The 56,747-nt window shown below is 71.4% G+C and carries 51 protein-coding genes and 1 pseudogene (1 of these 52 running past the window's edge); 24 read left to right on the forward strand and 28 right to left on the reverse strand.

Annotation, left to right across the window (positions count from 1 at the left end):
* Positions 1–177: 177 nt before the first annotated feature.
* The 3 genes from ACFU53_RS08965 to ACFU53_RS08975 form a co-directional block, all read right to left on the reverse strand.
* Positions 178–975, reverse strand: coding sequence for a S1 family serine peptidase (locus ACFU53_RS08965; protein WP_383987916.1), 798 nt, complete (start codon positions 973–975; stop codon positions 178–180).
* A gap of 351 nt (positions 976–1,326) precedes the next feature.
* The gene (locus tag ACFU53_RS08970; protein WP_383987919.1) at positions 1,327–4,185 is read right to left on the reverse strand and encodes an AAA family ATPase; all 2,859 of its coding nucleotides are present in this window, start codon (positions 4,183–4,185) and stop codon (positions 1,327–1,329) included.
* 251 nt (positions 4,186–4,436) lie between these two features.
* The gene (locus ACFU53_RS08975) at positions 4,437–5,309 is read right to left on the reverse strand and encodes a response regulator transcription factor (RefSeq protein ID WP_383987923.1); all 873 of its coding nucleotides are present in this window, start codon (positions 5,307–5,309) and stop codon (positions 4,437–4,439) included.
* A gap of 103 nt (positions 5,310–5,412) precedes the next feature.
* Between ACFU53_RS08975 and ACFU53_RS08980 the strand changes: the two genes are divergently transcribed.
* Both ACFU53_RS08980 and ACFU53_RS08985 read left to right on the forward strand, forming a co-directional pair.
* Positions 5,413–7,092: an AMP-binding protein gene (locus ACFU53_RS08980; protein ID WP_383987926.1), complete on the forward strand. Its 1,680-nt coding sequence runs from the start codon at positions 5,413–5,415 to the stop codon at positions 7,090–7,092.
* 44 nt (positions 7,093–7,136) lie between these two features.
* Positions 7,137–8,726: an AMP-binding protein gene (locus ACFU53_RS08985; RefSeq protein ID WP_383988105.1), complete on the forward strand. Its 1,590-nt coding sequence runs from the start codon at positions 7,137–7,139 to the stop codon at positions 8,724–8,726.
* Between the two features lie 109 nt (positions 8,727–8,835).
* Here the strand turns inward: ACFU53_RS08985 and ACFU53_RS08990 are convergent, their stop codons facing one another.
* Positions 8,836–9,540 (reverse strand): hypothetical protein, encoded by a 705-nt coding sequence (locus ACFU53_RS08990; RefSeq protein WP_383987929.1) that lies wholly within the window; start codon positions 9,538–9,540, stop codon positions 8,836–8,838.
* 277 nt (positions 9,541–9,817) lie between these two features.
* Between ACFU53_RS08990 and gcl the strand changes: the two genes are divergently transcribed.
* Together gcl and ACFU53_RS09000 are read left to right on the forward strand one after the other, a co-directional pair.
* Positions 9,818–11,602, forward strand: a complete 1,785-nt coding sequence (gene gcl, locus ACFU53_RS08995; RefSeq protein WP_383987932.1) for a glyoxylate carboligase — start codon at positions 9,818–9,820, stop codon at positions 11,600–11,602.
* 793 nt (positions 11,603–12,395) lie between these two features.
* Positions 12,396–12,674 carry a hypothetical protein gene (locus ACFU53_RS09000; protein ID WP_383987935.1) on the forward strand — a complete coding sequence of 93 codons (279 nt, stop codon included), beginning with the start codon at positions 12,396–12,398 and terminating at the stop codon, positions 12,672–12,674.
* A 99-nt stretch (positions 12,675–12,773) separates the two neighbouring features.
* Here the strand turns inward: ACFU53_RS09000 and ACFU53_RS09005 are convergent, their stop codons facing one another.
* The 4 genes from ACFU53_RS09005 to ACFU53_RS09020 all read right to left on the reverse strand — a co-directional run bounded on the left by ACFU53_RS09005 (position 12,774) and on the right by ACFU53_RS09020 (position 16,129).
* Positions 12,774–12,965, reverse strand: a complete 192-nt coding sequence (locus tag ACFU53_RS09005; protein WP_383987938.1) for a hypothetical protein — start codon at positions 12,963–12,965, stop codon at positions 12,774–12,776.
* A 619-nt stretch (positions 12,966–13,584) separates the two neighbouring features.
* On the reverse strand, positions 13,585–14,475 hold the full coding sequence (locus ACFU53_RS09010; RefSeq protein ID WP_383987941.1) for a 2-hydroxy-3-oxopropionate reductase: 891 nt from the start codon (positions 14,473–14,475) through the stop codon (positions 13,585–13,587).
* A 310-nt stretch (positions 14,476–14,785) separates the two neighbouring features.
* Positions 14,786–15,625, reverse strand: coding sequence for a TIM barrel protein (locus ACFU53_RS09015; RefSeq protein ID WP_383987944.1), 840 nt, complete (start codon positions 15,623–15,625; stop codon positions 14,786–14,788).
* Positions 15,626–15,802: 177 nt separating this feature from the next.
* Positions 15,803–16,129 (reverse strand): LysR substrate-binding domain-containing protein, encoded by a 327-nt coding sequence (locus ACFU53_RS09020; protein ID WP_383988108.1) that lies wholly within the window; start codon positions 16,127–16,129, stop codon positions 15,803–15,805.
* On the opposite strand from ACFU53_RS09020, the pseudogene ACFU53_RS09025 reads away from it, so the two are divergent.
* The 3 genes and pseudogenes from ACFU53_RS09025 to ACFU53_RS09035 all read left to right on the forward strand — a co-directional run.
* Positions 16,114–16,449: pseudogene (locus tag ACFU53_RS09025) on the forward strand (hypothetical protein); the annotation flags it as partial. The gene ACFU53_RS09020 and the pseudogene ACFU53_RS09025 sit on opposite strands and share 16 nt — an antisense overlap.
* 419 nt (positions 16,450–16,868) lie before the next feature.
* Positions 16,869–18,050, forward strand: coding sequence for an FAD-dependent monooxygenase (locus tag ACFU53_RS09030; protein WP_383987947.1), 1,182 nt, complete (start codon positions 16,869–16,871; stop codon positions 18,048–18,050).
* Positions 18,050–19,588, forward strand: a complete 1,539-nt coding sequence (locus ACFU53_RS09035) for a hypothetical protein (RefSeq protein ID WP_383987950.1) — start codon at positions 18,050–18,052, stop codon at positions 19,586–19,588. The genes ACFU53_RS09030 and ACFU53_RS09035 overlap by 1 nt, the downstream gene beginning before the upstream one ends.
* Before the next feature lie 284 nt (positions 19,589–19,872).
* Here the strand turns inward: ACFU53_RS09035 and pgm are convergent, their stop codons facing one another.
* Positions 19,873–21,513: a phosphoglucomutase (alpha-D-glucose-1,6-bisphosphate-dependent) gene (gene pgm / locus ACFU53_RS09040; RefSeq protein WP_383987953.1), complete on the reverse strand. Its 1,641-nt coding sequence runs from the start codon at positions 21,511–21,513 to the stop codon at positions 19,873–19,875.
* A gap of 114 nt (positions 21,514–21,627) precedes the next feature.
* Here pgm and ACFU53_RS09045 point away from each other — a divergent pair, with 114 nt between their 5' ends.
* The 7 genes from ACFU53_RS09045 (at position 21,628) to ACFU53_RS09075 (ending at position 27,162) form a co-directional block, all read left to right on the forward strand.
* Positions 21,628–22,305: a class I SAM-dependent methyltransferase gene (locus tag ACFU53_RS09045; protein ID WP_383987956.1), complete on the forward strand. Its 678-nt coding sequence runs from the start codon at positions 21,628–21,630 to the stop codon at positions 22,303–22,305.
* A 733-nt stretch (positions 22,306–23,038) separates the two neighbouring features.
* Positions 23,039–23,290, forward strand: coding sequence for a hypothetical protein (locus ACFU53_RS09050; RefSeq protein WP_383987959.1), 252 nt, complete (start codon positions 23,039–23,041; stop codon positions 23,288–23,290).
* Positions 23,287–23,697 carry a helix-turn-helix domain-containing protein gene (locus ACFU53_RS09055; protein WP_383987962.1) on the forward strand — a complete coding sequence of 137 codons (411 nt, stop codon included), beginning with the start codon at positions 23,287–23,289 and terminating at the stop codon, positions 23,695–23,697. The genes ACFU53_RS09050 and ACFU53_RS09055 overlap by 4 nt, the downstream gene beginning before the upstream one ends.
* Positions 23,698–23,931: 234 nt before the next feature.
* The gene (gene uraD / locus ACFU53_RS09060) at positions 23,932–24,450 is read left to right on the forward strand and encodes a 2-oxo-4-hydroxy-4-carboxy-5-ureidoimidazoline decarboxylase (RefSeq protein ID WP_383987965.1); all 519 of its coding nucleotides are present in this window, start codon (positions 23,932–23,934) and stop codon (positions 24,448–24,450) included.
* Positions 24,447–24,866, forward strand: coding sequence for a hydroxyisourate hydrolase (gene uraH / locus ACFU53_RS09065; protein ID WP_383987968.1), 420 nt, complete (start codon positions 24,447–24,449; stop codon positions 24,864–24,866). Before uraD ends, uraH begins: the two co-directional genes overlap by 4 nt.
* A 2-nt stretch (positions 24,867–24,868) precedes the next feature.
* Positions 24,869–25,771 (forward strand): factor-independent urate hydroxylase, encoded by a 903-nt coding sequence (gene pucL, locus ACFU53_RS09070; protein WP_383987970.1) that lies wholly within the window; start codon positions 24,869–24,871, stop codon positions 25,769–25,771.
* Positions 25,772–25,782: 11 nt separating this feature from the next.
* Positions 25,783–27,162: an 8-oxoguanine deaminase gene (locus ACFU53_RS09075; RefSeq protein WP_383987973.1), complete on the forward strand. Its 1,380-nt coding sequence runs from the start codon at positions 25,783–25,785 to the stop codon at positions 27,160–27,162.
* A gap of 140 nt (positions 27,163–27,302) precedes the next feature.
* Here ACFU53_RS09075 and ACFU53_RS09080 read toward each other — a convergent pair whose 3' ends face one another.
* The 4 genes from ACFU53_RS09080 to ACFU53_RS09095 form a co-directional block, all read right to left on the reverse strand.
* Positions 27,303–28,166, reverse strand: a complete 864-nt coding sequence (locus ACFU53_RS09080; RefSeq protein ID WP_383988111.1) for a chitosanase — start codon at positions 28,164–28,166, stop codon at positions 27,303–27,305.
* A 102-nt stretch (positions 28,167–28,268) separates the two neighbouring features.
* On the reverse strand, positions 28,269–30,467 hold the full coding sequence (locus tag ACFU53_RS09085) for an alpha-N-acetylglucosaminidase (protein ID WP_383987976.1): 2,199 nt from the start codon (positions 30,465–30,467) through the stop codon (positions 28,269–28,271).
* Positions 30,468–30,672: 205 nt separating this feature from the next.
* Entirely contained in the window at positions 30,673–31,269 is a 597-nt protein-coding gene (locus tag ACFU53_RS09090; RefSeq protein WP_383987979.1) for a 3'-5' exoribonuclease domain-containing protein, read from the reverse strand.
* A 43-nt stretch (positions 31,270–31,312) separates the two neighbouring features.
* Entirely contained in the window at positions 31,313–32,173 is an 861-nt protein-coding gene (locus ACFU53_RS09095) for a helix-turn-helix domain-containing protein (protein ID WP_383987981.1), read from the reverse strand.
* Between the two features lie 97 nt (positions 32,174–32,270).
* Here ACFU53_RS09095 and ACFU53_RS09100 point away from each other — a divergent pair, with 97 nt between their 5' ends.
* Entirely contained in the window at positions 32,271–33,119 is an 849-nt protein-coding gene (locus tag ACFU53_RS09100) for an SDR family oxidoreductase (protein WP_383987983.1), read from the forward strand.
* 125 nt (positions 33,120–33,244) lie between these two features.
* Here ACFU53_RS09100 and ACFU53_RS09105 read toward each other — a convergent pair whose 3' ends face one another.
* Positions 33,245–34,687: an MFS transporter gene (locus ACFU53_RS09105; protein WP_383987986.1), complete on the reverse strand. Its 1,443-nt coding sequence runs from the start codon at positions 34,685–34,687 to the stop codon at positions 33,245–33,247.
* 92 nt (positions 34,688–34,779) lie between these two features.
* On the opposite strand from ACFU53_RS09105, the gene ACFU53_RS09110 reads away from it, so the two are divergent.
* Both ACFU53_RS09110 and ACFU53_RS09115 read left to right on the forward strand, forming a co-directional pair.
* Positions 34,780–35,169: a winged helix-turn-helix transcriptional regulator gene (locus tag ACFU53_RS09110; protein WP_383987989.1), complete on the forward strand. Its 390-nt coding sequence runs from the start codon at positions 34,780–34,782 to the stop codon at positions 35,167–35,169.
* Positions 35,170–35,336: 167 nt separating this feature from the next.
* Positions 35,337–37,025 (forward strand): heme peroxidase family protein, encoded by a 1,689-nt coding sequence (locus ACFU53_RS09115; protein WP_383987992.1) that lies wholly within the window; start codon positions 35,337–35,339, stop codon positions 37,023–37,025.
* Between the two features lie 167 nt (positions 37,026–37,192).
* Here the strand turns inward: ACFU53_RS09115 and ACFU53_RS09120 are convergent, their stop codons facing one another.
* From ACFU53_RS09120 to ACFU53_RS09140, 5 genes are all read right to left on the reverse strand, one after another.
* A complete protein-coding gene (locus tag ACFU53_RS09120) occupies positions 37,193–37,615 on the reverse strand; it encodes an acyl-CoA thioesterase (RefSeq protein WP_383987995.1) in 423 nt (140 codons plus the stop codon).
* 76 nt (positions 37,616–37,691) lie between these two features.
* A complete protein-coding gene (locus tag ACFU53_RS09125) occupies positions 37,692–38,366 on the reverse strand; it encodes a hypothetical protein (protein ID WP_383987998.1) in 675 nt (224 codons plus the stop codon).
* 175 nt (positions 38,367–38,541) lie between these two features.
* Positions 38,542–39,141, reverse strand: coding sequence for a histidine phosphatase family protein (locus tag ACFU53_RS09130; protein WP_383988001.1), 600 nt, complete (start codon positions 39,139–39,141; stop codon positions 38,542–38,544).
* A gap of 44 nt (positions 39,142–39,185) precedes the next feature.
* Positions 39,186–39,719 carry a hypothetical protein gene (locus ACFU53_RS09135; protein WP_383988004.1) on the reverse strand — a complete coding sequence of 178 codons (534 nt, stop codon included), beginning with the start codon at positions 39,717–39,719 and terminating at the stop codon, positions 39,186–39,188.
* Between the two features lie 52 nt (positions 39,720–39,771).
* Positions 39,772–40,980 carry a pyridoxal phosphate-dependent aminotransferase gene (locus tag ACFU53_RS09140; protein ID WP_383988007.1) on the reverse strand — a complete coding sequence of 403 codons (1,209 nt, stop codon included), beginning with the start codon at positions 40,978–40,980 and terminating at the stop codon, positions 39,772–39,774.
* 85 nt (positions 40,981–41,065) lie between these two features.
* Here ACFU53_RS09140 and ACFU53_RS09145 point away from each other — a divergent pair, with 85 nt between their 5' ends.
* On the forward strand, positions 41,066–41,698 hold the full coding sequence (locus ACFU53_RS09145; RefSeq protein ID WP_383988010.1) for a winged helix-turn-helix transcriptional regulator: 633 nt from the start codon (positions 41,066–41,068) through the stop codon (positions 41,696–41,698).
* 361 nt (positions 41,699–42,059) lie between these two features.
* On the opposite strand, the gene ACFU53_RS09150 is transcribed toward ACFU53_RS09145, so the two are convergent.
* The 3 genes from ACFU53_RS09150 to ACFU53_RS09160 form a co-directional block, all read right to left on the reverse strand.
* Positions 42,060–42,869: a hypothetical protein gene (locus ACFU53_RS09150; RefSeq protein WP_383988014.1), complete on the reverse strand. Its 810-nt coding sequence runs from the start codon at positions 42,867–42,869 to the stop codon at positions 42,060–42,062.
* On the reverse strand, positions 42,869–44,137 hold the full coding sequence (locus ACFU53_RS09155; RefSeq protein ID WP_383988017.1) for a VWA domain-containing protein: 1,269 nt from the start codon (positions 44,135–44,137) through the stop codon (positions 42,869–42,871). The genes ACFU53_RS09150 and ACFU53_RS09155 overlap by 1 nt, the downstream gene beginning before the upstream one ends.
* Positions 44,138–44,254: 117 nt before the next feature.
* Positions 44,255–45,772 (reverse strand): IucA/IucC family protein, encoded by a 1,518-nt coding sequence (locus ACFU53_RS09160; protein ID WP_383988020.1) that lies wholly within the window; start codon positions 45,770–45,772, stop codon positions 44,255–44,257.
* A gap of 296 nt (positions 45,773–46,068) precedes the next feature.
* Between ACFU53_RS09160 and ACFU53_RS09165 the strand changes: the two genes are divergently transcribed.
* Entirely contained in the window at positions 46,069–47,670 is a 1,602-nt protein-coding gene (locus ACFU53_RS09165) for an IucA/IucC family protein (protein WP_383988023.1), read from the forward strand.
* A gap of 201 nt (positions 47,671–47,871) precedes the next feature.
* Here ACFU53_RS09165 and ACFU53_RS09170 read toward each other — a convergent pair whose 3' ends face one another.
* The gene (locus ACFU53_RS09170) at positions 47,872–48,732 is read right to left on the reverse strand and encodes a UbiA family prenyltransferase (RefSeq protein WP_383988026.1); all 861 of its coding nucleotides are present in this window, start codon (positions 48,730–48,732) and stop codon (positions 47,872–47,874) included.
* 46 nt (positions 48,733–48,778) lie between these two features.
* Here ACFU53_RS09170 and ACFU53_RS09175 point away from each other — a divergent pair, with 46 nt between their 5' ends.
* From ACFU53_RS09175 to ACFU53_RS09190, 4 genes are all read left to right on the forward strand, one after another.
* Positions 48,779–49,930 (forward strand): type III polyketide synthase, encoded by a 1,152-nt coding sequence (locus ACFU53_RS09175; protein ID WP_383988029.1) that lies wholly within the window; start codon positions 48,779–48,781, stop codon positions 49,928–49,930.
* A gap of 9 nt (positions 49,931–49,939) precedes the next feature.
* On the forward strand, positions 49,940–50,455 hold the full coding sequence (locus tag ACFU53_RS09180) for an isoprenylcysteine carboxyl methyltransferase family protein (RefSeq protein WP_383988032.1): 516 nt from the start codon (positions 49,940–49,942) through the stop codon (positions 50,453–50,455).
* 139 nt (positions 50,456–50,594) lie between these two features.
* On the forward strand, positions 50,595–51,626 hold the full coding sequence (locus tag ACFU53_RS09185; RefSeq protein ID WP_383988035.1) for an NAD(P)/FAD-dependent oxidoreductase: 1,032 nt from the start codon (positions 50,595–50,597) through the stop codon (positions 51,624–51,626).
* Between the two features lie 307 nt (positions 51,627–51,933).
* On the forward strand, positions 51,934–53,169 hold the full coding sequence (locus ACFU53_RS09190; RefSeq protein ID WP_383988038.1) for a PP2C family protein-serine/threonine phosphatase: 1,236 nt from the start codon (positions 51,934–51,936) through the stop codon (positions 53,167–53,169).
* A 209-nt stretch (positions 53,170–53,378) separates the two neighbouring features.
* Here ACFU53_RS09190 and ACFU53_RS09195 read toward each other — a convergent pair whose 3' ends face one another.
* Positions 53,379–53,747, reverse strand: coding sequence for an STAS domain-containing protein (locus ACFU53_RS09195; protein WP_383988042.1), 369 nt, complete (start codon positions 53,745–53,747; stop codon positions 53,379–53,381).
* Between the two features lie 172 nt (positions 53,748–53,919).
* Between ACFU53_RS09195 and ACFU53_RS09200 the strand changes: the two genes are divergently transcribed.
* Complete coding sequence (locus ACFU53_RS09200; RefSeq protein ID WP_383988045.1) at positions 53,920–54,399, forward strand: ATP-binding protein; 480 nt, start codon at positions 53,920–53,922, stop codon at positions 54,397–54,399.
* Between the two features lie 130 nt (positions 54,400–54,529).
* Here ACFU53_RS09200 and ACFU53_RS09205 read toward each other — a convergent pair whose 3' ends face one another.
* The 4 genes from ACFU53_RS09205 to ACFU53_RS09220 all read right to left on the reverse strand — a co-directional run.
* A complete protein-coding gene (locus ACFU53_RS09205) occupies positions 54,530–54,757 on the reverse strand; it encodes a DUF6480 family protein (RefSeq protein WP_383988048.1) in 228 nt (75 codons plus the stop codon).
* 90 nt (positions 54,758–54,847) lie between these two features.
* The gene (locus ACFU53_RS09210; RefSeq protein WP_383988051.1) at positions 54,848–55,270 is read right to left on the reverse strand and encodes a CBS domain-containing protein; all 423 of its coding nucleotides are present in this window, start codon (positions 55,268–55,270) and stop codon (positions 54,848–54,850) included.
* A gap of 218 nt (positions 55,271–55,488) precedes the next feature.
* Positions 55,489–56,088, reverse strand: coding sequence for a hemerythrin domain-containing protein (locus ACFU53_RS09215; RefSeq protein ID WP_383988054.1), 600 nt, complete (start codon positions 56,086–56,088; stop codon positions 55,489–55,491).
* Positions 56,089–56,099: 11 nt separating this feature from the next.
* On the reverse strand, positions 56,100–56,747 hold the 3' portion of the coding sequence (locus tag ACFU53_RS09220) for a hypothetical protein (RefSeq protein ID WP_383988057.1). It continues 552 nt past the right edge of the window; only the last 648 of its 1,200 coding nucleotides appear in the window; the start codon falls outside the window, past its right edge — the gene reads right to left on this strand; the stop codon is at positions 56,100–56,102.

Consider the following 56,747-nt stretch of genomic DNA (forward strand, 5'->3'; position numbering starts at 1 on the left):
CGTCCGCACCGGGGGGCGCGTCCCAAACCCGTTGCGGCCGGGGGCCCACGTTACCCCCGGCGCCTCCCCGCACTTTGGTGGGGGGGCGCCCCCACCCGCTCGTGGCAGGTTCGCGGCGCCCCCTGGCAGTTCCTGAGGGAGTACCTCAGGAGTCTGTCGGCCGGCGCGTGGCCTCGGCTACGAGGCGATCTGCGCGGCCACCGTGTTGGAGAAGGTGGTCAGCCGGGTGTAGATACCGGGGTACTGCGCGTCGGCGCAGCCGTAACCCCAGGAAACTATGCCTGCCAGGACGCCCCCGATCATCAGGGGACCGCCGCTGTCGCCCTGGCAGGTGTCGACGCCGCCGGAGGAGTATCCGGCGCAAACCATGGAGCTCGCGACGAACTCGGAGCCGTACGAGCTGGAGCTGCCGCAGACCGAGTCGGCGACGACCGGTACGGTCGCGGTGCGCAGCTGGTTGGAGGAGGAGCCGCCCGAGGAGGTGGTGCCCCAGCCGATGATGCGGGCGGTGCTGCCGGCCGCGTAGACGCCCGTCTGCGAGGCGCTGACGTACGACGCCGTGGTGTACGGCTGCGCGACCGCGAGCGTCAGTACGGCCACGTCACTGGTCATCGTGGAGCTGTTGTAGCTCGGGTGGATCCAGATCTTGCTGAGCGTGCTGACGGTGCCGTTCGTGCCGTTGCGGTAGGTGCGGCCACCGACGACGCGAGTGCTGGAGGTGGTTCTGCCGACCATGCAGTGGGCGGCGGTGATCACCTTGGTGGGCGACACAAGGGTGCCACCACAGAACTGGCTCTGCGAGGCGTTCGTGATCTGCATGACGTACGGGTACGCGCTCGCGGTGGTGGTCGTACCACCCACGATGGGCTGGGGAGCGGCGACGGCGCCGGGGGCGGTGAGCAGCGCGGCAGCGGCGGCGGCAGCGGTGGCCGCGGCGGCGACCATCGACTTCTTGACGCGGTTGAACCCGAACATGGTTCTCCTCATGGGGGATTGCCGGTGGGGGACGCGCGGGTGGGGGGTTGGTGCACAGAGCCTGCGGTGCCGCCCCCGCTCGGGGGAGCCGAGCGGGGGCGGCGGGCCGGTCTGTGTGCCCTGGCGTGCGGCACGTCACAAAAACTATGAGCCGGAGTGATCCCCTCCCAAGGGGGGATCCCCCTAGGGGAGTTGGGGAGGGAAAACCCTCGATGACCCGGGCCGGGGTTTGAGCCTAGGCTGGAGCCGCAAGGCCGCTGCGCGCACTGGCTCCGCCCGAAGCGCGGCAGGCGGGAATGTGACGACAGGGCCCAGGTCCCGGGAGGGGCTCGTCAGCCGGTCCCGGGGAGGTCAGTTCGTACGGTGTCCCGCCGCCAGTCGCACGATGTCCACACGCGACCGGATGCCCAGCTTCCGGTAGACCCGCGTGAGTGTCGCCTCGACCGTCTTCACGCTGATGTACAGCCGGCCGGCGATCTCCCGGTTGGTCGCACCCTCCATGACCAGCTCCGCGACCTGGCGTTCCGTCGCCGCGAGCACGGCGAGGGCGTCCAGCGCCGACGGCGCGATCGCGGGCTGCTGCGGGGGCGCCGGGGTGACCGAGGCCTCCTCCACCTGACGCAGCCACGGCAGTGCGCGGCAGCGGCGGAAGAGCCGGGACGCCTCGTCGTACGAGCCCGGCCCGGACGCCGGCGTCGCCCCTGGCCGGGCGAGACCGAGGGCCTGCGGGAGGGTGCGCAGCCCCGCCAGGGCGTACGCGGCCCGCGCCTCCTCCAGGCCGTAGCCCAGCTTCGCCAGTCGGTCCTGCGCCGACGTCAACTGCCTTACGGCAGCGTCCTGTTCACCCCGTGCCGCGCGTACCAGCGCCTCGGCCCGGTCGAGGACGGCGAGCACGCTCTCCCGCCCGAGCCGCAGCGCCTGTTGCCGGGTGACGTCGATGACGTCCTGCGCCTCGGCCAACTCGCCCACCCGCACCAGGGCTTCGGCGAGATCGCCGTGCCACCGGCCGCGTGCGGGGTCGGTGACCCCGAGCCCTTCCTCCAACTCCCGTACGCGGCGAAGGGATTGCACCGTGCCCGGCGCGTCCCCCGCCACCAACCGGGCGTGCCCGAGGGCGCCCAGGGCCCGGGAGAGGTACATCAGGTCGCCGTCCTGCTCCGCGCGCTCGGCGGCCTCCCGGGCGAGCGCCTGGGCCCGCTCCACGTCACCGCCGGCGGCCTCCGCGAGCGAGGTGAGCATGGCGGACGCGCCCTCGCCGATGCCGGAGTCACGGGCGAGGACATAGCCCTCGCGGGCGAGGTCCAGGGCCCGGCCGCAGTGCCCGGAGCGCAGCTCGGTCTCGGCGAGGAAGCGCACATAGTGCACCTCGCTCTCGACCATGCCGCGCCGCCGCACCTCGCGCAGCAGGGAGGTGATCGTCGCACGGGCCTCGCCGAGCTGGTCGCTCATCATCAGCCAGCGGAAGCGGGTCGCGCCCGCCCCGTTGTGATGGCACGCCAGCTGCGGGTCCTGCGGCTCCTTCAGCGCCCGTTTGATCGTCATGGGCGCGTCCGGGTGCCCCATCAGGATCTCGGCCTGCGCCTGGAAGGCGAGCGAGAGCAGCTCGGTGCGCCGGTCTTCGGCCCGCGCCGCGAGCTCCGCCGCCCGCGCGGCCTCCTCCCGGCTCCGGGCGAAGTCGCCTTCGAGGACCAGGGCGCGCCAGGCCAGCTGGTAGCGGACCAGGCCGAGCAGCCGCGGGTCGTCGCCCGCGTCGGCGAGGACCTGCGGGTAGACGGCGTCGACCTCGGCGAGGGACTGCCCGGCCGCGTCGATCACCACCATCCAGGCCCGGACCCGCTCGGCGGGCTCGGTGGCCCGGCTCAGCACCTCACGGGCGATGTCCCGGCCGAGGTCGTTCTCCCCGGCGGTCAGCGCGTCCTCGGCGGCCTGCAACCGCCGCTCGTCGGGGCCCGGCGTCGCGCCCGCCGGGGTGTGCCGGGCCGAGAGCAGGCCCAGCTCGGCGGCGACCGAGGGCGCGCCCCGGTCCCGGGCCACGGCCGCGGCCTCCCCCAGCTGCCCGGCGACCTGCGGATCGGTGCCATGGGTGGCCAGCGCCAGATGCCGGGCCCGCTCGATGGGGTCGACGGCGGCGGTGGACAGCGCGGCGTGGGCGGCCCGCCGCTCCTGGGCGGTCGCCTCGGCGTACAGCGCGGCAGACACCAGGGGGTGCGCGAACCGCACGCCCGGCCCCTCCCGCTCCGGCGCGAGCAGCCCCAGCTCGACGGCCTGCGCGGTCTCCGCCTCGGCGTTCTCGCGCCCGGCGGCGCGCAGCAGCGCCACCGTGGGCCGGGCACCGGCGCTGGCGACCAGCAGGGTGCGGCGGGCCTCGGCCGAGAGCATGTCCAGCCGGTTCAGGACCAGGGTCCGCAGCGAGGTCGGCACGGGCAGCGACTCGCCCGGACGCGGCGGCGTCGGGCTGTCGGCGAGGGCACGGCCCAGCTCCAGTGCGAACAGCGGGTTGCCGCCGCTGGTGCGGTGGATGTCCCGCACGGTCGAGCGGGGCAGACCGGTGTAGCCGCGGTTCTCCAGCAGCTCGGCGACGTGCGTCCTGGACAGCGGAGTGACCCGGAGGGCGAGGGTGTCGGGAGGGGACGCGCGTAGATACCTGTCCTGCTCGTGACCATGGGGGTCCGTCGAAGTGCGTACGGCGCACAGCATGCGCACCGGCATCTCGCCGAGCCGCCGCGCGGCGAACCCGAGCAGCTCGACACTGGCCGGATCCAGCCACTGGAGGTCGTCCGCGACGATCAGCACCGGGCCCTTGGCGGCCAGGGCGCGCAGGGTCGACAGGACGGCCAGCCGCAGGGCGAGCCCGTCGCGCTGGAGCGTGGACTCGCCACGGCCGGTGAGCGCGGATTCGAGCGCGGTGCGCTGCGGGGCGGGCAGCTGGTCGGACACCTCGTCCATGACCAGACCGAGCAGATCGGTCAACGCGAGGAACGGCAGGTGCGACTCGGACTCGGTGGCCGAGCAGCGCAGCACCGTCCGTGCCGATTCGTCGTATTCCGCGGCCAGGGCGCGCAGGACGGTCGATTTTCCGATACCAGCGGAGCCGTGCACGAGCACACTGCCGCCCCGCGAAAGCTGCTCACGCGCCCCCGCGAACAGCTCCTCCCGGCCTATGACCAGGTCGGGGCGGGGTCTCCCAGGCTCCTTGAACTCCCGTCGCACGGGCCACCGCTCCCCTCGAGTGTCGTGTCCGGGCCAATATTAGGCGTCCAGTCTTTGAATTTCGGAACGTAGCCCCGGTGTGGGAAATAACAGGAAGGGTACGGCATAAGGAATTTCACCTGCCCGTTACATGAAAGCTGACGTTCCCGCGCCGTAAGGGACTCGGGGCAGTGACATCTGCGGCTCCGCCGCGTGGGCGCGACCAGCCCTCACCGGGCCGGCGGTCCGACGGCCGATCCTCGTGCGGAGCGTTACGGCAACAGTCCCGCCCGGCGTGCGGCGACGACCGCTTCCCACCGGGTGTGAGCCCCGAGCTTCCGCATGGCCGAGCGTAGATAGGCCTTCACCGTCTCGGGGCGCAGCCCCAGACGATCCGCGGCGACCGTGTTGGTCGCACCCGTCGCGACGCAGGCCAGTACGTCCGTCTCGCGCGGGGTCAGGGCGACCCGGGCGGCGCTGTCCGGCCCGGTCCTCTCCCCGCCGGTCACGCCGGCCAGGCGCCCGCACACCCGCAGCAGCTCCGCTCGCAGCTCCTGATCGTCGATGCGCGGGGCGAGCGCGCGCAGCGCCCCGTGCGCCTCCCGGACCTCCTCCCACGCCCCGGCCGAGTCTCCCTCGGGCGCCCGGGTCGCGGTCAGCAGGTTCCGCGCCTCGTCCCGCACCACCAGCGCCTGCTCCATGTCCCGCGCCGCTTCCAGCGCGGCTCCGACCGTGCGGTCGCCCAGCGGCTGGGCCGCGCGCAGGGCGCCGTACAGCACCCCGCGCACCTGACGCCGTACGACGACGGGGACCGCGAGGACGGAGCGGATGCCCTCGGCGGCTACCGCGGCGTCGTACTCGTGGCTGATCTGGCGCGAGACGGAGTAGTCGGTGACCCGGCACGGGCGGGCCAGGGCCACCGTCTTGCCGCCGAGGCCGTTCCCGGAGTACACGGCGAGGCCTTGAAGCGCGGTCGTACGGTTGCCCTGGAGTTCGCTGATGCGCAGTTGCCCGGGCCCGGGCTCGACCAGCCCCGCGAAGGCGAGCGGCAGCCCGGTGGCCTGCCGGAGCCGGTGCAGCGCGCCGCGCAGGTCCGCCCGGCCGGACAAAGCCGGCCCGACGGAATCCGAGGGATTCCAAGCCATGAACTCGCCCCTTCCGCGCGGCGCACCCCCCCGTTCGGGGGTAGTGAGACGTGTATCACGCATTACACGATGTCAGGCAACGGTCCGGCAATGAGGAGGACACATGTCGGCGAGGACGAGCGCCACGGACGAGTTCCGGGCGGCCCGGGACTTCCTGTTGGCCCATCGTGAGGACTACGCCACGGCCTACAAGGGCTTCACCTGGCCGCGTCCGGAGTACTTCAACTGGGCGCTCGACTGGTTCGACGTGATCGCACGTGGGAACGAACGCACGGCCCTGCACATCGTCGAGGAGGACGGCACCGAGACCGTGGTCTCCTTCGCCGAGATGTCCGCGCGCTCGTCCCAGGTCGCCAACCGGCTGCGGGACCGGGGCGTCCGTGCCGACGACCGCATCCTCGTCATGCTCGGCAACCAGGCGGAGTTGTGGGAGACCGCCCTCGCCGCGATGAAGCTGCGCGCCGTCGTCATCCCCGCGACCCCGCTGCTCGGCCCCGCCGACCTGCGCGACCGGATGGAGCGCGGCCGGGTCAAGCACGTGATCGTACGGGCCGAGGACGCCCCCAAGTTCGAGGATGTTCCCGGCCGTTACACCCGCACGACGGTCGGCGGCAGGGTGGACGGCTGGCGGCCGTACGAGGAGGCCTACGCGGCACCCGCCCGTTTCGAGCCGAACGGCGCCACCAATGCCACCGACCCGCTGATGCTGTACTTCACCTCGGGCACGACCGCCTGGCCCAAACTGGTCGAGCACACCCATGTGTCGTATCCCATCGGCCACTTGGCGACCATGTATTGGATCGGCCTGAAGCCCGGCGACGTCCATCTCAACATCTCCTCGCCCGGCTGGGCCAAGCACGCCTGGTCCAACCTCTTCGCCCCGTGGAACGCGGAGGCGACCGTGTTCATCCACAACTACACCCGCTTCGACGCGAGTCGGCTGCTGTCGGAGATGGAGCGCGCGGGTGTCACCACCTTCTGCGCCCCGCCCACGGTGTGGCGCATGCTCATCCAGGCCGACCTCACCCAGCTGCGCACCCCGCCCCGCGAGGCCGTCGCCGCCGGTGAGCCGCTCAATCCCGAGGTCATCGAGCAGGTGCGCCGCGCCTGGGGCGTCGCCATCCGCGACGGCTTCGGCCAGACCGAGACCGCCGTCCAGGTCTCCAACAGCCCCGGCCAGGAACTGAAGACCGGTTCGATGGGCCGGCCCGGCCCCGGCTTCAAAGTCGTCCTCCTCGACCCCGTCTCGGGCGCCCCGGACGCCGACGAGGGCGAGATCGCCCTCGACCTCTCCAACCGCCCCGTCGGTCTGATGACCGGCTACCACGGCGATCCGGACCGTACAGCCGAGTCCATGGCCGGCGGCTACTACCGCACCGGCGACATCGGTTCACGGGACGCGGACGGCTACATCACCTACGTGGGCCGCGCGGACGACGTGTTCAAGGCGAGCGACTACAAGATCAGCCCGTTCGAGCTGGAGAGCGCTCTGCTGGAGCACGAGGCGGTGGCCGAGGCGGCCGTCGTGCCCGCGCCGGACGAGGTGCGGCTCGCCGTGCCGAAGGCGTACATCGTGCTGGCGGCCGGCTGGGAGGCGGGCCCGGACACCGCGAAGGTGCTCTTCGAGCACTCCCGGACCGTCCTCGCGCCCTACAAGCGCCTGCGCCGCCTGGAGTTCGGCGACCTGCCGAAGACCGTGTCGGGCAAGATCCGCCGCATCGAGCTGCGCGAGGCCACGGCCGAGGGCTCGGACGCGGAGTACCGCGAGGAGGACTTCCGGTGACGGCGCGAGAGGATCTTCCGGTGGCGGCACGCGAAGACGTCGAGATGACGGAACCGTCGTACACGCACGGCACGAGCGACACGGTCCTGCTCGGTGACACGATCGGCGCCGACCTCGACCGGGCGGTCGCGGCCTGGCCCGACCGCGAGGCCCTCGTCGACGCGCCGTCCGGTCGGCGCTGGACGTACGCCCGATTCGCGGTCGACGTCGACGAGTTGGCGTACGCGCTGCTCGCGAGCGGTGTCACCAAGGGCGACCGGGTCGGCATCTGGGCGGTCAACTGCCCCGAGTGGGTGCTCGTCCAGTACGCCACCGCCCGTATCGGCGCGATCATGGTGAACATCAACCCGGCCTACCGCACCCACGAGGTCGAGTACGTCCTCAACCAGGCCGGTGTCTCCCTGCTTTTCGCCTCCCTCGGCCACAAGACGAGCGACTACCGGGCCATGGTCGAACAAGTCCGCTCCCGATGCCCGCAGTTGAGGGAGACCGTCTACATCGGGGACCCGAGCTGGGACGCGCTGATCGCGCGCGGGACGCCGGTGCCGTACGAGGACCTGTCCTGCGACGACCCGATCAACATCCAGTACACCTCGGGCACCACGGGCTTCCCCAAGGGGGCGACCCTCTCTCACCACAACATCCTCAACAACGGTTACTTCGTCGGGGAGTTGATGGCCTACACCGAGCAGGACCGGATCTGTGTGCCCGTGCCCTTCTACCACTGCTTCGGCATGGTGATGGGCAACCTCGCGGCGACCTCGCACGGCGCCTGCATCGTGATCCCGGCCCCGTCCTTCGACCCCAAGGCCACCCTGGACGCCGTCCAGCAGGAGCGCTGCACCTCGCTGTACGGCGTACCGACCATGTTCATCGCGGAGTTGAACCTCCCCGACTTCACCGCCTACGACCTCTCCTCCCTGCGCACCGGCATCATGGCGGGCTCGCCCTGCCCGGTGGAGGTGATGAAGCGGGTGGTCGCCGAGATGCACATGACGGAGGTCTCGATCTGTTACGGCATGACGGAGACCTCGCCCGTCTCCACCCAGACCCGGCGAGACGACGACCTGGAACACCGCACCGGCACCGTCGGCCGCGTCCTCCCGCACATCGAGGTGAAGATCGTCGACCCGGTGACCCGGGTGACCCAACCACGCGGCACGGCGGGCGAGTTGTGCACACGTGGCTACAGCGTGATGCTCGGCTACTGGGAGGAGCCGGAGAAGACCGCCGAGGCCGTCGACGCCGGGCGGTGGATGCACACCGGGGACCTGGCGACGATGCGCGAGGACGGGTATGTCGAGATCGTCGGCCGCATCAAGGACATGATCATCAGGGGTGGCGAGAACATCTACCCGCGCGAGATCGAGGAGTTCCTGTACGGCCACCCGAAGATCGCCGACGTCCAGGTGGTCGGCGTGCCCCACGAGCGGTACGGCGAGGAGGTGCTCGCCTGCGTCATCCCGCGCGAGGCAGCCGAACCGCTCACGCTGGAGGAGCTACGGTCCTTCTGCGACGGGCGGTTGGCGCACTACAAGATCCCGAGCGCGCTGCGCATCCTGGACGCCTTCCCGATGACGGTGTCGGGGAAGGTACGGAAGATCGAGCTGCGGCAGCGGTACGCAACCGAGTAGAAGACGCGCCCGTAAGGGGCGCGGGGCCGTCACATGGGCGGCTCCGCCGCGCGGGCGCGACCAGCACAGACGGCCCGCGGTGCTGCCATCACACTTCTCGGCGGAGCGCTCAGGCTTCGGCGCCGGTGGCGATGAGGGCCGTCGCCGCGCCGTTCACCGGTTGCGGGGTGCCCGTGAGGTCCAGGACGAACAGGGAGACATCCAGGCCGTCGGCGCGGTCGCGGGCGTCGTTCTCGTACCCGGCGAGGGAGAAGTACACGCAGTCGGTGCACTCCGTCATGGCGGTCAGCCACAGGCACTCGATGTCGCGCAGCGAGGCCGGGCGCACCGACGGATCCACCTGGGCCAGGACACCCCGCGCGGCCAGGCCGATCCCGGACGGCTGGCGCTGGTCGGCACGGCGGATGTCCCGGTAGCCCAGCCAGCGCAGATAGAGGGCGACCGCGGTGACCGCGTCGCGGGCCGTACGTATGGTGACGGGCCGGAAGGTCGCCCTGGGAGCGGCGGGTGGTTCGTCCGTGTCCGTGGCGCAGTCGGGGCGCAGGGGCCGTGAAGCGCCGGTCACGGGGACGCGCAGCACGGTCCCGCAGGAGCAGCCCAGCTCTGGGTGGGGCCACTGGTCGGCGCGGCCGCAGCTTCCGCAGCGGACGGTGACCCAGTCCTCGTCCCAGGTGTGGTGCGTGACGGAGGTGGGGGTGGCGCGGCGGTTCAGGGGCGGGGCGACCGGGGTGCCGCACGCACAGGGGTAGGCCGGTGCGGCGTACTGATGCTCCCGCCCGCACTCCGGGCACCGCACCGCCATGCTCTCGCTCATGCTCCCCACCCCACCACCGAGCCACATCGAAAAGCGCCTCCTCATCGTCCTCCAGCCAGGGCCGTTCCGGCAGGAGAACGCCCCGAGACGCCCCGGTGGATTCCGCTGCCCACGCCCTTGACGCTCCTTACTCCGCCCCCTACATTGCTTCCAGATAGTAGAAAGTAATTTCCACAATGCGGAAAATCAGCAGAAATAACAACTGACGAAATCACGGAAGTGCTCACCGCGGGGCGCGACGGGAGCGCGAGTCCGGCAGCTGAATCAGGAGTACGCAATGGCTCGTATGACCGCTGCCCGCGCGGCAGTCGAGATCCTCGAACGGGAGGGCGTCCGTGACGCGTTCGGTGTCCCCGGCGCGGCGATCAACCCCTTCTACGCGGCCCTGAAGGCCTCCGGCGGCATCCAGCACACCCTCGCCCGGCATGTCGAGGGCGCGTCGCACATGGCCGAGGGCTACACCCGCACCCACTCCGGCAACATCGGTGTCTGCATCGGCACCTCCGGGCCCGCCGGGACCGACATGATCACCGGGCTCTACTCGGCCATCGGTGACTCCATCCCGATCCTCTGCGTCACGGGCCAGGCACCCACGGCCGTGATCCACAAGGAGGACTTCCAGGCGGTCGACATCGCCTCCATCGCGGGGCCGGTCACGAAGATGGCCGTGACCGTGCTGGAGGCCGCGCAGGTCCCGGGCGTCTTCCAGCAGGCCTTCCATCTGATGCGCTCCGGGCGCCCCGGGCCCGTCCTCATCGACCTCCCCATCGACGTCCAGCTCACCGAGATCGAGTTCGACCCGGACACGTACGAGCCGCTCCCGGTCTACAAGCCGGCCGCCACCCGTGCCCAGACAGAGAAGGCGATCGGGCTGCTGAACGCGTCGGAGCGGCCGCTGATCGTCGCGGGCGGCGGGGTCATCAACGCCGACGCCTCCGAACTCCTCGTCGAATTCGCCGAGTTGACCGGTGTCCCGGTCGTGCCCACGCTCATGGGCTGGGGAGTCCTGCCCGACGACCACGAGCTGAACGCCGGCATGGTCGGTCTGCAGACCTCACACCGCTACGGCAACGCGACCTTCCTGGAGTCCGACTTCGTCCTCGGCATCGGAAACCGCTGGGCCAACCGGCACACCGGGAAGCTGGACGTCTACACGGCCGGGCGGAAGTTCGTCCACGTCGACATCGAGCCCACCCAGATCGGCAGGATCTTCGCCGCCGACTACGGCATCGCGTCCGACGCCAAGGCCGCGCTGGAGCTGTTCGTGGCGGTGGCAAGGGAGTTGAAGGAGGCGGGCCGGCTGCCGGACCGCTCGGAGTGGGCGGCCGGCGCGCAGGACCGCAAGGCACGGCTCCAGCGCCGTACGCACTTCGACGACATCCCGATCAAGCCGCAGCGCGTCTACGAGGAGATGAACAAGGCCTTCGGCCCCGAGACCCGGTACGTCTCCACCATCGGCCTCTCCCAGATCGCCGGCGCACAGATGCTGCACGTCCACCACCCGCGTCACTGGATCAACTGCGGCCAGGCGGGCCCGCTGGGCTGGACCATCCCGGCCGCTCTCGGCGTCGCGAAGGCCGACCCGGAGGCGTCCGTCGTCGCCCTCTCAGGCGACTACGACTTCCAGTTCATGATCGAGGAGCTGGCGGTCGGGGCACAGCACCGCATCCCGTACGTCCACGTCCTGGTCAACAACTCCTACCTGGGCCTCATCCGCCAGGCCCAGCGCGCCTTCGACATCGACTTCCAGGTCAACCTGGAGTTCGAGAACGTCAACTCGCCCGAGCTGGGCGTCTACGGCGTCGACCACGTCAAGGTCGCCGAGGGCCTGGGCTGCAAGGCGATCCGGGTGACCGACCCGGCCGAACTGGGCGCAGCCTTCGAACAGGCGAAGAAGCTCGCGGCGGAGTACCGGGTGCCGGTCGTCGTCGAGGCCATCCTGGAGCGCGTCACCAACATCTCGATGTCCACGACGAACGACATCGGCAACGTGGTGGAGTTCGAGGAGATCGCGACGGAGCCGGGCCACGCGCCCACGTCGATCGCGGAGTTGCGGGTCTGAGGCGTACGGCGTCGGCGGTGGCCTAAGTCTTGGCGGTGCCGTACGGCCGTCGGCGTCGGAGTTGGGCGTCGGCGCTGGGTTGGCGTTGGCATACGGACGTCAGGGGCGGCTCATCCGGGGGGTGGATCGCCCCCCGTCCCGCGCTCGAGGGCTGTTGCGCCCCGCGGGCGTGCTCAGAGGCGTGCACCGCGTTGTTCCAGTGGGAGGAGGGGGAGGGGAAGCCCTGCGGCAGCGCGACCTCGCATGACGCGAGCCGCTTTGTCGCGCCGCCGCTCATGGCCTCCCCCGTTTCCCCCGTTCTCCCCCGTTCCGCAGGTCCCCCGTTCTCCCCCGATCCTGCGTTCCCCCGTGCCCCCGGATTTCCCCCGTGGGGGCTTCCCCCGTCGAGGCCCGCCGCCCCCGTGCCGGCGGGCCTCGTGTGTCGAGAATGTGCCCTGCCCCAGGGGCAGTTGAAGCACTGGTGCACGGGTTCAGAGGTTGATTTGAGGGTTCCGTAGACGGTCTACGCCCGCTGGCGTAGGCACGGAGCCGTGGCGATGGCCGGTGATCGGGTTGTCAGACCTTGATCGCACCATCCCTCCATGGCGTCGCGATGCGACATGGCACTGGAGTGGCAGCTCGAGAAGGCCGCGGAAGACGCGGCCGGACAGCCGGTGAAGGACGCACCGGCCGCGGTCTTCGCGCACATGAACGGCGGAACGGGCCGCGGCCGACAGGGCGGCAGGAACTCGAACGGCTGCTGGCGGAGGCGCGGGCCACGACGGCAGGTGCCCGCGAGCGGAACGTCGTGCGCATGCTCCAGGACTGTCTCGACCACGCCCAGGGCCTCATCCTCGGACCGGACTTCGACGAGTGGTACCGGCTCACCCGGGACGGCAGACGCGACCGGATCAGCCGGGACTACCTCGGAAAGACGATCCGGGTCAACGCACCGCCGGATGGTCGAGGAGGGCCGGGGCTGGCTGGAGAAGCATCCGACGCGAGCGTGGCGGAGTTCCTGGAGCACTTCCGGGCCCAGGGGGAGGACTCGCTCCACATGGAGGCGCCCGGGACAGGCCCGGACGCTGGGTGATCCCGCGCGGCTGTGCCGAGTCGGCCCTGTGGCTGGAGCGCAACCTCCGTGACGGCCGTGTCGACATCGATGATCCCGCCGTCGCCGCCCGGGACATCGTCACCGCCCCGGAGGCCCTCGCCCTGCTCGCCCCTGGTGGGACTCGACGAGGACCGGCACCGCATCCGCGACGAGTTCGGCATTGAGCCCCGCCGGGCCGGTGCGCTCCTGCTCGTCGGCCACCGCCCCCTCCATCCGGACGTGGCGGAGGAGGAGATCACCGAGGCCCTGCGCCGCACGTTCAACACTCATATGAGCCGCGTCGAGGTGCCGACATACAAGGAGTTACTGGGCAACGCCCGGCGTTCGCTGGACGGTTCGGAGGAGGGGGAAGGAGAGGACGGGCCGGACCGCGGCGGATGCGACGGCGCCGGTTCCGCGTTCCTCACGTCGAGACGCGGGCCGGATCCTTCACCACCGCACTGGCGCGCACGCCGCCGCGGTCCGTGCCCTGCCCGCCGACGGTCACCCCTCATCCGGGTAGGTCGGCGGCAGTCGCGGGCGGTGCGTCCGGTGGCTGATGGGTGTTACCAGGGACCGGACGCGGCTGGAGGGACTGGAGGGAGGTGCGGAGTCAGGGAGGCTGATCGGGGTCTTGACGAAGACGACCGAGGTGTAGCTCCCCGTGAGGCCGTAATTGACCTCTTCCGTATAGAAGTTGATCGCCGGGTCGGGCAGGCCCTGCAACGCTGTAGGCGTCGGCCAAACCCTCACCCACCGTCGAGAGGCGTACGAACATCGCGTGCGTCCGCCGACGCCCCTCACGAAGTCGGCGTATTCGAAACGGCGGTTCCGGTCCGCGGCGGCACCTGGGCGCGACAGGACAGATGTCGGCGCCGTCGCGGACCGGAAGTTCGGGGTGGTGCTCGGCTCAGACCTGGGCGCCGGAGAGGCGTTCCACGGCCCGCAGCAGGGCCGAGTGGTCGAGGCCGCCGTCGCCCTGGGCGCGCAGCGAGGCCACCAGCTGGGCCACCACGGCGCCGACGGGCAGGGCGGCGCCCACGGTGCGGGCGGCGTCGGTGACGATGCCCATGTCCTTGTGGTGCAGGTCGATGCGGAAGCCCGGCTTGAAGTCCCGGTTCAGGAAGTTGTTCTTCTTGCGGGTCAGCACGGTCGAGCCCGCGAGGCCGCCGCCCAGCACGTCGAGCGCCGCCTTCAGGTCCACGCCCGACTTCTCCAGGAAGACCACGGCCTCGGCGCACGCCTGGATGTTCACGGCGACGATCAGCTGGTTCGCGGCCTTCACGGTCTGCCCGGAGCCATGCGGACCGCACAGCACGATGGTCCTGCCGAGCGCCTCGAACACCGGCTGGGCCTCGACGAAGTCGGCCTGCTCGCCACCGACCATGACGGACAGCACGGCCTCGACCGCGCCCGCCTCACCGCCGGACACGGGGGCGTCGAGCACCCGGACGCCCTTCTCCTTCGCGGCCTTCGCCAGGTCGACGGAGGTCTGCGGGGTGATGGACGACATGTCGATCAGCAGGGCGCCGGGCCTGACGTTCTCCAGGATGCCGTCGGGGCCGTACGCGACGGCCTCGACCTGCGGGGAGGCGGGCACCATCGTGATGACGACATCGGCGTCGCGGACGGCCTCGGCGACGGAGGCCGCCGCGGTCCCGCCGGCGGCGGCCAGCCGGTCGAGCTTGTCCTGCTCCAGGGTGTGGCCCGTGACGTCGTAACCCGCCTTGATCAGGTTCTCGGACATGGGGGAGCCCATGATGCCGAGGCCTATCCACGCGACCTTGGGAAGATTACTCATGGTGAGGGTGCCTCTCTGACTGCTCTGCTGCGTCTTCGGGGTGGCTGCGACTGTGGGGCGGGCCTACTACGACTGTGGGGCGGGCCTACGACTGCGGGGCGGGGCTGCGACTTCGGGGCGGGGCTGCGTCTTCGGGGCGGGCCTGCGTCTTCGGGGCGGGCTGCGACCGTGGGGTGGGCTGCGACCGTGGGGTGGGCCTACGACTGTGGGGTGGGCCTACGACTGTGGGGTGGGCCTACGCCTGTGGGGCGGGGCTACGCCTGTGGGGCGGGCCTACGACTGCGGGGTGGGCTACGCCTGTGGTGGGCACTCAGCGCGTCGCGCGGGACTCGCGGGGGAGCCACTCGAAGGCCTCGGCGCTCGGCCGGTCGCCCGGCTTGTACTCCAGTCCCACCAGACCCTCGTAACCGGCCTTGCCCAGTTGGTCGAGGAGGTCCTCCAGCGGGACGGTGCCGGTGCCGGGGGCGCCGCGGCCGGGGTTGTCGGCGATCTGCACATGGCCGGTCTTCCCGGCATACTCGGCGATCACCTGCGGCAGGTCCTCGCCGTTCACGGACAGGTGGTAGAGGTCCATCAGGAAGCGCGCGTTGCCGAGGCCCGACGCCTGGTTGACCTTGTCGACGACGTCGACGGCGGCCGGGGCCGACACCAGCGGACAGAGCGGCGACTCCACCTTGTTCAGGGCCTCGATCAGCAGGATCGCGCCGATCCGGTCGGCCGCCTGGGCCGCCAGGACCAGGTTCTGCAGCGCGAGCGCGTCCTGCTCGGCCGGGTCCACACCGGCGACGCGGTTGCCGTACAGGGCGTTGAGAGCCCTGCAGCCGACGGACTCGGCGAAGTCCGCGGCCACGTCGATGTTGGCGCGGAATTTCTCCGACTCCTCGCCCGGGATCGACAGGGCGCCCCGGTCCGGCCCGGGCAGCACTCCGGAGTAGAAGTTCAGCCCGGTCAGCCGCACGCCTGCGCCCTCGAACGCGCCCCGCAGGGCGTCGAGTTCGGACTGCGCGGGGGTGGGAGATTCGACCCAGGGCCACCACAGCTCGACCGCGGTGAAGCCCGCCGCCGCGGCGGCCGCGGGACGCTCCAGGAGCGGGAGTTCCGTGAAGAGGATCGACAGGTTGACGTTGTAGCGCTGCTCTGCGAATCCCATGGGGCCTCAGGCGCTCCCTTCCGTGTTTATTTCATATTGTGGAAGTTAATTTCTGCTTAATGGAAGACTGCGCTGGCCGTCGGAGCTTGTCAAGAGGGCTCGGTGGAAAACGACAGTGTGCGTCAGGCCGTGCCCGTGCGGCGTGCGCGCCAAGCTGAAGCGCCCGGTCGACGGCGGCTAGGACAGTGGGAGGTTCGTGGTGCGCTCCTGCCGAGCGGCTGTACGCAGCGCTGCGATGACGGCCGTGGTCGTCGGGTTCGCGGTCTCGGTGCGACGCGTCGCGGCGAACAGGAGGCGCAGGATCGGGCGATCGTCGATGAGGGCCGTGCGGATTCCGGGTGTGGCCGGGTCGATGGCCGTTCGGGGGACGAGCGCGGTGGCGAGTCCGGCCCGTGCGAGGGTGAGCTGGGCGGCGATGTCCGCGGTGATGCAGCGCGTCGTGGGTGTGAAGCCGGCCTGGTGGCAGGCGTGCAGGATGGCCTGTCCGCAGTCCGCAGTCCGCAGTCCGCAGTCCGCAGTCCGTGGTCGGCGCCGGCACGGCGAGGCTGTGCGTGGCCAGTTCCCGCAGGGCGACGGGCCGCTCGTCGGCTTGGTCGGCCGCGGTGACGACGAGCAGTGGATCGTCGAGCAGCGGCGAGACCAACGATCCGGTCGGTGCGGCCATGCAGCGCATACACGTACTGCGGGAACACCGTGGCGCCTGCCATCTGGCGGCCGTGCGCCTGTGCGGGCTGAGTGCCCGAGCGGCGATGGTCATCAACCTCGGCGTCGAGCAGGCAACCCGCTACGGCTGGCAAGAGCCCCATCCCGTTGCCGCACCCTGATACCTCGATGGCAGCGTGCCGAGCAGCTCACCGATGAGCTGCAGGCGCCGCTCTACGCCACACTGACCGACCGGCAACGTTCCGAATTCGCCCAGCTCATCAACGCGTTGACCGCCGCACTGATCCCGTGACCGGACAACGAGTACACCAATAGGAGCACGAAGCCCAGCCGGTCGTCACCACCCGCCCCGGACGCCGACACAAGCCGAACGGAACGGCGCCCGCCCCACCTGTCACCGCGGCATACCCACGGCGAAACCGGCCTGGCCGGCCCGCCCCTCGGCACGTTGACAGGCGACTGCCGACGTGTTGCCATGAGGCGCTGCTCAGCCGGACCTGCGTCGCGTCGCATGCCGCTCAGGCACCGGATCGACGGCCAGTTGACCGGGGGCGGCACCCCCGAACCAGAGCGAGGACCCATGCCGCAGCGCGCCGCGACCATCGTCGGCGGCGGGATCGGCGGCCTCGCGGCGGCCATCGCCCTGCACCGCCGGGGCTGGCGCGTCGAGGTGCTGGAACGAGCCCCGGAGTTCACAGAGATCGGCGCCGGCATCTCCCTGTGGCCGAACGCGCTCCACGCACTTGAGGTGCTCGGCCTGGCCGACGCCGTCCGGGCACTCGGCGCCGTCGAAGCCACAGGCGGCGTACGCGACCGCAAGGGCCGCTGGCTGTCCCGTACGGACAACGCGGAGCTGGCGCGCCGCTTCGGCCATCCCCTGGTGGTCCTGCACCGCGCGGACCTGTTGCGGGCGCTCACCGAGGCGCTGCCCGCCGACAGCCTGCGGCCGGACAGTGAGGTGTCCGCGGTCCGCGACGGCGGCCACTGCCTGGTCGTCGATCACCGTAGGGGCGAGTCCCGGCCCGACCTCGTGGTCGGTGCCGACGGGCTGCGCAGTGCGGTCCGCCGCGCCCTGTGGCCCGACGCGGCCGGCCCCCGGTACGCCGGCTACACCGCCTGGCGCATGGTCACCGAGCCCCTCGCCGAGCCGCCCTCCGAGGGCGCGGCCACCTGGGGCCGCGGGGCGAGGTTCGGCTACACGGCGCTACCGGGCGGCCGGATGTACTGCTTCGCGACCGCGTCGCTGCCGGCGGGAGCGGCCTCGGGCTCGTCCGAGTACGCCGAACTGCTGCGCCGGTTCGAGTCCTGGCCGGATCCCGTCCCCGCCCTGCTGGCCGCCGTCCCCGCGGGCACGGTGCTCCGACACGACCTGTACGACCTGCCACCGCTGCCCTCCTTCGTCCGCGGCCGGGTCGCGCTGCTGGGCGACGCGGCCCATGCCATGACCCCCAACCTGGGCCAGGGCGCATGCCAGGCGCTGGAGGACGCGGTCACCCTCGCCCACTGCCTCGACGGCACCCCGGACGTGGCCGCCGCGCTGCGCTCGTACGACCTGCTGCGCCGCCCGCGGACCCAGGCCATCACGCGTCGCTCCGCCCGGCTGGGCGCGATCGGCCAGCTGTCGTGGCCGCCCGCGGTGCTGTTGCGCGACACCGCCGCCCGGCTGACGCCGACGCGGGCGACGCTGCGTTCCATGACGCCGGTCCTCGGCTGGACCGCGCCCGGTGACCCGGTGACCGCGACGAAGAGCGAGAGCCGCTGATGCCGGACTGGACGTATCAACCGCTGCGCGGCCTGGCCGCCGCCGTCCTCGGCCGGCGCCGTTCGCAGCGAACCGCACTGCGGCTGCTGGCCTCGATCGGCTCCCGTCCCACCGGCGCGCGGCTGATCGCCCGGGGGTTCGGCCACCGCCATCCGCCCGAGCGCCTCGCCGGCGAGGTCGTCGGCGTGCCCGTGACCGTCCGCCTCGGCATATCCGTCCCACCCTCGCTCGCCCGCGAAGCGGTACGCGCCATGCCCCCGCTCGGAGTTGGTGTCGTCGAGGTGGCGCCCGTCTCGGCGGCCGACGCGGAGACCGTACGCGAGGCCGCTGCCAACCGCTCGATCCCGCTGGTTGTCCGCGCCTGCGACCCGGAGGCCGAGGCCGCCCTCAAGCCGCATGTCGACGGGTTCACCAGCAGCGACAACCCGCACGTGGTCCATGTCGCCGACCCGTCGGTCACCGCCGCGGCCGCGGCGCTCGAGGAGCCGGGCACCGTCGTGCTCGCCCGGCCCGGGGTGCTCGTCGCGGCCGGACCCGGCTGGTTCCAACGGGTCACCGAGGCAGCCACGCCCACCGCGCCCGCTCCGGTGCTACGAGACGTCGGCCGCGATCCCCGCCGCTGGCCCGCCTGGTGGTGGGCGCTACTCGTCGGGCTCGGTATGACGGGCGCCGGACTCGGAGCCGCGGCGATCACGCTCGGGCCGGTGCTGCTCTGGTACGACCGTGACTACCTCGGCATGACGCTGCACGAACTGCATGCCGCCAACCACCACCTCGTGCACTTCCTCCAGCACGACCGGATCACCATGGCCGGCACGATGGTGGCGATCGGCGCCCTCTACACCGGCCTCGCCGTGGGCGGGATCAGGCGCGGCTGGCCCTGGGCCCGCGAGGTGTATCTGCTCTCGGGAGCGATCGGCTTCCCCACCTTGTTCTACTTCCTGGCCACCGGCTTCGTGGAACCCCTGCACACGGCCACCACCATCGTGCTGTTCCCGATGTTCGTGGCCGCGGTCCGTCGGACTCCGCACGCACCGCGATGGCGCCTGGCGCCCGAGGGACCGGAGCCGGAGCGCCGACGGGCGCTGGCCGGCCAACTGCTGCTGATCGTCACGGGAGCGGGGCTGTTCGTCGGCGGAGCGGTGATCTCGGTGGTCGGTCTGACCGGCGTCTTCGTGCCGACCGACCTGGCCTTCCTGGGCACCAGCACACAGACGCTGGAAACCGTGAATCCCCGGCTCGTGGCGTTCGTCGCCCACGACCGGGCGGGGTTCGGCGGCGCCCTGATGGCCGCCGCGGTGGCGATCATGCTGCTCAGCGCGTGGGGCTGGCGGCGGGGTGAGGCCTGGGTGTTCTGGACCCTGGCCGCGGCCGCGGCCGCCGGCTTCCTGCCGGCTGTCGTGGTGCACGGCGCGATCCACTACACCGACTTCATCCACCTCGCGCCGGTCTACTTCGGCATCGTCATGACCGGCACCGGCCTGCTGCTCGCGCGTCCATACCTCTTCGCCAAGGCGTCGGCGAGACCGAAGGACTGACGGGCCGTCTCGGCGTGCGCTCCACCATGAGCGCACGCACGACTCGGACGCCCCCGATCCACCGGACCGGCCGCTGCACGTAGGTGGGCGGCGCGTCCGGCCGATTCCACTGCGGCACCTCAACTTCCGTGATCCACACCATGGTTGACGTCAGGTTCGGATGGATGCAGGCAAGATGTCCGTGAGTGGTGAGCACCCCCGTCAGCGCTCCGCCGCCGATCGCGGATCCCGCGGCGATCAGCACAGCCACCGCGGCCTGGTCCGCCCCTGCCCCTCTTGTCGCGTCAGGCGCCGAGCGCCGCGAGCACGACGGACCTGGCCTCCTCCTGGACCTGGCTCAGATGGTCCGGGCCGAGGAACGACTCCCCGTAGATCTTGTAGACGTCCTCGGTGCCCGAAGGGCGGGCCGCGAACCAGGCGTTGGCGGTGGCGACCTTGATGCCGCCGAGGGCGGCGCCGTTACCGGGGGCCTCGGTGAGCACCGTGGTGACCGGCTCGCCGGCGAGGGTGTCGGCGGTGACCTGGCGCGGGGACAGCTTGGCGAGCAGCGCCTTCTCCTCGCGGGAGGCCGGGGCGTCGACGCGCGCGTAGGCGGGGGCACCGAAGCGGTCGGTGAGCCGCGTGTAGTGCTCCGAGGGCGTCTTGCCGGTGACGGCCGTGATCTCGGAGGCGAGCAGGGCCAGGATGATGCCGTCCTTGTCGGTGGTCCACACCGAGCCGTCGCGGCGCAGGAAGGACGCGCCCGCCGACTCCTCGCCGCCGAAGCCGAGCGTTCCGTCGGACAGGCCGTCCACGAACCACTTGAAGCCGACGGGGACTTCGACCAGCTGTCGGCCGACGTCCGCCGCGACGCGGTCGATCATGCTGGACGACACCAGGGTCTTGCCGATTCCGGCGCCCGCAGGCCACTGTTCCCGGTGGGAGAACAGGTACGAAATCGCCACGGCCAGATAGTGGTTGGGGTTCATCAGGCCCCCGTCCGGCGTGACGATGCCGTGCCGGTCGGCGTCGGCGTCGTTACCGGTGGCGATGTGGAACCGGTCGCGCTGCTCGATGAGCGAGGCCATGGCGTACGGCGAGGAGCAGTCCATGCGGATCTTGCCGTCCCAGTCCAGCGTCATGAAGCGCCAGGTGGGGTCGGTGAGCGGATTGACCACCGTGAGGTCGAGCCCGTGCTGTTCGGCGATCCGGCCCCAGTAGGCGACCGAGGCGCCGCCCAGCGGATCGGCGCCGATGCGCACCCCGGCGGACCGGATCGCCTCCAGGTCCAGCACGTTCGGCAGGTCGGCCACGTAGCTGCCGAGGAAGTCGTGGCGGCCCGTGCCGGGCGCGGCCAGAGCGCGGGTGCAGGGGATGCGCCGTACGTCCTTCAGGCCGGCGGTGATGATCTCGTTGGCGCGGTCCTGGATCCACGAGGTCGCCTCGGAACCGGCGGGGCCGCCGCTCGGCGGGTTGTACTTGAAGCCGCCGTCGGCGGGCGGGTTGTGCGAGGGGGTGACCACCACGCCGTCGGCGAGGCCGGACGTGCGGTTCCGGTTGTGGGTGAGGATGGCGTGCGAGACCGCCGGGGTGGGTGTGTAGCCGTCGGCCTGGTCGATGAGGACGGTCACGTCGTTGGCGGCGAACACCTCCAGTGCCGTGACCCGCGCGGGCTCGGACAGGGCGTGGGTGTCGGCGCCGAGGAACAGGGGGCCGTCGGTGCCCTGGGCGGCGCGGTACTCGCAGATGGCCTGGCTGGTGGCCGCGATGTGGTCCTCGTTGAACGCCGCCGCGAGGGACGAGCCGCGGTGTCCCGAGGTGCCGAACGCCACCCGCTGCCCCGGTTCGGCCGGGTCGGGGTGCAGCGCGTAGTACGCCGTGACCAGGCGGGCCACATCGATGAGGTCTTCGGGCCCGGCGACCTGCCCCGCTCGCGCGTCCTGCATTTCCCCGCTCCTCCGCAAAGGTCGACCGTTGGGTACGGCTCTCATTCTCCCCTGCCGGGCTCGCCGGGACGCGCGCCGGGCGGCCGTTGTGGCACACGTCCGGCGGGTGCGACGATGTGGGCCGGCGAGCGAAGGGACACCGACGTGAGGCACGAGGACCAACGGCCGCCCGCTGCCGTGCTGTTCGACGCGCTGGGCCCCGACTACGAGAAGGCGTTCGCCCACGCGCCCGCGCACCTGGCCGCGCTGGACTGGCTGATCGAGCGGCTGCCGCCCGCCGCGCGGACGCTGGACGTGGGCAGCGGCACCGGGCGGCCCACCGCGGCCGCGCTCGTCGAGGCAGGGCACTCGGTGCTGGGTGTCGACGTCTCCCCCGTCATGGTCGAAGTCGCCGCCCGTCAGGTCCCCGAGGCCGAGTTCCGCTGCGGCGACATCCGGGATCTTCCGCTCGAGGCGGACTCGTTGGACGGCGTGTGCGTGTTCTTCTCGCTGCTGCAGATGACCCGAGCCGAGCAGGCGGCTCTGACGCGGCGCCTGGCCCTGGCCCTGAGGCCCGGCGGGCATCTGGTGCTGGCCACAGTGCCGGGGGACGTGGAGGACGTCGAGGTGGTCTTCATGGGCCGGCCGGTCCGCGCGACGAGCTTCGCCGAGGAGGACGTCATCGGCATGGTGGGCGCGGCGGGCCTGACGGTGCTGTCCCGCCACAGCACCGTCTTCGCCCCGGACCACCCCGCCGCCGGGCCCGAGCCCCACCTCTTCCTGCACTGCCGCCGCGACGAGGCCGGGCGCTGACGCTCAGGCGCTTGCCTCCCACAGGTCACCGCCCTCGACCCGCTGGACGCGGCCCACGGCGAGCCGGGCGACCGCGCCGACCCGCCGCTCTCGGTGGGCATCTCGGCCGCCGACCTCCACGACAACCAGGGTCCGTCTTCCCGACGGGGCACGTGCTCCACCCAGGCGGCGAGGTCGTGGTACGCCTGCTGGAGCACGTCGTCGCAGTCGATGAGCCGGGTGGTCTTCACCGGCCGGGGCCCGGGCGGTGACGGTCGGGGGACGTGCATGGCGTGCTTGGCGAACCACAACCGGTAGCGCTCGTCTGTCTGCGGGCCGAGAGCCTCCTGGACCGTGCTTCGGCCTGCCGGGGAAGCGGCCGGTGAAGATCGACCCGCATCCAGGCTGTCCCATCCCATCCCATCCCATCGCCTCGGCGCACCGGCGCGCGGCACCGGCGCACCGGCCGCGCGGCACCGGGCTCTCGCGCGTGATGATGCGGGTTGCGGGACGGCCAGCCATGGGGCCATGGCGTTGCGGGGGCGGCTTGGCCCCGTGCAGGGCGAAGGGACGGCCTGGTCGGTTAGGGTCGCCTCGTGGCGGACGAAGCGGCCCCGTCGCAGTGAAATCGATTGGCCTGGGATGCATCACGGCTGTGAAGCAGTCGACCGATGCGTCCCCGTTGTGCCCTGATGTGCCCTCGCGGTGGGCGATCCGGGTAACGTGCAGGTCAGATGCGTGTTCTGGGGGCACAATGCGACTGAGAGTGGAGTTCACGACCGAGCCCTTCGACCTCGACGAGGCCCCGGCGCACGCGCTCGTGGCCCGCGAGGTCGTCGAGGCGGCCGAACTGGACGCGGTCGACGTCGGCCCGTTCGGCAACACGGCGGAGGGGGGCGCCGACGCCGTGCTCACCGCCGTGGACACCCTGCTGCGCCGGACCCTGGAGTCCGGCGCCACCCGGATCTCTCTCCAGGTCAATGTGATCGGGGAGGGCGGCGAGTGACCGGCACCGGTGACGAGCCCTTCGTCGCGGCCGTCAAACCGCTGGTCGACGCCATGGGCGGGGTCATGCTGCCGCCGGACGAAGCCGGCTCCGACGACGTCGTCCTCTCCTGGGAGGGCGCCGACGTCGTCGCCGTACGCCTGCCGCAGCTCGCCGAGTCGCTGGATCACATCCTGGCCGCGATGGAACGCCAGAAGGGCAAGCCGCTGGCCGACCTCGACCGCAAGGCCAAGCAGGAGGTCGTACGGATACTGGAGGCGCGCGGCGCCTTCTCCGTGCGCCACGGCGTGGAGACCGTCGCGAGCGCGCTCGGCGTCAGCCGCTTCACCGTCTACAACTACATCAACGCTCAGGAGGAGAAGCGGGCGCGCGGGCGTGAGGGCGGGTCCGGGGCGAGGCGCTCTTAGCCGTCCGGCGTCCGGCGTATTTGGGCTACTTATGGGTCTACAACTACCTCAACCGCGAGAAACAGGCCTGAGCGGCCGACGGGGCCTGCTTTTCCGTGGCACGGCCGACAGTGTGCGGGGGCTCGGTTCCGGCCCGTTCGTAACCGCGATTTTTCAACAAACTGTTGACGCGGTGTCGTCGCGGGGCGTTAGCTGGCCGTAGCCCGTCCAGCACCACCGGCCACGGAGGCTCCCGTGACTTCGCGCTCTTCGACACCGGGCCTCGCCCGTTTCAACACCCTGGAGGAGCCCGCGGCCGCCGCGGCGCTCCATGAGGCGTGCGCCTCGGCGGAATGGGCCCGCAGGCTCCTCGCCGGCCGCCCGTACGCCACCGTCGAGGACCTCTTCGCCGCCAGTGACGCCGCCATGGCCGAGCTGACCGACACGGACCTGGCGGAGGCGATGGCCGGACATCCGCCGATCGGCCGCCCGAAGCCGGGGGACCCGACCTCGGCCCGTGAACAGCGCGGGATGGCCGGCGCCTCCGACGAGCTCAAGGCGGAGATGCTCGAACTGAACCTGGCTTACCAGGAGAAGTTCGGCCATGTCTTCCTGATCTGCGCCACCGGCCGCACCGGTGACCAGATGCGCGACGCGGTCAGGGAGCGGATCGGCAACGGGCCGGAGCGGGAACGCGAGATCGTCCGCACCGAACTGGGCAAGATCAACCGCATCCGCCTGGCCCGGCTCGTCGAAGAGGAAGCCCGATCATGAGCACCAGCACGACCGCCTCTGTGTCCACGCACATCCTGGACACCTCCGTCGGCCGCCCCGCCGAGGGCGTCGCCGTCCACCTCGCCGCCCGCTCCGGGCGGTCCGCCCAGTACGGGCAAGGAGGAGACTGGCGGGCGCTCGGCGGCTCCGTGACCGACGCCGACGGCCGGTGCAAGGACCTCCCGGTGCTGCCGGAGGGCACGACCCACGTACGGCTCGACTTCGAGGTCGAGCCGTACCTCGCAAGGACCGTGAAGAAGCAAGCCGATGCGCAGCAGGACGCCCCCGCGAATCGGGACAGCGGTGCCGTGTTCTTCCCCGAGGTGGCGATCACCTTCGCCGTGAACCCCGGCGAGCACTACCACGTACCGCTGCTGCTCAACCCGTTCGGCTACTCCGTTTATCGAGGGAGCTAGCTATGCCCATTCTTGGACAGAACCAGTACGGCAAGGCCGAGAACCGAGTCGTCAAGATCACGCGGGACGGCGCCACCCACCACATCAAGGACCTGAACGTCTCCGTGTCGCTCTCCGGCGACATGGACGAGGTCCACCTCTCCGGCTCGAACGCGAACGTCCTGCCGACGGACACCACCAAGAACACGGTGTACGCGTTCGCCAAGGAGCACGGCATCGAGTCCGCCGAGCAGTTCGGCATCCACCTGGCCCGGCACTTCGTGACCTCCCAGCCGGCCATCCACCGGGCCCGCATCCGCATCGAGGAGTACTCCTGGGAGCGCATCGAGCACGGCGGTGAGGGCGCGCACTCCTTCGTCCGCAAGGGCCAGGAGACCCGGCTGGCCCAGATCACGTACGACGGCTCGTCGTGGGAGGTCGTCTCCGGCCTCAAGGACCTCACGGTCATGAACTCGACCGACTCCGAGTTCTGGGGCTACGTCAAGGACAAGTACACGACCCTGCCCGAGGCGCACGACCGCATCCTCGCCACCGACGTCTCCGGCCGCTGGCGCTTCAACTGGACCGACGACGAGCGGGAGATGCCCGACTGGGAGGCGTCCTACGAACAGGTGAGGCAGCACCTGCTCCGGGCCTTCGCGGAGACGTACTCGCTCTCGCTCCAGCAGACCCTGTACCAGATGGCCGCGCGGATCATCGACAGCCGCGACGAGATCGACGAGGTCCGCTTCTCCCTCCCGAACAAGCACCACTTTCTCGTGGATCTGACCCCGTTCGGCCTCAAGAACGACACCGCCGACGGAGCTGTGTACTTCGCCGCCGACCGCCCCTACGGCCTGATCGAGGCCACCGTCCTGCGGGACGGGTGCGAAGCGAAGATCCCGGCGGACCTCACCAACCTCTGAAGGACGAATCCATGGCAGCAACCCAGCGCATCGTCATCGAGAACGCGGCGATCGCGACCGTGGACGCGAAGGACACCGAGTACACGTCGGGCCACGTGGTCGTGGCGGACAACGTCATCGAGTCGGTCGGCGAGGGCCGGGCCCCCGAGGGCCTGACGGACGTCGTACGCCGGATCGACGCGAGCGGGCACCTCGTGACCCCCGGTCTGGTCAACACGCACCACCACTTCTACCAGTGGATCACCCGGGGCCTGGCCACGGACCACAACCTCTTCAACTGGCTCGTCGCGCTCTACCCGACCTGGGCGCGCATCGACGAGCGCATGACGTACGCGGCGGCCCAGGGCTCGCTCGGCATGATGGCCCGCGGTGGGGTGACCACGGCCATGGACCATCACTATGTCTTCCCGAAGGGCTCCGGCGACCTCTCGGGCTCGATCATCCGGGCGGCGCGCGAGATGGGCGTCCGCTTCACGCTCGCCCGTGGCTCCATGGACCGCAGCGAGAAGGACGGCGGCCTGCCCCCGGACTTCGCCGTCGAGACCCTGGACGGCGCGCTCGCCGCCACCGAGGAGACGGTCAACAAGCACCACGACGCCTCCTTCGGCGCGATGACCCAGATCGCCGTCGCCCCCTGCTCGCCCTTCTCGGTCTCCACCGAACTGCTCCGTGAGGGCGCCGAGTTGGCCCGTCGGCTCGGCGTGCGGCTGCACACCCACGGCTCGGAGACGGTCGAGGAGGAGAAGTTCTGCCACGAGCTGTTCGGCATGGGGCCGACCGACTACTTCGAGTCGACGGGCTGGCTCGGCGAGGACGTGTGGATGGCCCACTGCGTCCACATGAACGACTCCGACATCGACGCCTTCGCCCGTACGAAGACCGGGGTCGCCCACTGCCCGTCGTCCAACGCCCGGCTGGCGGCGGGGATCGCCCGCGTCCCGGACATGCTGGCCGCCGGTGTCCCGGTCGGCCTCGGCGTCGACGGCACCGCGTCCAACGAGTCCGGCGAACTCCACACCGAGCTGCGCAACGCCCTCCTCATCAACCGTCTCGGCGCCCACCGCGAAGCGGCGCTCAACGCCCGCCAGGCACTGCGCCTCGGCACCCACGGAGGCGCCCAGGTCCTGGGCCGGGCCGGCGAGATCGGCTCCCTGGAGCCCGGCAAGCTCGCCGACCTCGTCCTCTGGAAGCTCGACACCCTCGCCCACGCGTCGATCGCCGACCCGGTGACCGCCCTGGTCTTCGGCGCGGCGGCCCCGGTGACGCTCTCCCTCGTCAACGGCCGGCCGACCGTGGAGAACGGCCGCCTGCTGCACGTCGACGAGGACGCGATCGCCCGCTCGACGAGGGACGAGGCCCAGCGGCTGGCGCGGATCGCCGGCGAAGCGTGACCCGCTGAACTCTGGTCGAGGGGGACGGCCCTCGACCCAAGCGGTGGACCCGAGCGAGGTCCGGGGCAGCCGTCTGCGAGGCGCGCCCGAGCGTGCGCGCCCCGGAACGGTCCACGGTGCCCGTGTCCGGTCAGCTCAGCTCACTTCAGCGTGTAACTGTCTCCGTACACCTGCCAGTTCAGCGGCAACTCGAGATCGAGGTTGCCCGCCGCCAGGAAGACCCGCTGGGCCGTTTCGACCCTGCTGACGTCGCTGTGGGCCTCCTCCTGCTCCATCGCCCACACCCGGGCGTCGAGGAAGGCGTGCAGGTACCCGGTCTCGTCGCCGCCTTCGGTCGGGGAGGCCGCCTGGAGGAGGGCCTGGTCGCGGATGCCGCCGAAGCTGAGGGCGTCGGTGCCGGGGCCGTGCATGACCATGGCGTCGTAGTAGACGAACTGGCCGAGGGTGCCGAGGCCGTCCTCATCGGCCCGTGTCACCGCCGGGTCGAAGTAGACGCGGTCCCGCTCGTCGCGCTGGGCCGTGCGGAACGCGGCGGTTCCGGCGGCCTCGCGCCAGGCGTCCGGGAAGCCCGGGTCCAGGCCCTCGTGGGAGTCGGTGCCGTTCACCGCGCGCAGCGCGGCCAGATAGCCGGCCAGCGGATCGTCCGCGACCCGCTCGGTGTACAACTCGACCAGGGCGAGCATGTCGCTCGTACCGGAACAGAAGCCGATGATGCCGCCCGTGTAGCCGCGGCCGTCGCCTATGTCCTCGATGTAGTCGTACTGCTCCTCCCAGTCCAGCGAGGAGTTCTCCGCGCTGGACACCAGGCGCATGGCGATGTCCTTCTTCGCCGGGTCGTCGAGCCCGGTGTCCGCCGTGGGTTCCGCCGTGGTGGCCGCGTCCGCCGCCTGGTGCACCAGGGCGGGGGCGGCGAGGAGGGAGGCGCCGAGGGCGGTCAGCAGCAGACGGCGTGATGCCGGACGGTGTGAGGCCGGACGGTGTGATGCGGCTTGGGCGGGCGGCAACGGCACGTGTGTTCTCCAAGTGAGCGCGCTGTAAAGGTAGTTGAGAGTCGCGCGATGGACTTGGAAAGTCGTGAGGGTGCCGTGGCAGTGGGCTGTGATCCCTCAGGAGAGCGCTGTGAGCCGGTCCCGGACCTGTGTGGCGACCGTGTACGTGTTCCCGGTCGGCTCGGTCGCGAGCGGCCCGGGGTTCCGTGCCCAGCGGTCCTCCAGGGCGAACCAGTCGATCTTCTTGGGCGCCCGGCCCGCCGCCAGCGCCGCCCTCAGCTCTTCGAAGTACGTCGACCAGCGCAGCCGGTACAGCCCGCCGACCAGCCCCGCCCACTCCCGGTTGGCGTAGTCCCGCAGCCCCGCGTCCGCGCCCTCCCGTGTCCCCCAGACGGTCAGCAGCGACAGGTTGTCGTACGCCAACTCCTCGCGCTCGGCGGCACCCGCACCCCAGGATCGGGCATCGGCGACCCAACGGCCCAGCAGATGACGGGAGTCGGTGGACACCAGCTCGTCCAGCAGATCCATGAGCGAGAGCCAGTCACCGCACGACCTGTCGAATCGGGCCTTGTCGCCGGCGTCGTACGCGGCCTTGATCTGCGGCAGCATGACCCGGCTGCGGTTGGAGAGGGCCTGGCGGGCCACGTCGAGGAGGTCACGACGGTATGCCGACGACACGCGCAGCTCGGCCCGCACCCGCAGCAGTTCACCGAGCGCGGGCTCGAACTCGGCCGCGCTGTACCGGAGTTGCTTCGGCGACCAGCGGCCGGCCCGTACGACGTTCAGCGCCGGCCGAGCGCCGAACAGGCCGTCGGCGCCCTCGCTCCACGAGTCGGCGCGGGTGGTGCCGTAGGCGGTGCGGCGGAGCATGTCCCAGGCGGCCTCGGCGTGCGGGTCACGGGCCCCGTACCGGGCGTGAGCCCACTCCGCGAACCAGGCCTTGAGATCCAACTCACCCTCCCTCCAGGCGAGTTCCGAGAACAGTGCGAAGGCGGCCGGGTTGTTGTCCGCCGCCTCCGGCATCAGGGCGATCCCGTGCAGCCTGCTGCCGTCCTTGGTGCGCCACTTCTCGTACAGCGCGGCCCAGTCGGGGGTGTTCGCGCCGAGCGCGGTGTGGCCGCCGAAGTTCCAGATCGAGCCGAAGGCGTACGGGGTGTCGCCCCAGTCGGCCTCACGGTCGGTGACCGTGGGGAAGCGGTCGGAGAGGCCGTCTACGACGAGCATGTGCTCCTTGTCGACGGCGTCGACGATCGCGCGCGGCGGGTTGTGCTGCCAGCCGAGAATCACCCAGGTGGCCCCCGGGTGAGCCCGCTGGAGCGCCCGCTCGACGCCCTTCGCCGCGTCGGCGACAGGCACGTCACCCGGGTCGCCGCCCTCGTGCAGCAGGTCCACCTTGTACAGGGACGACGGTCCGAACATCTCGTCCTGCACCCGGTAGAAGGCCGCCGCCACTCGCGCGAACTCGTCCGTACGAGGGTCCAGCCAGTCGGGGCGCGCGAAGCCCATCCAGTCGCCCTGCGGCACGGTCCTGGCCCCCGGAACGCGCTCCGCGAACCCGGCCGGGACCGTCCCGAAGTAGCCGGGCAGTACCGGCGTCATCCCCAGCTCACGCACCCGGTCGGCGATCCGGTGGCCGAGGACGGCACGCGCGTCAAGGAGCTGCCGGGAGACGGGGGAGGGGAAGGCGGACAGATTCTGCAACAGCCACCACGGCTGATGGGCGGGGCCCGGGACCCACTCCCGCAGCTCCTCCTCCCCGTACCCGAACTCCTGGAACACCCGGTGGTACAGCGCGTCCGCGCCCGCGTAGACGAGGACCTCGTTGTAGCCGTGCAGCGCCAGCACGTCCAGCTCGCGCTCCCAGTACGTCCAGTCGAGGTACGCGCCCGTGTAGCCGTCGTTGGTGTCGTTGAGGGCGAAGCGGTGGGTGACGTTCGCCCGGCGGCTGACCGCCGCGTCGAGGCCGGGCAGCTCGCGCGGCAGGAGGTTCGTCTGCTCGCCCGCCCAGTTGATCTCGGCGTACGCGATGTGCCTCAAGTACCAGTTCAGGCCGGTGAGTTGGGTGGCGGGCGTGTCACCGGCGACGGTGATGTGCCCGGTGCGCCCCGACACGCGGAAGGTGTCCCGCTCCTGCCCTACCGTGAACGTGATCTGCCGCCAGTGGTCCGGCAGCAGCCGCCGGGCCGCCACCGAGGCCGTGCGCAGCGCCTTGTCGGTGCGGGGCGCGTCGTCCGAGGGGATCGCGCGGGCCGAGGTGCAGGCGGCCGCGGAACCGGCGGCGAAGGCGGTCAGGAGGGCACGGCGGGCGAGCGGCATGGGATCTCCGGGGTGCGGTGGGGGGTATGCCGTGGGAGGAATACCCGCCGAAACCTCACTTGTGCGCAGACACAGGGCCACACGGGGGAGAACCCGGCGTGAACGGCTCCTTCCGCCGCGTCAGCCTATCGTCGACCGGAGCCGTGGCAGAGCACCGATGGCTGCTGGGTGATCGGCGGGTGACTGCCGGGCGGCCGGCGGACGGCTATGGGGTGGAGCCGTCCCAGGCCATCAGGTTCGCCAGCAGCTCCGCCTGCTCGATCGCGTCGTCCAAAGCATGGTGGGTGTGCCGACGGCGGGAGAGGAGATGCTGAGGCATCGCCCGCTTGGCGACCGCCCGCAGCGGGATCCCGGCCTTCGTCGCGAACAGTGTCTTCATGTCGAGGCACCCCGAGTGCCCGAAGGGGCTCTCACCGGTGAAGCGGATCAGATACCAGTACAGGAACGTCCAGTCGTACGAGGCCGGGTAGCCGCACATCACGGGCTGGGCGTCGCCGCTGACATTGCGGACCCAGGAGCTGAACTGGCGCAGCGCGGCGCCCGGTTCGGCCCCCTTCTCGGCCAGCCGCTCCCGGTCGAGCCCGCTCACCGCCAGCGCTTCCGGCACGAACTGCGCACTGATCGGCCGTAGTTCACGGTAGAAGGTGCGCTGCTCCGGGTCGGCTGCCGTGAAACCGTCCGCGTCCTGCCGCCCCGCGACGGCCGCGCCGAAGCTGAGCATCGAGTACGGCCCCGGTATCGGCCCGTCGGCCTCGACGTCGACGGAGATGTACAGACTGGGCTTGATCGTGCGTGATGACATGCGGCGAGCATGACGGCCGGCCCACGCACGACGCATCCGGGTTTCAGGGCCGGGCGAACGCCTGACAGGGCTGGGAGGCCGGCAACCGGCCGGTGAAGAACGACGTGGGCGGTACTCCCATCAGCGCGCGGAAGTCGGCGGTGAGGTGCGACTGGTCGTAGTACCCGGTGGCGGCGGCGAACTGCGCCCACGGGACGGCGGGGGAGCGGTGGGTGAGGACGTGCCGCACCCGGGCGATGCGGGCGAAGTGCTTCGGGGAGACCCCGATCTGCTCCGCGAAGAGATGGCGCAACTGCCGTTCGCTGACGGCGAGCCGCCGAGCCAACCCGGGTACGCCCTCGGGGAGCCGGCCGCCTCCTGCCGACACCGCGCGGGCTGCCGCACGCACCAGCGCGGTACGGGGGTCGGCGGCGAGCGCCGGGTGTGCGGCCGGCAGTACCTCCGCCAGGCGGTGCACGATCAGCATCCCTTCCACGGACCGGAGTTGATCGGCGAGACGGCGGGCCGAGGGCGAGAGGAAGTCGTCGAGCCGGATCACACGGCCCACCAGGTCGCCCGCCGGGACGCCCAACAGCGGGCGAACGGTGCCCGGTTCGAGGTGCAACTGCACGCAGGAGGCCGACTGCTCGCTCTCGTGATACGAGGCGCGGGTCCGTGGACCGACCACCATGGTCGTACGGTCACCGTCCTCGCCGGTACGCACGACCAGCTTCGCCGCCGTGTCGGGAAGATGGGCGTACGGCCGCCTCGGGTCACCGGCCCCCGGCGCGGCCCCGACCTCGACCTCGGCGAACCACGGCCGCAAGGCATCGGGGAGGCGCACGGGCATCGTGGGAGCCCCTGCCTCGTTCGTGCTCACGGACCGCGGCGCGGACTCGGTCTCGTACGCCCTCGTGCTGCTCACCCGTCCACCGTAGACGCGGCTGCCGCCCGGACGCCGCTCGGCAACCGTGCCGGAATTTCCTAGAGGCCCAGGGGCACGGTTCGGCACCGTGGTCGGCATGATCCTTGTGACGGGTGCCACCGGCACCATCGGCAGTGAAGTCGTACGGCGGCTCGCGGTGCGCGGCGAGAAGGCACGGGCCCTGACACGGGACCCCGCACGGGCCCGGGTGCCGTCCGGGGTGGAGGTGGTGCGCGGGGACTTCCTCGACTCCGGGACCGTCGAGGCCGCGATGGCCGGGGCCGACGCCCTCTTCGCGGTCGGTGTGCTGGGGCCCGGGGACGGTGAGGCGGACGCTCGCCTCGTGGAGCTCGCGCGGGCGGCGGGCGTGCGCCGCGTCGTCAAGCTCTCCGCCATCGGCACCGGCGACCCGGCCAGCGGCCCCGGCGGGAACTGGCACCTACCGGGCGAACGGGCCGTACGGGAAAGCGGGTTGGAGTGGACCGTCCTGCGCCCCTCCTCCTTCGCCTCCAACACGTTGAACTGGGCGGAGGCGATCCGTTCCGGCACTCCCGTGCCCAACATGACCGGGTCCGGCAGGCAGGGCGTGGTCGACCCGCGCGATGTGTCGGAGGTCGCGGTGGAAGCGCTGCTCACGCCGACGCACGCGGGGCGGACGTACACACTGACCGGTCCCGAGGCGATCAGCACCGCCGACCAGGCCGCCGCGCTCGCCTCGGTGCTCGGCCGGCCTGTGGGGACGGCCGACCTCTCGCCGGACGAGACACGCGCCCACCTGGTCGCGGCGGGGATGGGCGACACCTATGTGGAGGGGGTCCTGGCCGGGACCGCGTATGTGCGCGGGGGCGGCGGCGCCGATGTCACCGAGGACGTGCCCCGGGTACTGGGGCGCCGGGCGCGGACCTATCGGGAGTGGGCGGACGACCATCGTGGGGCCTTCGCCTAATGCGCTGCGCCTGAAATCCGTCGGTAGATCTGCCTCGTCTCGGCGGTCGAAATCCCGCCGCCGACCAGGCGCGTTGACCGCCCGCGGCTCAGCCGGAACCGCCTGGGAACTTCCGGCGCAGGACACTAGTGGCGCGGGCGGCGAAGTGCCACCGCAGCCAGTGCCAGGGCCGTCGTCATGATCGCCGTGGCCACCGTGAAGGCCAGGCGGTAGCCGTCCGCCGTGGCCGGGAGGAGGTCGGTGCCGTCGGCGAGCAGGGTGTCGGTGCGGCTCGCCGCCAGGGTCGTCAGGACGGCCAGGCCCAGTGAACCGCCCACCACCTGGGTGGTGTTGAAGAGACCCGAGGCCAGTCCGGCGTCCTCCGGCCGGGCGTCGGACATGGCCAGGCCGGTGAGGGCGGGCAGCGCCGCCGCGAACCCGACGGAGATCAGCATCATCGCCGGCAGGAAGTCGACCAGGTACGAGCCCCCGACCGGCAGTCGGCTCAGCAGCGCCGTCCCGGCCGTGACGAGCACCAGTCCGGCGAGCAGTACCCGGTACGGGCCGAAGCGGGCGATCGTCCGGGCGGACAGGCCGAGCATCAGCACCCCGATTGCGATCGGGGCGGGCAGGAACGCCGTGCCGGTGAGCAACTCGCCGTAGCCGAGGACGCGTTGCAGGTAGAGCACGCCGATGTACTGGAAGCCGTACATGCCCGCGATCATCAGGATCTGGACGGCGTTGGCGCCCGTGAGCACACGGGAGCGGAACAGGCGGAGGCGCAGGAGGGGGCGCGCGGCCCGCGCCTGGCGGAGGGTGAAGGCGGCGAAGAGGGCCAGCGCCACGGCGGCCAGGGCGAGCGTGCCGCCGGTGTCGCGTTCGCCGGCGCCGACGATGACGTAGACCGTGAGCATCAGCGCGCCGGTGATGAGCGCGGCGCCGGGGTAGTCGGCGCCCTCGCCGAGGCCGGTGCCCCGGTCGGGGGCGAGGACGCGCACGGCGGCCACCAGGGCCACCACGCCGATCGGGAGGTTGATGAGGAAGATCCAGTGCCAGTTCAGGGCCTGGGTCAGCGCTCCGCCGAGGAACGTGCCGAGCGCGCCGCCCGCCGCTCCGACCGCGCTGAACACCGCGATGGCACGGGCCTGTTCACGCGGTTCGGGGAACAGCGCGACCAGCATGCCGAGCACCACCGCAGCAGTCATCGCACCGCCCACCCCCTGCAGGGCCCGCGCCACGACCAGCACCTCCTGGCCGGTGGCCACCCCGCACAGCACCGACGCCGCCGTGAACACCGCGAGCCCGGCGGTGAACATCCGCTTCCGGCCCACGAGATCGCCCAGGCGGCCGGCCAGCAGAAGCAGCCCCCCGAACGGAATGAGGTACGCGTTCACCACCCAGGCCAGCCCGGCCGCCGAGAAGCCGAGGTCACGCTGGATCGCGGGCATCGCCACCGTGACGATGTTGCCGTCCAGGATGGTCATCAGGGTGCCCGCGCACAGGACGACGAGGGACGCCCACCGGGAGTACGTTCGCTGTGCCGGGTTCCGTCCCGGCGCCGACGCCGGTGACACGGTCGAGGACGACATGGCTGCACTGCCTCCGAATTCGCCAAAGGTGCACGACTTGTAACGGGGTACATCGTGGATAACCATGGGGCCCGGCATAAGGAGGCACTTCAATGTCCCAAGGGAACACCGCTGTTACCCCGCAGGTCGTGAACGCGGAGGCCTGCCCCGTCAAGGAAGTTCTTGACAGGGTGACCGGCAAATGGAGCGTCATGATCATCGTGGCAGCCGCCCACGGCCCCATCCGCTTCACCGAGTTGGAGCGCGGCATCGACGGCATCAGCCGCCGCATGCTCACCCTGACCCTGCGCAATCTGGAGCGCGACGGACTCGTCACCCGCACGGTCCACCCGACGGTCCCGCCCAAGGTCGAGTACGAACTCACGGACGCAGCCAGGGAGTTGCACTGCACCCTGCTGTCACTCACGGAGTGGGCGGAATGCAACCGGGTCTACATCGCGGAGTCACGGGCGTCGTACGACTCCGAGCGTACGTCAATATGAGTAGATTTTCCGGTTCAGGAACCTCTCGCCGTACATGACGCGTTGTCGCGAAACAGGGATTTATCCGAATGATCGCTTCGCGTCCGGTGGGGGCCGGTACCGACGATGAGAACCGGTAAGTCCGGTTGTGACCGTTCGCGGAGCCGGGGGACAGAACGGGGACACACATGGTGCATCGACACCATCGCGAGACCTACTACGTCGTCAACGAGGGCCGCCTCCTGGAGTTCGAGAAGGGGGAGGCGATCTCGCGCGTACCGAGCGCGACCGAGCAGCAGATGGCCTTCCGCTTCTCCCGGTTCGGCGAGAAGGGAGTCCAGCTCGACGAGACACTGCGCGGCAAGCTGGCCGTGGCCATGACCACGGGCACGGGCGGCCGCGACCCCGACTCAGGGGACTTCGGGACGTCGATCCCGGCGGGGTTCACGTACCTCGGGCAGTTCGTCGACCACGACCTGACACTGGACCGCACCCAGGTGGGGATCGGCGAACCGGTCTCGGTCGAGGATCTGGTGCAGGGGCGCAGCCCCGCGCTCGACCTGGACTCGCTCTACGGCCTGGGCCCGGACCACGCCAGCAGCGCCCGCTTCTACGAGTCCGACGGGCGCCTCAAGATGGGCACGACGCTCGGTGTGGGCTTCCCGCCCGAGTCGCTCGCCAACGTCGACCACGAGGGCTTCGACCTGCCGAGGGCCGGCGAGGCGGCCGGCGGCACCCGGGCGGACAAGCGCGCCCCGCTCATCCCGGACGCGCGCAACGACGAGAACCTGGCCGTCGGCCAGCTCCACCTGGCGTTCATCCGCTTCCACAACCGCGTCGTCGATCAGCTGGCCGAGCGCGGAGTGCCCGAGCACCGGCTGTTCCACGCGGCCCGGGACGTTGTCGTGAAGCACTACCAGTGGATGTTGCGCACCGACTTCCTGCCGCGCATCGTCGACCCGGACATCGTCGAGCGGGTCTTCACCCGAGGGCGTAAGCACTTCGAGCGGCCCGGGTACATCCGTCCCGGGGATCTGCCGACGATGCCCGTCGAGTTCTCCGTCGCCGCCTATCGGATCGGGCACAGCATGGTGCGCGGGGCCTACCAGTGGAACAGCGTGTTCCGCACGGGCGGACCCGGCGACATCGCCACACTGGGCCAGCTGTTCCGGTTCAGTGGCACGGCGGGCAACCTCTCGCCGGGCCCGGACGACCTGAGCGACCTCGACGACCCGAACTCGGGGGCGAGCCTGCGGCTGCCGAGCAACTGGATCGTCGACTTCCGCAGGCTGTTCGACTTCGGTGAGATAGGCCGGGACGACCTGGCCGTGCCCGAGGGCGAGTTCAACGAGACCAAGCTTCTTGACACGCTCCTCGTCGACCCGCTGGCCACGCTGCCCACCGGCACCTTCGGCGGTCTCGGTCGCCCGGCCCCGCCGCCGATCCAGCGCAACCTCGCGTTCCGCAACCTCACGCGGGCCGCGATGGTCGAGCTGGCCACCGGGCCGCAACTGGCCGCCCAGATGGGCTTCAAGCCGCTGACGGAGGACCAGATCCTGCAGGGCAACGGCGGCGCCGTCCTGGAGGGCCTCTCCGACATCGAGCGTGCACAGCTCGTGGAGCACACCCCGCTGTGGTTCTACGTCCTGCGTGAGGCCGAGGTGAACGAAGCCCGCCCCGGCAGCCTCACCGGCGTCGGCGGCACCCTCGTCGCCGAGGTCTTCCACCGCGCGATCGAGGGCAGCCGGAGGTCGATCGTGAAGCACCCGGGCTGGCGCCCGAGCCTCCCGTCCCACCGGAAGGGCAGGTTCACCATGACGGACCTGCTGCTCTTCGCCTTCGAGAACGACCCGGAGCTGCTCAACCCGCTGGGCTGAGCGGTACGGCCGTCCGGCGCGGACCGGAAGGCGTGACTCGACCTCGCTGTCCGGACCGTGGGCGCTCGCCTGCGGCCCGGACAGCGGGGCCCGGACAGCGGGGTCCGGCCGGCGGTGTCCGTCGGCGGGGCCGGTCGACGGGTGTCCGGCCGGCGGGGCCGCTGCCACTACAGTCCGAACAGTGTGGGGTCCGTCGCCAGAGCCCGGAAGTGCTCCCGGGGGTCGGCCACCAGCTTGCGGATCTTCAGGTCCATCAGGCCACCCACGCCGGTGATCTCGGCCGCCACGGTGCCGTCCGTCCTGCGCACGGTCTGCTCGATGCGGAACGTCTTGCCCTCACCCCACACGAAGGCACACGTCACCTCGACCTCGTCACCGGCCAGCAGCTCCCGCCGATAACTGATCGTCGTCTCCAGCGCCACGGGCCCGACCCCCTTCGCCATCAGGTTGGCCTGACGTATCCCGGCGGCCTGCAACAACGACCACCGCGCGTGCTCGCCGTACTGGAGATACACGCTCTGGTTCAGGTGCCCCTGCACATCGGTCTCGTACCCCCGCACGGTCACCGGAACGGAAAACGGCTCGGCCATGACTTCCCCCTACCTACGGCAATACGGCTCTACGGCGAACAGGACGACGCCAGCTTACTGAGCGCTTGCTCATGCACTATGCCCGCCTTGGCGAGGCCAGCAGATACCGTCCCCGCGTACGCGGATCCGTGTGCTCGCCCACCTGCCATCCCGCCTGCTCCAGCGTCGCCGCACAGGCCCGCAGCGCCTCCGCGTCGGGCTCCCGTACGGCGACGGCCTCCGGCTGGGGAGTGGCCCGCACGCGGTAGCCGCCGCCCGCCTGCGCCGCATCCGCACCCATACCCGCGGTGTCCGGACCCGCCGGTCGATGGCCCGCGGCCTCCAGCGCCAGCGCGGCGGCCCGCACCAGATGTGCTCGCTCCCAGCCGCACGGGCGGTCCATGGCGCCGCCCGGATTGGTCATCCGGCGCAGCTCCAGGAGCCCTTGCCAGGCGCTGTGCACCTCACGGATGCGCGCCGGCCCGGTGGCGGCTGCCTCCTCACCGCCGACCTGTGCGGCGAAGGCGCCGGTCTCGGCGGGGGCCGAGGCGGGGGCGGCGGTTTCCGGGACCGCCTCCGGGGCTTCCGCCGTCTCCCGCACGCGGTGCCCGGCAGGTGTCAGGAAGTGGTCGTGCGGCGGGCGCGGATGCCGGAAGGCCAGCCCCCGCCTCACCAGCGCCGCGAGCTGTGTCTCCGTACCCGTCAGCCGCCCGGTCACGGGCTCGGCGGCGTCGATGAGCCGCCGCTGGGCGGCGGTCGGCGGTCGTGTCACGGCACCCTCCCCTCCTCACCCGAGCCGGCCCGTGGGTCGACACATCCCGAGAACGACGTCCGAGAACGAACCCGAGAACGAACCCGAGAACGACGTCCGAGAACGAACCCGAGAACGAACCCGAGGACGACGTCCGAGGACGACGTACGAGAACGTGGATCAACCCACTCGAAGACTACGAGGCGGGTCTGACATTCCACCCCGCGACGACCGGACGCCCGTGCTCCGTGCCGAGTCGGCAGACCGTGCCCGTGGCCAGCTGGAACAGCGCGCCGCCGGAGGCGGGCAGGTTGAGATAGCGGGCGGTGAGGACGCGCAGGAAGTGCCCGTGCGCCACGAGCACCACGCTCCCCTCGGTGTTCGCCAGCGCCGCGTGCGCCTTCGCCAGCATCCGGTCGGCGCGAGCCCCGACGTCCTGCGGGCTCTCCCCGGGATGCTCCGGCGGTCCGGGCACGACTCCGTCCGTGAACAGGAACCAGTCCGGCCGGGTGCGATGGATCTCGACGGTCGTGACGCCCTCGTACCCGCCGTAGTCCCACTCGACGAGATCCGCGTCGACGCGCTCCCCGGCGAGCCCGGCCAGCTCCGCGGTCTCCCGGGCCCGCTTCAGCGGGCTCACGAAGACGGCGCCGATGCGGTGCGAGCCGAGCAGTGGAGCGAGCCCGCTCGCCTGCTCACGGCCGTGGTCCGTCAGTGAGATGTCGGTCCAGCTGGTGTGCTGCCCGGACGCCGACCACTCGGTCTCACCGTGCCGCACAAGAAGAAGGTCACCCATGCCCCCAGGCTACGAGCCCGCCGCACCGGCGACACATCCACGCCTCACAGGGCACGAGCCCACCGCTCCAACTCCGTGAACTCCTCCTCCCGCAGCCCCCGGCGCGGATCGATCCGCAGCAGCAGCGCCGGCGTGTCGTGGTGCTCGGCCACATGCCGTACGTCGAGGTCGGTGATCATGTCGTCGACCCAGACGAACGGCCGTCCCGCCGCCCACTCCAGGACCCGCCGGGTCTTCCAGTACAGCCCGTCCGCATCCGTGACGAAGAGGTTGCCGAACTCGATGACCGGCAGATCGCGCGGCAGCCCGATCACCGGCCCGATCATCTCGTTGGCCTCGTGCATCCACGTCGTGGCCCACGCCAACTCGTAGGGCAGCGCGAGCAGTCGCTCCCCGTGCGCCGGGTTGAGCCGGATCCGCAGGCCCCGGCGCAGCCGCCGGGACCCCGGTTTCTGCCGTGAGGACCAGTTCGCGGGGTGCACCCGGCGGGTCACATAGCCGCGCGGACGCCACAACCGGGCACCGAACGGGTTGAGGGGGCCGTCGACGTCGAGAAGAAGCAGCGGGCGGTCAGTCATGGGGAAGGGCTACCCATCTCCTGCACACGCCGATGCCCGCACCCGCTGCCGACTATTGCCGATATCCGCTCAAAAACCGCCCGATCCTGCTGATCGCCGCGTCCAGGTCGTCGGCGTGGGGGAGGGTGAGGATGCGGAAGTGGTCGGGGGTGGGCCAGTTGAAGCCGGTGCCCTGGACGACCTGGATCTTCTCCCTCAGGAGCAGGTCCAGGACGAACCTCTCGTCGTCGTGGATCTTGTGGACCTTGGGGTCGAGCCGGGGGAAGGCGTAGAGGGCACCCCTGGGTTTCACGCAGGAGACGCCGGGGATCTCGTTGAGCTTCTCCCACACCACGTTGCGCTGTTCGTGCAGGCGGCCGCCGGGGGTGGTGAGGTCGGTGATGGACTGGCGGCCGCCGAGCGCGGCCTGGATGGCGTACTGGGCGGGCGCGTTGGCGCACAGGCGCATGGAGGCCAGCATCGTCAGGCCTTCCAGGTAGTTGCGGGCGTGCTGCTTGGGGCCGGTGACGACCAGCCAGCCGGAGCGGAAGCCGGCGACCCGGTAGGTCTTCGAAAGGCCGCAGAAGGTCAGGACCACCAGGTCGGGGGCGAGCGCGGCGGCCGAGTGGTGGACGGCGTCGTCGTACAGGATCTGGTCGTAGATCTCGTCGGCGAAGACCATCAGGCCGTGGCGGCGGGCGAGGTCGAGGATGCCCTCGATGATCTCCTTCGGGTAGACCGCGCCGGTGGGGTTGTTCGGGTTGATGATGACGACGGCCCTGGTGCGGTCGGTGATCTTCGACGCCATGTCGTCGAGGTCCGGGTACCAGTCGGCCTGCTCGTCGCAGAGGTAGTGGACCGCCTTGCCACCGGCGAGGGTGGTCACCGCCGTCCAGAGGGGGAAGTCGGGGGCGGGGATCAGGATCTCGTCGCCGTCCTCGATCAGCGCCTGTACGGCCATGGAGACCAGCTCGGACACGCCGTTGCCGAGGAAGACGTCGTCGACGTCCACGTCGAGGCCCCGGTCCTGGTAGCGCTGGGCGACCGACCGGCGGGCCGAGAGGATGCCGCGGGAGTCCGTGTAGCCGTGGGCCTGCGGGAGCATCCGGATCATGTCCTGGATGATCTCCTCCGGCGCCTCGAAGCCGAAGAGCGCGGGGTTGCCGGTGTTGAGGCGCAGGACGCTGTGGCCCGCCTCCTCCAGTGCGTTGGCGTGCTCGATCACGGGGCCGCGGATCTCGTAACAGACCTCGCTGAGCTTGCTCGACTGCCGGAACTCCATGCGCCTAGCCCTCCGGTTCGTTGTGTTGCTTGGTTTTACCAAGTAGGTGCTTGGAAAGTCCAACGACATGTCTAGACTGCGTCCCATGTCACCTCGTCGAAGCTACGACCAGTACTGTTCCGCCGCGCGGGCGCTCGACCTCGTCGGTGACCGCTGGACCCTGCTGATCGTGCGTGAACTGCTGGCCGGGCCGCGTCGCTACACGGACCTGCACGCGGACCTGCCGGGCGTCAGCACGGATGTTCTGGCGTCGCGACTGAAGGACATGGAGCGGGACGGTCTGACGACGCGGCGTCGGCTGCCGCCGCCGGGGGCGGCCTATGTGTACGAACTCAGCGGCCGGGGACGGGAGTTGCTGCCGGCACTGCAGGCGCTGGGGGTGTGGGGGGAGAGTGCGCTCGGGGAGCGGCGGCCGACGGACGCGGTGCGTGCGCACTGGTTCGCGTTGCCGTTGTTGCGGGGGCTGGAGGGTGGGAGCGCCGGGCTTGTCGAAGTCCGGCTGGAGGAAGGGGAGTTCCACGTGTGGGTGGGTGCCGAGGAGGGGCCGGTGTACGGGGAGGGGCCCGCGCCCGGGGAGGCGGACGTACGGCTGTCGCTCGACGCGGACACCTGCGGTGCGCTCGGCCGGGGGGAGCTGGGGTTGCGGGAGGCGGTACGGCAGGGGCGGGTCGGGGTGGTGGGGGAGGGCGCCCTCGCCAAGGAGTTGCGGGATGCCTGAGTGAAGGGACGTGGGATTCGTCGTCGGCCACGGGTCCGGTGGGGGCCGGTCGCGCAGTTCCCCGCGCCCCTGAAAAACCAGGCCCCCCGCCCCTGAAGGACCAGGTCCTGCGGGCCTGAAAGGCGACGGTCCTGTGGGCCTGAAGGGCCACGGTCCTGCCGACCTGAAGAACCACGGACTTGCGGGCCTGAAGACCCACGGACTTGCGGGCCGAAAAGCACGGGGCGCAGCCCCTGCTTTTCAGGGGCGCGGGGAACTGCGCGACCAGCCCCCACCGGACCCGCGGATGGGGTCGACATGGCGCGGTCGGCCGCGCAAGGCCCGCCGAACCGACATGGTCCGGCGGGCCCTTGACGGAAGGTCAGGCTCCCGGTGGGGGCACCCTCGCAGGTCGGCCCGCACCCCGTGTCAGCGAGTACCCGCCGATGCCCGCCAACGCCGCCAGCGCCGCGCCCAGGGCGGTCCAGAGCCAGCGGTCGCTCCACCAGCCGGAGGCCCAGCCGTCGTCGGGTTCGAGGGAGGAGAGGACGGCCTCGGTCGAGGAGTCCTCGTCGTCCTGCTGGGAGGTCACGGCGATGCCCGGGACCAACGGCTGCGCCAGCGAGCCGTCGACGGCCGCGGCACCGCCGATGTCCTTGGAGTCGGCCTCGACCTCGGTGTCGACGGGCAGACCCAGGTCGGCCGTGGCCAGCCGGGTCGTGGTGAGACGGACGTAGTACGTGCCCGGCAGCGGGTCGTCGGCCCACTGCTCCGACCAGGCACGGACCGTGCGCAGGGTGCAGGACAGCTCGACGGCGGTGGCCGCCGCCCCGGCGGTCCGGGTCTGCGCACCGTACTGGCAGGCCTGGCGGCGCCGCAGTCCGTCGTACACGTCGATCTGCCAGGTGGAGGAGGACTGGGCCCCCTCGGGCAGCTTGACGGTCGCCCGTACGGTGGGCCGCTGCCCGGCGTCGGCCGGGAACGACCAGTACAGGTAGTCGCCGGTCGAAGCGCTCGCCGTCGCGGTCTGGCCCTGCTCGAACTCCGTGGCCGTACGGAAGGAGGTGCCCGCCTCCGTGGGCGCGTCACCGTCCTCCGAGGGGCTCGCGGAGGGGGTCGAGTCGGCCATCGCCGGGGACACGGCCAGGCCCAGCATCAGCAGGGCGACGCTCAACACACGTGTGATCCGCATCAGTTGGTCCTCCAGACCGCGACCCGCCAGCGTGACAGCCAGCCCCACAACACACCCGCCAGGAACCCGACGAGCACCAGCACACCGAGCAGCCACCAGCCGCGCCCGAGGCCGAAGGAGGCCACATCGGCGGCCTGGTCGGGCCCGTCCACGACGTCGACGGTGATCTCGAGCGGCAGACCGGGCGTGGTCTTCACACCACTGGCCGGCGAGTAGGCGTGGGTCACCTGGAGACACACGGACTCGGCGGTGGACTCGTCCTCCTCGTCCTCGGCCTCCGCCTTCGGGTAGCGCAGACCGGTCGAGATGGCGTCGGTACGGCCGTTGCCGGCCGCGTCGCCGCGTACGATCTCGCGGTTCTCGGTCGTCACCGCGCGCAGCAGCACACCGTAGTCCGGGTTGACGTCACGGTCGGTCGCGACGCTGACCGAGGCGCGCAACTCCTGACCCGGCTTCACGTCCACGCGATACCAGCGCTGCCGGCCGAACTCCTCGCGGTCGGTGTACAGGCCCGACGTGAGCGTGGGTGCCCCCGCGCACGCATCGGCCCCCTCGACGGCCTTCGGCACGACCACCGGGTCGGCGGCCCGGTCGACCAACTGGTTGACGCGGTCGGTGAGTTCGTCGCGGTGCTCGATCGAGGTGTACGTGCCGCCGGTCGCCTCGGCGATGCAGCTCAGCTGCAGCCGCATCTTGGCGTTCGGGACCAGGCCGAGCGTGTCGATGGTCAGGCCGATGCCCTTCGCCGCGATCTCACGGGCCACCTCGCACGGGTCGAGCGGGGCGCAGGTGTCCTCGCCGTCGCTGATCAGCACGATGCGCTTGGTGCCCTCACCACCCTCCAGGTCGTCGGCCGCCTTCAGCAGCGCCGGGCCGATCGGGGTCCAGCCGGTCGGCGTGAGCGTCGCGACCGCCGTCTTCGCCTCGGTGCGGTCCAGTGGCCCCACCGGGTAGAGCTGCGCGGTGTCCTTGCAGCCCGTCTTCCGGTCGTCGCCGGGGTAGTCGGCGCCCAGGGTGCGGATGCCGAGCTGAACCTCCTCGGGCGTGGCGTCCAGCACCTCGTTGAACGCCTGCTTCGCCGCGGCCATGCGGGACTGGCCGTCGATGTCCTTCGCCCGCATCGAACCGCTGACGTCCAGCAGGAGGTTGACCTTGGGCGCGGTGGCCGTGGTCTCGTCGGCGACGGCCGTGGACGGGACCGCGATCCCGGCCGTCAGGACGGCGAGCAGGACGAACACCCCTGCTGTCAGCCGTTGTCTTGTGATCATCGGCGGATCCTATTGATCCAGAGGGCCGCGCTTCAAAACGAGACCGGCCGTTCACCGGACGGACAGCGAGCCCGGCCCCACGAATCCTGCCCGCCCAGCCCCCGCGAACCTCGCCGCTCACCGCAGCGGACTCGGTACCTCCGCCCAGATGTCGCCGGGCCGCTCCGGCGAAAGTCGCATCAGCGTCAACGCCTTCGTCGGTACGGGCCCCTCCAGCAGCGTGCCGAGATCGGGGGTGCGCGGCAGATCCCGTACGGCGGTGGAGAGGGCCTCGCGCAGTACGGGCGTCGAACCGGCCGTGGCGCCGAGTGTGCCCGTGATCAGGGCGCCGAACAGCTTGCGGCGCAGGGTGGTCTCGTCGTCCGTGATGATCCGGCCGGTCATGGCCGGGGCGGGAATGCCGTGCCGGGCGAGGCGGGCGGGGCTGACCCGGATGTCCGCGAGGTCGCGGTAGACGAGGCGGCGTGGGGCACCCGACGGGGACAGGACCACCAGGAGGTTCTGACCGTGCGCCTCCAGGGCCACGCCCAGGTCGAGCAGCCGGAGGGAGACCGTGAGCGCGAGTCGGGTGAAGTCCGCCAGCCAGGACGGGGACCGGGGCAGCTCGGTCGCCGCGAGCGCGGCCACCGGCACGACCCGTTCGCCGGTCGCCGTGTCCGCGTACGTCTCCGGCGACTCGCGCAGCACCGCCGCCAGATCCGGCGAACCGGCGGTGACCGCGCCCAGGGTGCGGGTCACGTGCAGCAGCCCGTCCGTGCGGGCGGCGACCTCCGCCATGAAGTCCGACACGATCGCCGACGTCTCGATCGAGTAGACCGAGATGTCGCGCACGGACGAGGTCAGCCGGGCGCTCAGCGCGGTCTTGACGTGCGGCCCGCCGTCCGGGAGGGCGAGGGTGCGCAGGGACATCAGCGGATGGGCCTCGATCACCTCCCCCAAGGGGCACTTGAGCACATGGGCCGCCTGCCACGGATGCACCGGAACCAGCACCCGCCCACCGTCCCGCAAGGCCTCCGGCCACTCCCCGACGACCGACGCGTCCTCCACCGGCGCCAGCCCCAGCCGGACCACCTGCCGGTGCTCGGGGCCGTAGGCGAGCTGGTCGCACGCCGAAAAGCCGGGCCGGGAACGGCAGTTGGGGTGGAAGGGATGCCCGTCGACGATCAGCTGCTCCCACTCCCAGCTCGCCCTTGGGGATGAACTTTCCAAAGGGGTTGTAAGAGCCGCCTGGTTGGCGCGGGACAGCGCCAACGAGGCCACGCTGTGGTCGAGTTCGACGGCAAAGGCGGCGCTGTGCGGAACGGCCAGGGCAGTCATGAGCCGCGCCGGACGATCGTAGGACCGCTCGTCGAACCACACCTCCTCGACGTGCGCGGAGGTGCCGTACGGGTCCACGGCCGGGCCGTGCACCCGGCGGCCGTCGGCGAGATGGAGCGTGACCCCGTCGCCTCCGGCCGCGTCCCGGCGTACCACCCAGGGCAGCGGCTCATGGACGAGGCCCCGCCACAACCGGGACAGCACGGCCGCTCGGGCGCCGGGCAGCGCGGTCGTGTACGGCAGCGTCAGATCAGGGCGTACGGCGCCCAGCTCGGCGCCGAGCGCCGTCTCGGCGTCGGACAGCGGGTGACGGTCCACGGACGGGCTCCTCGGGTGCGGGGGCGGTGTCGGGCGGGTACGGAACCCGCATCGGAACCTGTATCGGTATCGACATCGGTAGGGATGCCGGTTCGGACGTCGGGATGGGGGTCGGGATGGGGGTCGGGTCGAACGTCGGTATTCGGTATGGGGGTCGGGTTGAACGTCGGCGTACGACCACTGCCCGCCCGCCTCCGTCGCGACGCATGACGCATCGCGACGGGACACCACATGGCCGCTTCGCGACGAAGCGTGACGGGCAGACATACTGATCACGAGTGCACCGTAAGGAACGAATGGACCCTGTGGACGCCAACCCGCCCCGCGACAGCATCGCCGCCGACGCCCACGCCGCCGCACCGCTGCTCAACTGCCTTCTGCGGGAAGCGGGAGAGCCGGTCGAGTCGTCGAGCGCGGTCGCAGTGCACCGTCTCAAGGGCAGCGGTCGGCTTCTGCGCGTACGAGGCACCCGCCGCCCCACCCACCCCGAGGTGCGCACGGCGGGCACCTGGCACCCGCTCACCCACACCGAACTCGTCAAACTCACGGCCGAGGAACTCCGCGCCCGCACCGGCCTGTCCAACTCCGAGCTGCCCGCCGAGATGCTGGACAGCCGCGAGGCCGTGGCCGCCATCCTCACCGCGCGCGCCCACGCGTCGGCACCCGAGGACCCGTACCGGCGCTCCGAGCAGTCCCTGATCACCGGCCACCCCTACCACCCCGCCCCCAAGGCCCGGGGTGGCGGCCCGGTCGCCGGCTGGCTGCCGTACGCGCCCGAGGCGTACGCCCAGTTCCCGCTGACACTCCTCGGCGTCCGCGAGGACACGGTCGTCGAGGAGGGCGACACCACCGCCCTCGACACGTTGGGCTCGGCCCCGCCCGGCTACCGGCTCCTCCCTGCTCACCCCTGGCAACTCGGCCTGGTGAGCGAAGAGTTGGCCGACGCGTTCGCCGACGGCCGCCTCGTACGGCTGGGCCGGACGGACGGCGAGGTGTGGCCGACGGCGGCGATCCGCACGGTGTACGCACCCGAGGCCGTGTCCGGGACCGGGACCGGGACCGTGACCGTGACCGGGGCCGGGGCCGGGACCGTGGGTGCTCTCGCGTCCGACCTCTTCCTCAAGTTCAGCCTGGACGTGCGGATCACCAACGACATCCGCCGCCTGTGGCGCCACGACCTGCTCAAACTGCGCCGGACGGACCGGGCGGTCACCGAGGCCTTCGCGGGACTGCCGGGTGCCTGGCTGAGCGACCGCGGCTACCGCACCGCCGACTTCGCCTTCGAGGAGCTGGCGGTGCTGGTGCGGGACGGCCTGGGCGGCCATGTGACGCCCGGCACGACACCCTTCCTGGCGGCCGCTCTCACCGAGGGCACCGAGGCCTTCCCGGGCAACCCGCTGGCCCACGCCGCCGACCCGGAGGCCTGGTGGGAGGCGTATCTGCGCGCGGTCGTACCCCCGGCTCTCGCCGCCTTCCACGACCACGGTGTCGTCCTGGAGGCCCACCTGCAGAACACCGTCATCGCTTGCGACACCTCGGGCACGCCGGTGCGGGCCGTCTACCGGGACGCCGAGGGCGTGAAGCTCCTCCCGGACGTGACGCGCGAGGCGGGCTGGGAACGGCTGGTCTACTGCCTCTTCGTCAACAACCTCCTGGAGATCGCGGCAGCCCTGGCCGAACACCACCCGGAGGTCGACCCCTGGCCCGCCGTACGGAGACAGTTGGGGCGCCACGGCGACGTACCCGAGATCGGGGACCTCCTCGACTCGCCCACACTGCCGGGCAAGACGAATCTGCTGCTGAGGTGGACGGGCGCGGACGGCGCGGACGCGCGGTATCTGCCGCTGCCCAACCCGATCCGGCGTACGCCCGGTCGAAACAGTCGGTCTTCTGCCTGATCTGCGGTGGCCGGTGTGCTGCGCGAAGTGACCGCTGAGTGACCGCTGTTCGATACGTGACCCCACTCCGGCGGGCGGCTCCGTCCCCGGGACCGTCGAGCCCGACGACTTGGCTGCGGGCACGCTGAGTGCCTGCGCGCAGGGCCGCCGTGCCGGCCGGCGGCGTCCGGCCGGTTGGCGGCGTCCGGCCGGTTGGCGGCTTCAGGCCATGGCCGAGCCCTGGAGCAGGAGCTGGGCCACAGCGATACCGGCCACCACGATCGACGCGCGGAACGGCCACCGGTCCCGGGCGCCCGACGGCACGGCCGTAGCCGCGACCGCGACGGTCCCTGCGACCGCCGCCAGCACCCAGCCCGACATCTCCGCGGTCCCGGGCGGCCCCGCGACGACCAGGCCCACGGCCGCCAGCATCACGAACGGGGCCAGCCATCGGCAGGCCGGCCGGCCCAGCCGCTGAGGCAGCCCGCGCACACCGGTTGCGAGATCGTCCTCGATGTCGGGAAGGACGTTCACCAGGTGCGCCCCGACGCCCAGCAGCGAGCCCGCTGCCACGGCCCACCAGGCGGGCCAGGAGGGTGACGGCAGACCGAGGGTGACGAAGGCAGGCAGCGAGGCGAAGCCCGCGGCGTAGGGCAGCGGTGAGAGCAGGGTGTGCTTCCACCGCAGGTTGTAGGCCCAGCCCGCCGCCACACCGCCCAGGTGTGCCGCTCCCGCGGTGGTGCCGCTCAGCAGGGACAGCGGCACGCACAGTCCCAGGGCCGCGCCGGCCGCGACAGCCACCGCGCGGGGCGGGAGTTCACCGGTGGCGGCCGGCTTGTCGCGGCGTCCGCAGGCCGTGTCGCGTCGCGCGTCGGCCGCGTCGTTGCACCAGCCGATCGACAGCTGGCCGGCCAGCACGGCCGCCGCCACCGCCGCCGACCCCGCCACCCCGCGACCCGCCGCCCCGGCCAGAGCGGTCACGAACACCGTCACGGCGAACGCGGGCTCCACATGGCAGGAACGCAGCAACGCCGGGGCACGGTGCGTCGAACGGGAGGGAACCCCAGACGGGTGGAGAGACACGCATGCAAGGTAATCGGGTGCCCGCAACGAGGAAGGTATTACCGACATGCGTGTCCCCCTGATCGCCGACCCTGCCCCTGCCCCCGATCCGTCCCCGCCCACGACACCGTGTCCGGCGACCGTGCCCGCCGCGGCGAGTACGATCGCCGCCGTCACCACCGCGCTGCCGCCGCACCGTTACGCCCAGGAGGACCTCACGGAGGCGATCGGCGACCTGTGTCTGCCATCGGGGGCCGACCGCGCCGTACTGCGCCGCCTGCACGCGTCCGCAGGCGTGCGCACCCGTCACCTCGCCCTGCCGATCGAGCGGTACGCCACTCTCGGCGACTTCGGTCGGAGCAACGACGCCTGGCTGGCGGCGGGCCTGGACCTGGGCGAGGAAGCCCTGACCGGCGCGCTGAAGGAGGCAGGGCTCGAACCGGCCGACGTCGACCTGCTGGTGTGCGCCTCCGTCACCGGCGTCGCCGCCCCGTCGCTCGATGCCCGCCTGGCCGGGCGCATGGGGCTGCGGCCCGACGTCAAGCGACTTCCGGTCTTCGGCCTGGGCTGCGTGGCGGGCGCCGCCGGCCTGGCCCGGGTGCACGACTACCTGCGCGGCCACCCCGACGACACCGCGGTGCTGCTCACGGTCGAACTGTGCTCCCTGACGCTCCAGCACCGCGACGACTCCCGCGCCAACCTTGTCGCCGGCGCCCTGTTCGGTGACGGCGCGGCAGCGCTCGTCGCGCGAGGCAGTCGCAGTGGCGGCGGGCCGGGGGCCGCCGGACCCTCGGTGGTGGCCACGCGCAGCCACCTGTTCCCGGAGACCGAACACCTCCTCGGGTGGGACATCGGAGCGAGCGGGTTCCGCGTCGTGATCGATGCCGGTGTCCCTGGCATCGTTCGGGACCACTTGGGCCGGCACCTGCGGGACTTCCTGGCCGAACACGGCCTCACCATCGACGACATCGGGAGCTGGGTGTGCCATCCGGGAGGCCCCAGGGTCCTCTCCGCCGTCACCGACACCCTCGGCCTGCCCGGCGACGCCCTGGACTCCGCGTGGCGTTCCCTCGCGACGGTGGGGAACATGTCCTCGGTCTCCGTCCTGCACATCCTGCGGAGCATCCGGGAATCCGGCCGCCCCCGGCCCGGTACGTGGGGGCTGCTCCTGGCGATGGGCCCGGGATTCTGTGCCGAACTCGTCCTGCTGCGCTGGTGAGGGATTCCCATGCCCTGGTACACGCTCCTCGTCCTCGCCGTCGCCGCCGAACGCGTCGCCGAACTCCTCGTCGCCCGGCGCAACGCCGCCTGGACCCTCGCCCGCGCCGGCGTGGAGTACGGCCGCGGCCACTACCCGGTGATGGTCGTGCTGCACACGGGCCTGCTCGTGTGCTGTCTGCTCGAACCCGCGCTCGCCGACCGGCCATTCCTGCCCGCTCTCGGGTGGCCCATGCTGGCGCTCGCCGTACTGGCCCAGGCCCTGCGCTGGTGGTGCATCACCACACTCGGGCCGTACTGGAACACCCGGGTCATCGTCGTGCCCGGAGCCCGGCTGGTCGGCGCCGGCCCCTACCGCTTCCTGCGGCACCCCAACTACGTCGCGGTCGTCGTGGAGATCGCCGCCCTGCCCCTGGTGCACTCCGCATGGCTGACCGCCACAGTGTTCACCGCCGCCAACGCGGTACTGCTCACGGTCCGGGTCCGCTGCGAGAACACGGCCCTCACCCAGGCGGTACCCGCGTGAGCCGATCAGACGGCCTCGGCCCGGCAGGGCCGGCAGAACTCACGCAGGTTGTCGAACGGCTCGCGACGATGGCCATGCACCCGCCGGGACCGAGAGGTCACAACCCTACCGAAGAGGGCTGCGGAAGGATGGTCCTCCAATGAGCGGCGGCCACGACCTGCTGATCGTCGGAGGCGGGCCGGCCGGCCTCGCCACCGCCCTGCACGCCGCGCGCGCCGGCCTCGACACCGTCATCGCCGAGCCACGCCGGGCCCCGGTCGACAAGGCGTGCGGGGAGGGCCTGATGCCCGGCGCGGTCCGCGCCCTCACCGCCCTCGGCCTGGACGTCCCCGGCCACCCCATCACCGGCATCCGCTACGTCCAAGGACCCCGCCAGGTCCAGGCCCCGTTCCGGCACGGCCCCGGCCTCGGCGCGCGCCGCACCACCCTGCACGACGTCCTGCACCGGGCCGTCCTCGACGCGGGAGTGCCCGTACTGCCCCTGCGCGTGGCGGACGTACGACAGGACACCGCGGGCGTGACCGTCCCCGGCACCGGGCTGCGCGCCCGGTGGCTGGTCGCCGCGGACGGCCTCCACTCACCCGTGCGGCGCTCCCTCGGCCTGGAGGTGACCACCCACCACGCACCCCGATACGGGCTGCGCCGGCACTACGCGGTGCCGCCCTGGACGCCGTACGTCGAGGTGCACTGGGGGACCCACGCGGAGGCATACGTCACTCCGCTCGGCCCACGACTCGTCGGCGTCGCCCTGCTGACGGCCCGGCGGGCCCCCTTCGCCACCCAGCTGGAGACCTTCCCCGAACTGGCCGCCCGCCTCCCCCCGACAGCGGCCGCCACCGCGGTGCGCGGCTCGGGACCGCTGCGCCAAAGCGCTCGCACCCGCGTCCACGGACGGGTACTGCTCGTCGGTGACGCCGCCGGATACATCGACGCGCTGACGGGTGAGGGCATCTCCCTCGCCCTCACCGGCGCCGAGGCCCTGGTCACCAACCTGCTGCGCGGCACACCGAGCCGCTACGAAACCGACTGGCGGCACTCGACCCGCCGCCACCGCCTCCTGACCGAACTCCTGGTGAGGGCCCGCCAGCAGCCCGCACTCGCCCCCCGCATCATGCCCACCGCCGCACGCCTGCCCCGCCTCTTCACAGCAGTCGTGAACGCTCTGGCCTGAACCAGGCGGTACGGCCAGTGTCCGACTGTCCCCATCGAGTCAAAACCCGGCAGATCACCCGAACCGAAGAGAGCGACGCCACCGGGCGACGCCTCTCCACGGCGGAACAGGGCACACATCGCCCGATGCGGCACCAGCTCGGCCTGGGCCCTGTTCTGCTGGTCAGGAGCGGTGACCGGCAGGACAGGGCCACCCCGCACGGTCGTCATCGGCCGTGCCATCCCGTACGTTGCCGCGCAGGTCCCCGGTGCGGTTGTGATGCCTGCCGTGTCGGTGGGAAGAAGAGTGGGCAACCAGGGAGGCTGTGGTGGCGCGTGATCGGATCGGACTGGCCGAGGTGCTGACAGCGGCGGAGAATGCCGCGCCGGTGGGCTCCCTCGACGTCGTGGCGCGTAATCTTCGCGACCGGTTCGGCGCACGGTACGTGTCGTTCCTGTTCGTCGACGTCGTCGGCCGACGCCTGCTGCGCGTCAGCGAGAAGGCGGCTGCGCAACAGCAGCGCCACGAGGATCAGGTCCCCCTCGACGGCAGCGTCTACGACGAGGTCCTGCGCACCCAGAAGCTGGTGCAGGCGCCGGAGGGTGAGCAGGGGCTGCGGGTGCTCGCCCCTGTCACCAACCGCGGCGACGCCATCGGTGTCCTGGAACTGTTCCTCACCCAGGTGACACAGGACGTGCTGGAGCAGGTGGAAGAGGCTGCGCACGCGCTGGCGTACATCATCGTCACCGACCGCCGGTTCACCGACCTCTACCACTGGGGCAATCGCACCACCTCGGTCAGCCTGGCCGCGGAGATCCAGCGCCAGCTTCTGCCCTCGGCCCCTTCCTGCGAGGCCGCCGAGTTCGCCCTGGCCGGCGCGCTGGTCCCGGCCTCCGACATCGCCGGTGACACCTACGACTACTCCCTCGACCACGACGCCCTGCACCTGTCCATCACCGACGCCATGGGCCACGACGTCGACGCCTCGCTCATGGCCACCCTCCTGGTCAACGCCTCCCGCGGCGCCCGCCGCGCCGGGACCGACCTCGCCGAACAGGCCCGCCAGACCCACCAGGCCCTCCTCGACCACGGCCGGCGGACCTTCGCCACCGGCCAGCTGCTGCGCATCGCCCTGGACGGGTCCAGCGTCCAGCTCGTCAACGCCGGCCACCCCTGGCCGCTACGGTTGCGCGACGGCACGGTCGAGGAACTGCGACTGGCCGTGAACCTACCTTTCGGCGTCGCCTGGCAGGGCCCCTACCAGGTGCAGGACCTCGACCTGCGCCCCGGTGACCGCCTCGTGCTGTACACCGACGGCATGCAAGACCGCCAAGCGCAAACAGTCGACCTGCCCGGCCTCCTCCGGGCCACCGCCGCCGAGCACCCGCGCGAGGTCGTGCGCACCCTGGTCGCCGCGGTCGCCGACGCCTGCAACGGCCGTGTGAGAGACGACGCCACGGTCCTGTGCCTGGACTGGTACGGCCCCTGTTCCGGAGGCGGCCGCGCGAACGCCGGAGCCGGCTCGGCCGTGTCGTCGGAAGGCGTCGTCACGGCCCCGCGGTAAACATCCGGGCCCGACCGTCCCGTCACGGGACCGGGCCGGGTTGCGGCCGGCGAGCGGCGCTGCGGTCACCCGCCTTCGGAGCAGGGTGATCTCGTCCGGCACTCAGGTGCCCTCTTCGAGGGAGCAGGCCCACGCGATTTGGCGGGCGGAGTCGATGACGGCGGCGGCACACGCATCGGCGGAAGCCCCGGACCGGCCCGAGCAGCGCTTCAGGTGTTCAGGGCCTGCTCGATCGTGGGGTGGCAGGAAATGAAGGTGTCGACGCCGACCAGCGTCAGGACACGCAGGACGGACTCGTGGGCGCCGGCGATGCGCAGCCACCCCTGCGCTCCACTCACCTGCCGGTGGACGGCGATGAAGACGTTGATGCCGCTGGAGTCCATGAAGGTCACACCGCTGAGGTCCGCCACGATCCGCGGCGGCGGCACCGTGCCGTCCTCGCACAGCAGGGCTTCGCTGAGGACGTCCCTGACGGTGTGATCGATCTCGCCCCGCACGGTCACGACGCGGACGCCGTCGACCACGCTGGGCTCTACGGAGAGCCGGTCTGGCCGGCCGGTCTTCTGGATGTCGGTCACCGTGTCCTCGACTGCGCTTAGGCTTGCCCTTCCAGGGTGTGCGCGGATGATTGTGCCCCAGCGCCACGACGGGATGCGCCCAGGCGGCTGTGCCGAACGACACCCCTGGTGGCATGCATGGCACCATCGCGGGTACTGGCGTGTGTGTGAGGGGGGAATGAGGGCGGGACACGTGGGATCGAATGCCGACGGCGACGGCTGTACCGGGTCGGATGCGTACCTGATGCGCGCCGGCTACGCCCTGGCCGGAGACGACGGCTGCATCGCCGACGCCCGCCACCACGCCCTCGCCTTTCTCGACCAGGCCCACGCCGACCACCACCTGCCCGTGCCCGCACGCGCGAGGGACCTCACCCAGCTGGTGGTCAGTGAACTGGTCACCAACGCCCGCAAGTACGCCCCCGGCCCCGTCCTGCTGGAACTGCGCATCACCGCCGGCAGCGTGGACATCGTCGTCTGGGACAGCGACCCCACGGTGCCCGCGGCCCGGGCCGCTGATCCCGGCAGGATCGGCCAGCACGGACTGGAGATCGTCAAAGCCGTCACCGAGGGTCTCTTCATCGAGCAGGAGCCGGTCGGCAAGCGCGTCACGGCACGCATCGCCCTGGCCGACCCGCCTGCCGGCGACGCCACCGCCCGCAGGCCGTCGTAGCGCCCGGGCCCACCGGGAGGCCGGGCCGGTATCGGCGCGGCCACCCCGGGATGCGGAGGCGGGACCTGTCAGGCCGGCAGCCATCTCCCTGACAACGGCCGGCGGCGACCTTGAGCGGGGGCGGGCAGCGTCACACGATCAGGGCCACTGCCATACCGATGAGTCCGATCGCCATCAACACCGCCACCACCATGATCAGGACGACCGGCATCGGCCCCCAACCTTTGCGCAGTGCGGTCACCTCCGGATGGGAGATTCCGGAGGTGCCCCCTTCGGCGGGTGGTGTCTCACCGGGTGGCACACCGCCGCGTGGTTCGACTCCCGGGGCTCGCCGTGGGTCGGGATCAGGAGTCGTCATGGCGCGCGCTCCCTTCGGGGGCTCAGCTGCTGGTGACTGATTTCAGCGGGGGCCCGATCTCCTCGGGCCCATCCTGTGGGCGAGGACGTGTCACCTGTTGGGCTTCGTGGAGCTGATGTCGCCGAGGGCCGACTCGGGGTCGCGCTCGATGGCCAGGTCGCCGAGGGAGACGATGCCCACCGCGTGCTGCCCTTCGTCGACGACCGGCATACGGCGGACCGAATGCTCACGCATCAGTTCCACCGCACGGCTCACGTCGTCGTCGGGTCCCACCGTGACGAGATCGTCGCTGCACGCGTCCGCCACGGTCGTGCGGTTCGGATCGCCACCCCCGGCCACCGTGCGGACCACCAGATCGCGGTCACTGACCAGCCCCCGCAACCGCTCGCCCTCGGTGACCAGAACGGCACCGATGTCCTCGTCCCGCATCATCCGGGCCACGACCGCCACCGAAGTCTGCGGCTCGACGGCCACCGGGGCACTCGTCATGACGTCGCTGACATGCTGAGTCATGGGAACCATCCCTCCGTGGAGTGGACGGTGCTTTCACCGCCGCTCAGCCTCCCGAGTACCCATAAGCGACAAAACCCCACACGGTCACCGAAGCCGTGTGGACGAACGGCAGACCGATCCGTCCGGCCGGGATCAGTTTCTGCGGGTGAAACCAGCGGCGGCCCGGCCTCGCAGCCGGGCTGCCCCACGCCCGTCAGTGCCCCCCTTTGTCCTGCTCGTCAGCCCTCTTTGTGCCCGCCCATGACCTTGCGTACCGCGTCCTTGGTGCGGTCCATGAGCGCGGCGACCGGGCCGAGCGCCATGTTCGCCGTCGCCGACTCGACACCCGGGTGGGGTCGGGTGGGTGCCATGGCTTCGGCGGCCTTGACGGCCTTGGCCATGGCGGCGAGGTTGGTGACGTCGGTGCTGCGGCGGATGTGTGTGAACTCGTAGCGTTCCTCGGCCCGCGCGTGCTCCTGGACGTCCTTGCGGAGCTTCATCAGCATGGGCATGAACTTCGGGTCGTCGGTGTCGATGTCGTCCAGCGCGGCCAACGTCTCCTTGGCCGCCCGTTCCTCGGCGAGCCGGTCCTCGACGACCTTCGCACCGCCGGACAGGGCCCGCCGGGCGAAGGGGTGGACGACCTCTTCCTCGGCGGTCTCGTGCACGGCCAGCAGCCGCACCAGACGGCGGAAGGCGTCGCGGCGCTCCTCGCCACTGCTCGCCTCGACCTCGTCGAAGAGGTTGCGGATGTCGCCGTGCTGCCGCATCAGCAGCGCCACCACGTCGTTGTCCTTGGCCCGGTCGTCACCGGCCTGCGGGGTGTCGAGCTCGGTCATCTCGGCTGCCCTCACTTCTCGCGCATGGCGGGGTCGGGGTGCTCGCCCTCGGACTCGACGCGGTACTCGCGGCCGAACATGTCGTCGTGCTCCACCATGACCCGCTCGCTGGGCGGCGCCTCGCCGCCGTGGATCTGTTCCTGCATCGCCTCGAACCGCTCGTGCGCCTCGCGCACATAGCCGGCACCGAGCGTGGTGAGGTCCATCTGGGTGTCCAGCAGCTCCCGCAGGTAGCCCTTGTTCGGCTCGAAGGTGAGCACGTTGGGCAGTTCCGGGGCCAGCACGGAGGCGGGGTCGCGCCCGTCGTGCCGGCGCATCAGGTCGCAGGCGGTGTGGAGGTGCTCCAGCTCCATGTTCAGGTGCAGCTCCCAGATGGCCTTGACCCTGGCATCGCTCTCCTGCTCCATGAAGGAGTAGTAGAGGTAGCACTCGTTGTACTCGTGGTTGACCAACTGCTCCCACCACGTCTCACCCGGGTCGACGAGGGACTCGTAGTGGGTGACGTGCTCCTCCTCGATGAGCCCGATCTCCTGGTAGAGCTGACGGGCGATCGGCTCCATGTAGGTGGGGCCGGTGTTCATGTAGAAGTTCATGGTCTGCTGCTCCGCCGACATGACCGTCAGCGCGTGCAGCTTCGACAACGGGTTCGTCTCGTCCTT

Origin of the sequence: Streptomyces sp. NPDC057474 (genome assembly GCF_042802555.1) — a bacterium.
Classification (GTDB): domain Bacteria; phylum Actinomycetota; class Actinomycetes; order Streptomycetales; family Streptomycetaceae; genus Streptomyces.

Coding starts and splice junctions, on each gene's coding strand:
- ACFU53_RS08965 (WP_383987916.1), bottom strand. CDS start 975: ATGTTCGGGTTCAACCGCGTCAAGAAGTCGATGGTCGCCGCCGCGGCC.
- ACFU53_RS08975 (WP_383987923.1), bottom strand. CDS start 5,309: ATGGCTTGGAATCCCTCGGATTCCGTCGGGCCGGCTTTGTCCGGCCGG.
- ACFU53_RS08980 (WP_383987926.1), top strand. CDS start 5,413: ATGTCGGCGAGGACGAGCGCCACGGACGAGTTCCGGGCGGCCCGGGAC.
- ACFU53_RS08985 (WP_383988105.1), top strand. CDS start 7,137: ATGACGGAACCGTCGTACACGCACGGCACGAGCGACACGGTCCTGCTC.
- ACFU53_RS08990 (WP_383987929.1), bottom strand. CDS start 9,540: ATGAGCGAGAGCATGGCGGTGCGGTGCCCGGAGTGCGGGCGGGAGCAT.
- gcl (WP_383987932.1), top strand. CDS start 9,818: ATGGCTCGTATGACCGCTGCCCGCGCGGCAGTCGAGATCCTCGAACGG.
- ACFU53_RS09000 (WP_383987935.1), top strand. CDS start 12,396: ATGCTCCAGGACTGTCTCGACCACGCCCAGGGCCTCATCCTCGGACCG.
- ACFU53_RS09005 (WP_383987938.1), bottom strand. CDS start 12,965: ATGAGTGTTGAACGTGCGGCGCAGGGCCTCGGTGATCTCCTCCTCCGC.
- ACFU53_RS09010 (WP_383987941.1), bottom strand. CDS start 14,475: ATGAGTAATCTTCCCAAGGTCGCGTGGATAGGCCTCGGCATCATGGGC.
- ACFU53_RS09015 (WP_383987944.1), bottom strand. CDS start 15,625: ATGGGATTCGCAGAGCAGCGCTACAACGTCAACCTGTCGATCCTCTTC.
- ACFU53_RS09030 (WP_383987947.1), top strand. CDS start 16,869: ATGCCGCAGCGCGCCGCGACCATCGTCGGCGGCGGGATCGGCGGCCTC.
- ACFU53_RS09035 (WP_383987950.1), top strand. CDS start 18,050: ATGCCGGACTGGACGTATCAACCGCTGCGCGGCCTGGCCGCCGCCGTC.
- pgm (WP_383987953.1), bottom strand. CDS start 21,513: ATGCAGGACGCGCGAGCGGGGCAGGTCGCCGGGCCCGAAGACCTCATC.
- ACFU53_RS09045 (WP_383987956.1), top strand. CDS start 21,628: ATGTGGGCCGGCGAGCGAAGGGACACCGACGTGAGGCACGAGGACCAA.
- ACFU53_RS09050 (WP_383987959.1), top strand. CDS start 23,039: ATGCGACTGAGAGTGGAGTTCACGACCGAGCCCTTCGACCTCGACGAG.
- uraH (WP_383987968.1), top strand. CDS start 24,447: ATGAGCACCAGCACGACCGCCTCTGTGTCCACGCACATCCTGGACACC.
- pucL (WP_383987970.1), top strand. CDS start 24,869: ATGCCCATTCTTGGACAGAACCAGTACGGCAAGGCCGAGAACCGAGTC.
- ACFU53_RS09075 (WP_383987973.1), top strand. CDS start 25,783: ATGGCAGCAACCCAGCGCATCGTCATCGAGAACGCGGCGATCGCGACC.
- ACFU53_RS09085 (WP_383987976.1), bottom strand. CDS start 30,467: ATGCCGCTCGCCCGCCGTGCCCTCCTGACCGCCTTCGCCGCCGGTTCC.
- ACFU53_RS09090 (WP_383987979.1), bottom strand. CDS start 31,269: ATGTCATCACGCACGATCAAGCCCAGTCTGTACATCTCCGTCGACGTC.
- ACFU53_RS09100 (WP_383987983.1), top strand. CDS start 32,271: ATGATCCTTGTGACGGGTGCCACCGGCACCATCGGCAGTGAAGTCGTA.
- ACFU53_RS09105 (WP_383987986.1), bottom strand. CDS start 34,687: ATGTCGTCCTCGACCGTGTCACCGGCGTCGGCGCCGGGACGGAACCCG.
- ACFU53_RS09110 (WP_383987989.1), top strand. CDS start 34,780: ATGTCCCAAGGGAACACCGCTGTTACCCCGCAGGTCGTGAACGCGGAG.
- ACFU53_RS09115 (WP_383987992.1), top strand. CDS start 35,337: ATGGTGCATCGACACCATCGCGAGACCTACTACGTCGTCAACGAGGGC.
- ACFU53_RS09120 (WP_383987995.1), bottom strand. CDS start 37,615: ATGGCCGAGCCGTTTTCCGTTCCGGTGACCGTGCGGGGGTACGAGACC.
- ACFU53_RS09130 (WP_383988001.1), bottom strand. CDS start 39,141: ATGGGTGACCTTCTTCTTGTGCGGCACGGTGAGACCGAGTGGTCGGCG.
- ACFU53_RS09135 (WP_383988004.1), bottom strand. CDS start 39,719: ATGACTGACCGCCCGCTGCTTCTTCTCGACGTCGACGGCCCCCTCAAC.
- ACFU53_RS09140 (WP_383988007.1), bottom strand. CDS start 40,980: ATGGAGTTCCGGCAGTCGAGCAAGCTCAGCGAGGTCTGTTACGAGATC.
- ACFU53_RS09145 (WP_383988010.1), top strand. CDS start 41,066: ATGTCACCTCGTCGAAGCTACGACCAGTACTGTTCCGCCGCGCGGGCG.
- ACFU53_RS09150 (WP_383988014.1), bottom strand. CDS start 42,869: ATGCGGATCACACGTGTGTTGAGCGTCGCCCTGCTGATGCTGGGCCTG.
- ACFU53_RS09155 (WP_383988017.1), bottom strand. CDS start 44,137: ATGATCACAAGACAACGGCTGACAGCAGGGGTGTTCGTCCTGCTCGCC.
- ACFU53_RS09165 (WP_383988023.1), top strand. CDS start 46,069: ATGGACCCTGTGGACGCCAACCCGCCCCGCGACAGCATCGCCGCCGAC.
- ACFU53_RS09175 (WP_383988029.1), top strand. CDS start 48,779: ATGCGTGTCCCCCTGATCGCCGACCCTGCCCCTGCCCCCGATCCGTCC.
- ACFU53_RS09180 (WP_383988032.1), top strand. CDS start 49,940: ATGCCCTGGTACACGCTCCTCGTCCTCGCCGTCGCCGCCGAACGCGTC.
- ACFU53_RS09185 (WP_383988035.1), top strand. CDS start 50,595: ATGAGCGGCGGCCACGACCTGCTGATCGTCGGAGGCGGGCCGGCCGGC.
- ACFU53_RS09205 (WP_383988048.1), bottom strand. CDS start 54,757: ATGACGACTCCTGATCCCGACCCACGGCGAGCCCCGGGAGTCGAACCA.
- ACFU53_RS09210 (WP_383988051.1), bottom strand. CDS start 55,270: ATGACTCAGCATGTCAGCGACGTCATGACGAGTGCCCCGGTGGCCGTC.
- ACFU53_RS09215 (WP_383988054.1), bottom strand. CDS start 56,088: ATGACCGAGCTCGACACCCCGCAGGCCGGTGACGACCGGGCCAAGGAC.